Annotated in this window: 59 protein-coding genes and 2 tRNA genes (2 of these 61 cut by a window edge); 24 read left to right on the top strand and 37 right to left on the bottom strand. The window is 41.0% G+C overall.

The features are described 5' to 3' along the window. Window positions 1-666: the 3' portion of an MBL fold metallo-hydrolase gene (locus tag LPTSP_RS16975; RefSeq protein WP_108929819.1), read on the top strand. Its footprint begins 414 nt before the window's first position; the window shows 666 of its 1,080 coding nt (coding positions 415-1,080); its start codon lies off the left edge, out of view; its stop codon occupies window positions 664-666. Window positions 667-899: 233 nt separating this feature from the next. Next, window positions 900-1,388: a hypothetical protein gene (locus LPTSP_RS16970; protein WP_108929818.1), complete on the top strand. Its 489-nt coding sequence runs from the start codon at window positions 900-902 to the stop codon at window positions 1,386-1,388. Between the two features lie 82 nt (window positions 1,389-1,470). On the opposite strand, the gene LPTSP_RS16965 is transcribed toward LPTSP_RS16970, so the two are convergent. Beyond that, entirely contained in the window at window positions 1,471-2,748 is a 1,278-nt protein-coding gene (locus LPTSP_RS16965) for a PilZ domain-containing protein (protein ID WP_108929817.1), read from the bottom strand. Between the two features lie 176 nt (window positions 2,749-2,924). Here LPTSP_RS16965 and LPTSP_RS16960 point away from each other — a divergent pair, with 176 nt between their 5' ends. Together LPTSP_RS16960 and LPTSP_RS16955 are read left to right on the top strand one after the other, a co-directional pair. After that, window positions 2,925-3,452, top strand: a complete 528-nt coding sequence (locus LPTSP_RS16960; RefSeq protein ID WP_108929816.1) for a hypothetical protein — start codon at window positions 2,925-2,927, stop codon at window positions 3,450-3,452. After that, window positions 3,452-4,240 carry an enoyl-CoA hydratase/isomerase family protein gene (locus LPTSP_RS16955; RefSeq protein WP_108929815.1) on the top strand — a complete coding sequence of 263 codons (789 nt, stop codon included), beginning with the start codon at window positions 3,452-3,454 and terminating at the stop codon, window positions 4,238-4,240. The genes LPTSP_RS16960 and LPTSP_RS16955 overlap by 1 nt, the downstream gene beginning before the upstream one ends. Here the strand turns inward: LPTSP_RS16955 and LPTSP_RS16950 are convergent. From LPTSP_RS16950 to LPTSP_RS16930, 5 genes are all read right to left on the bottom strand, one after another. Continuing rightward, window positions 4,235-5,488, bottom strand: a complete 1,254-nt coding sequence (locus tag LPTSP_RS16950) for a hypothetical protein (RefSeq protein ID WP_108929814.1) — start codon at window positions 5,486-5,488, stop codon at window positions 4,235-4,237. The two genes, LPTSP_RS16955 and LPTSP_RS16950, sit on opposite strands and share 6 nt — an antisense overlap. 88 nt (window positions 5,489-5,576) lie before the next feature. Beyond that, window positions 5,577-6,338: an LIC_10740 family protein gene (locus LPTSP_RS16945; RefSeq protein WP_108929813.1), complete on the bottom strand. Its 762-nt coding sequence runs from the start codon at window positions 6,336-6,338 to the stop codon at window positions 5,577-5,579. Beyond that, window positions 6,319-7,410, bottom strand: a complete 1,092-nt coding sequence (locus LPTSP_RS16940) for an N-acetylmuramoyl-L-alanine amidase family protein (RefSeq protein ID WP_108929812.1) — start codon at window positions 7,408-7,410, stop codon at window positions 6,319-6,321. The genes LPTSP_RS16945 and LPTSP_RS16940 overlap by 20 nt, the downstream gene beginning before the upstream one ends. Next, window positions 7,377-9,041, bottom strand: coding sequence for a DEAD/DEAH box helicase (locus LPTSP_RS16935; RefSeq protein ID WP_108929811.1), 1,665 nt, complete (start codon window positions 9,039-9,041; stop codon window positions 7,377-7,379). The genes LPTSP_RS16940 and LPTSP_RS16935 overlap by 34 nt, the downstream gene beginning before the upstream one ends. Then, on the bottom strand, window positions 9,038-9,838 hold the full coding sequence (locus LPTSP_RS16930) for a class I SAM-dependent methyltransferase (protein WP_108929810.1): 801 nt from the start codon (window positions 9,836-9,838) through the stop codon (window positions 9,038-9,040). Before LPTSP_RS16930 ends, LPTSP_RS16935 begins: the two co-directional genes overlap by 4 nt. A gap of 112 nt (window positions 9,839-9,950) precedes the next feature. Between LPTSP_RS16930 and LPTSP_RS16925 the strand changes: the two genes are divergently transcribed. The 5 genes from LPTSP_RS16925 to LPTSP_RS16905 are packed head-to-tail and all read left to right on the top strand — an operon-like array spanning window position 9,951 to window position 13,123. After that, window positions 9,951-10,409: a RidA family protein gene (locus tag LPTSP_RS16925; protein ID WP_108929809.1), complete on the top strand. Its 459-nt coding sequence runs from the start codon at window positions 9,951-9,953 to the stop codon at window positions 10,407-10,409. Then, window positions 10,406-10,978 (top strand): hypothetical protein, encoded by a 573-nt coding sequence (locus tag LPTSP_RS16920; protein ID WP_108929808.1) that lies wholly within the window; start codon window positions 10,406-10,408, stop codon window positions 10,976-10,978. Before LPTSP_RS16925 ends, LPTSP_RS16920 begins: the two co-directional genes overlap by 4 nt. A gap of 9 nt (window positions 10,979-10,987) precedes the next feature. Further along, the gene (modB, locus tag LPTSP_RS16915) at window positions 10,988-11,668 is read left to right on the top strand and encodes a molybdate ABC transporter permease subunit (protein WP_108929807.1); all 681 of its coding nucleotides are present in this window, start codon (window positions 10,988-10,990) and stop codon (window positions 11,666-11,668) included. 16 nt (window positions 11,669-11,684) lie between these two features. Further along, the gene (gene modA, locus LPTSP_RS16910; RefSeq protein WP_108929971.1) at window positions 11,685-12,449 is read left to right on the top strand and encodes a molybdate ABC transporter substrate-binding protein; all 765 of its coding nucleotides are present in this window, start codon (window positions 11,685-11,687) and stop codon (window positions 12,447-12,449) included. Next, window positions 12,449-13,123, top strand: coding sequence for an ATP-binding cassette domain-containing protein (locus LPTSP_RS16905; protein ID WP_108929806.1), 675 nt, complete (start codon window positions 12,449-12,451; stop codon window positions 13,121-13,123). The genes modA and LPTSP_RS16905 overlap by 1 nt, the downstream gene beginning before the upstream one ends. Here the strand turns inward: LPTSP_RS16905 and LPTSP_RS16900 are convergent. From LPTSP_RS16900 to LPTSP_RS16860, 9 genes are all read right to left on the bottom strand, one after another. Continuing rightward, window positions 13,120-13,452: a metal-sulfur cluster assembly factor gene (locus tag LPTSP_RS16900; protein ID WP_108929805.1), complete on the bottom strand. Its 333-nt coding sequence runs from the start codon at window positions 13,450-13,452 to the stop codon at window positions 13,120-13,122. The two genes, LPTSP_RS16905 and LPTSP_RS16900, sit on opposite strands and share 4 nt — an antisense overlap. A gap of 65 nt (window positions 13,453-13,517) precedes the next feature. Continuing rightward, window positions 13,518-14,672, bottom strand: a complete 1,155-nt coding sequence (chrA, locus tag LPTSP_RS16895; protein WP_108929804.1) for a chromate efflux transporter — start codon at window positions 14,670-14,672, stop codon at window positions 13,518-13,520. A 54-nt stretch (window positions 14,673-14,726) separates the two neighbouring features. Continuing rightward, on the bottom strand, window positions 14,727-15,557 hold the full coding sequence (locus LPTSP_RS16890; RefSeq protein ID WP_108929803.1) for an AraC family transcriptional regulator: 831 nt from the start codon (window positions 15,555-15,557) through the stop codon (window positions 14,727-14,729). Between the two features lie 83 nt (window positions 15,558-15,640). Beyond that, window positions 15,641-16,066, bottom strand: coding sequence for a Fe-S cluster assembly sulfur transfer protein SufU (gene sufU, locus LPTSP_RS16885; protein ID WP_108929802.1), 426 nt, complete (start codon window positions 16,064-16,066; stop codon window positions 15,641-15,643). After that, a complete protein-coding gene (locus LPTSP_RS16880) occupies window positions 16,050-17,291 on the bottom strand; it encodes a cysteine desulfurase (RefSeq protein WP_108929801.1) in 1,242 nt (413 codons plus the stop codon). The genes sufU and LPTSP_RS16880 overlap by 17 nt, the downstream gene beginning before the upstream one ends. Before the next feature lie 27 nt (window positions 17,292-17,318). Then, entirely contained in the window at window positions 17,319-17,633 is a 315-nt protein-coding gene (locus LPTSP_RS16875) for a non-heme iron oxygenase ferredoxin subunit (RefSeq protein ID WP_100768012.1), read from the bottom strand. Next, entirely contained in the window at window positions 17,633-18,814 is a 1,182-nt protein-coding gene (locus tag LPTSP_RS16870) for a SufB/SufD family protein (protein ID WP_108929800.1), read from the bottom strand. The genes LPTSP_RS16875 and LPTSP_RS16870 overlap by 1 nt, the downstream gene beginning before the upstream one ends. Window positions 18,815-18,818: 4 nt before the next feature. Further along, window positions 18,819-19,580: a Fe-S cluster assembly ATPase SufC gene (gene sufC / locus LPTSP_RS16865; RefSeq protein WP_108929799.1), complete on the bottom strand. Its 762-nt coding sequence runs from the start codon at window positions 19,578-19,580 to the stop codon at window positions 18,819-18,821. Window positions 19,581-19,659: 79 nt separating this feature from the next. Further along, on the bottom strand, window positions 19,660-20,904 hold the full coding sequence (locus tag LPTSP_RS16860) for an EAL domain-containing protein (protein ID WP_108929798.1): 1,245 nt from the start codon (window positions 20,902-20,904) through the stop codon (window positions 19,660-19,662). Between the two features lie 224 nt (window positions 20,905-21,128). Here LPTSP_RS16860 and LPTSP_RS16855 point away from each other — a divergent pair, with 224 nt between their 5' ends. Continuing rightward, entirely contained in the window at window positions 21,129-22,094 is a 966-nt protein-coding gene (locus LPTSP_RS16855) for a DUF2804 domain-containing protein (RefSeq protein ID WP_108929797.1), read from the top strand. On the opposite strand, the gene purQ is transcribed toward LPTSP_RS16855, so the two are convergent. Genes purQ through LPTSP_RS16820 form a run of 7 tightly spaced genes read right to left on the bottom strand, consistent with a single transcriptional unit; the run spans window position 22,091 to window position 27,056 of the window. Beyond that, entirely contained in the window at window positions 22,091-22,750 is a 660-nt protein-coding gene (gene purQ / locus LPTSP_RS16850) for a phosphoribosylformylglycinamidine synthase subunit PurQ (RefSeq protein ID WP_108929796.1), read from the bottom strand. The two genes, LPTSP_RS16855 and purQ, sit on opposite strands and share 4 nt — an antisense overlap. After that, window positions 22,747-22,995 (bottom strand): phosphoribosylformylglycinamidine synthase subunit PurS, encoded by a 249-nt coding sequence (gene purS / locus LPTSP_RS16845; protein ID WP_008593368.1) that lies wholly within the window; start codon window positions 22,993-22,995, stop codon window positions 22,747-22,749. The genes purQ and purS overlap by 4 nt, the downstream gene beginning before the upstream one ends. Further along, the gene (locus tag LPTSP_RS16840; RefSeq protein ID WP_108929795.1) at window positions 22,971-23,840 is read right to left on the bottom strand and encodes a phosphoribosylaminoimidazolesuccinocarboxamide synthase; all 870 of its coding nucleotides are present in this window, start codon (window positions 23,838-23,840) and stop codon (window positions 22,971-22,973) included. The genes purS and LPTSP_RS16840 overlap by 25 nt, the downstream gene beginning before the upstream one ends. Beyond that, window positions 23,837-24,985, bottom strand: a complete 1,149-nt coding sequence (locus LPTSP_RS16835) for a PP2C family protein-serine/threonine phosphatase (protein WP_108929794.1) — start codon at window positions 24,983-24,985, stop codon at window positions 23,837-23,839. The genes LPTSP_RS16840 and LPTSP_RS16835 overlap by 4 nt, the downstream gene beginning before the upstream one ends. A 52-nt stretch (window positions 24,986-25,037) precedes the next feature. Continuing rightward, the gene (gene ccsA, locus LPTSP_RS16830; protein WP_108929793.1) at window positions 25,038-25,721 is read right to left on the bottom strand and encodes a cytochrome c biogenesis protein CcsA; all 684 of its coding nucleotides are present in this window, start codon (window positions 25,719-25,721) and stop codon (window positions 25,038-25,040) included. A 46-nt stretch (window positions 25,722-25,767) separates the two neighbouring features. Next, window positions 25,768-26,436: a heme exporter protein CcmB gene (locus LPTSP_RS16825; RefSeq protein ID WP_108929792.1), complete on the bottom strand. Its 669-nt coding sequence runs from the start codon at window positions 26,434-26,436 to the stop codon at window positions 25,768-25,770. Further along, complete coding sequence (locus LPTSP_RS16820) at window positions 26,433-27,056, bottom strand: ABC transporter ATP-binding protein (RefSeq protein ID WP_108929791.1); 624 nt, start codon at window positions 27,054-27,056, stop codon at window positions 26,433-26,435. The genes LPTSP_RS16825 and LPTSP_RS16820 overlap by 4 nt, the downstream gene beginning before the upstream one ends. On the opposite strand from LPTSP_RS16820, the gene LPTSP_RS16815 reads away from it, so the two are divergent. Together LPTSP_RS16815 and LPTSP_RS16810 are read left to right on the top strand one after the other, a co-directional pair. Then, on the top strand, window positions 27,056-28,099 hold the full coding sequence (locus LPTSP_RS16815; RefSeq protein WP_108929790.1) for a tetratricopeptide repeat protein: 1,044 nt from the start codon (window positions 27,056-27,058) through the stop codon (window positions 28,097-28,099). The genes LPTSP_RS16820 and LPTSP_RS16815 overlap by 1 nt on opposite strands. A 64-nt stretch (window positions 28,100-28,163) precedes the next feature. After that, on the top strand, window positions 28,164-28,787 hold the full coding sequence (locus tag LPTSP_RS16810) for a hypothetical protein (RefSeq protein WP_020768682.1): 624 nt from the start codon (window positions 28,164-28,166) through the stop codon (window positions 28,785-28,787). 88 nt (window positions 28,788-28,875) lie between these two features. On the opposite strand, the gene LPTSP_RS16805 is transcribed toward LPTSP_RS16810, so the two are convergent. Next, on the bottom strand, window positions 28,876-29,562 hold the full coding sequence (locus LPTSP_RS16805) for an ABC transporter ATP-binding protein (protein ID WP_108929789.1): 687 nt from the start codon (window positions 29,560-29,562) through the stop codon (window positions 28,876-28,878). Window positions 29,563-29,614: 52 nt separating this feature from the next. On the opposite strand from LPTSP_RS16805, the gene LPTSP_RS16800 reads away from it, so the two are divergent. Together LPTSP_RS16800 and LPTSP_RS16795 are read left to right on the top strand one after the other, a co-directional pair. Then, complete coding sequence (locus LPTSP_RS16800) at window positions 29,615-30,511, top strand: hydroxymethylglutaryl-CoA lyase (protein WP_167396452.1); 897 nt, start codon at window positions 29,615-29,617, stop codon at window positions 30,509-30,511. A 23-nt stretch (window positions 30,512-30,534) separates the two neighbouring features. Then, complete coding sequence (locus LPTSP_RS16795; protein WP_108929788.1) at window positions 30,535-31,449, top strand: TIGR02757 family protein; 915 nt, start codon at window positions 30,535-30,537, stop codon at window positions 31,447-31,449. Here the strand turns inward: LPTSP_RS16795 and LPTSP_RS16790 are convergent. The 4 genes from LPTSP_RS16790 to LPTSP_RS16775 all read right to left on the bottom strand — a co-directional run bounded on the left by LPTSP_RS16790 (window position 31,428) and on the right by LPTSP_RS16775 (window position 34,079). Continuing rightward, a tRNA-Glu gene (locus LPTSP_RS16790) sits at window positions 31,428-31,502 on the bottom strand. The two genes, LPTSP_RS16795 and LPTSP_RS16790, sit on opposite strands and share 22 nt — an antisense overlap. Before the next feature lie 18 nt (window positions 31,503-31,520). Further along, a tRNA-Lys gene (locus tag LPTSP_RS16785) sits at window positions 31,521-31,593 on the bottom strand. Between the two features lie 116 nt (window positions 31,594-31,709). Next, entirely contained in the window at window positions 31,710-32,984 is a 1,275-nt protein-coding gene (locus LPTSP_RS16780) for an adenylosuccinate synthase (protein ID WP_108929787.1), read from the bottom strand. 63 nt (window positions 32,985-33,047) lie between these two features. After that, a complete protein-coding gene (locus LPTSP_RS16775; protein WP_167396451.1) occupies window positions 33,048-34,079 on the bottom strand; it encodes an ATP phosphoribosyltransferase regulatory subunit in 1,032 nt (343 codons plus the stop codon). A 196-nt stretch (window positions 34,080-34,275) separates the two neighbouring features. On the opposite strand from LPTSP_RS16775, the gene LPTSP_RS16770 reads away from it, so the two are divergent. After that, window positions 34,276-36,288 carry a 1-acyl-sn-glycerol-3-phosphate acyltransferase gene (locus LPTSP_RS16770; RefSeq protein ID WP_108929786.1) on the top strand — a complete coding sequence of 671 codons (2,013 nt, stop codon included), beginning with the start codon at window positions 34,276-34,278 and terminating at the stop codon, window positions 36,286-36,288. 23 nt (window positions 36,289-36,311) lie between these two features. Here the strand turns inward: LPTSP_RS16770 and LPTSP_RS16765 are convergent, their stop codons facing one another. From LPTSP_RS16765 to LPTSP_RS16755, 3 genes are all read right to left on the bottom strand, one after another. Further along, window positions 36,312-36,986, bottom strand: coding sequence for a TetR/AcrR family transcriptional regulator (locus LPTSP_RS16765; RefSeq protein ID WP_108929785.1), 675 nt, complete (start codon window positions 36,984-36,986; stop codon window positions 36,312-36,314). Window positions 36,987-37,103: 117 nt separating this feature from the next. Continuing rightward, on the bottom strand, window positions 37,104-38,711 hold the full coding sequence (locus LPTSP_RS16760; RefSeq protein ID WP_108929784.1) for a xylulokinase: 1,608 nt from the start codon (window positions 38,709-38,711) through the stop codon (window positions 37,104-37,106). A 227-nt stretch (window positions 38,712-38,938) separates the two neighbouring features. Continuing rightward, window positions 38,939-40,033, bottom strand: a complete 1,095-nt coding sequence (locus LPTSP_RS16755) for an L-dopachrome tautomerase-related protein (RefSeq protein WP_108929783.1) — start codon at window positions 40,031-40,033, stop codon at window positions 38,939-38,941. 437 nt (window positions 40,034-40,470) lie between these two features. Here LPTSP_RS16755 and LPTSP_RS16750 point away from each other — a divergent pair, with 437 nt between their 5' ends. Continuing rightward, entirely contained in the window at window positions 40,471-41,724 is a 1,254-nt protein-coding gene (locus tag LPTSP_RS16750; protein WP_108929782.1) for an MFS transporter, read from the top strand. 70 nt (window positions 41,725-41,794) lie between these two features. Here LPTSP_RS16750 and LPTSP_RS16745 read toward each other — a convergent pair whose 3' ends face one another. Further along, window positions 41,795-43,075 (bottom strand): NADH:flavin oxidoreductase/NADH oxidase family protein, encoded by a 1,281-nt coding sequence (locus tag LPTSP_RS16745; protein ID WP_108929969.1) that lies wholly within the window; start codon window positions 43,073-43,075, stop codon window positions 41,795-41,797. 133 nt (window positions 43,076-43,208) lie between these two features. On the opposite strand from LPTSP_RS16745, the gene LPTSP_RS16740 reads away from it, so the two are divergent. Further along, window positions 43,209-43,841: a TetR/AcrR family transcriptional regulator gene (locus LPTSP_RS16740; RefSeq protein WP_108929968.1), complete on the top strand. Its 633-nt coding sequence runs from the start codon at window positions 43,209-43,211 to the stop codon at window positions 43,839-43,841. After that, window positions 43,842-44,423 carry a hypothetical protein gene (locus LPTSP_RS16735; protein ID WP_108929781.1) on the top strand — a complete coding sequence of 194 codons (582 nt, stop codon included), beginning with the start codon at window positions 43,842-43,844 and terminating at the stop codon, window positions 44,421-44,423. Window positions 44,424-44,848: 425 nt separating this feature from the next. Here the strand turns inward: LPTSP_RS16735 and LPTSP_RS16730 are convergent, their stop codons facing one another. Together LPTSP_RS16730 and LPTSP_RS16725 are read right to left on the bottom strand one after the other, a co-directional pair. Continuing rightward, the gene (locus LPTSP_RS16730; protein WP_108929780.1) at window positions 44,849-46,096 is read right to left on the bottom strand and encodes a hypothetical protein; all 1,248 of its coding nucleotides are present in this window, start codon (window positions 46,094-46,096) and stop codon (window positions 44,849-44,851) included. 95 nt (window positions 46,097-46,191) lie between these two features. Then, window positions 46,192-46,632, bottom strand: coding sequence for a hypothetical protein (locus LPTSP_RS16725; protein WP_108929779.1), 441 nt, complete (start codon window positions 46,630-46,632; stop codon window positions 46,192-46,194). A gap of 71 nt (window positions 46,633-46,703) precedes the next feature. Between LPTSP_RS16725 and LPTSP_RS16720 the strand changes: the two genes are divergently transcribed. After that, window positions 46,704-47,405 (top strand): flagellar assembly protein FlaA, encoded by a 702-nt coding sequence (locus LPTSP_RS16720; RefSeq protein WP_108929967.1) that lies wholly within the window; start codon window positions 46,704-46,706, stop codon window positions 47,403-47,405. A gap of 32 nt (window positions 47,406-47,437) precedes the next feature. Here the strand turns inward: LPTSP_RS16720 and LPTSP_RS16715 are convergent, their stop codons facing one another. Further along, a complete protein-coding gene (locus LPTSP_RS16715) occupies window positions 47,438-48,460 on the bottom strand; it encodes an NAD(P)-dependent oxidoreductase (protein ID WP_108929778.1) in 1,023 nt (340 codons plus the stop codon). Between the two features lie 112 nt (window positions 48,461-48,572). On the opposite strand from LPTSP_RS16715, the gene LPTSP_RS16710 reads away from it, so the two are divergent. The 3 genes from LPTSP_RS16710 to LPTSP_RS16700 are packed head-to-tail and all read left to right on the top strand — an operon-like array spanning window position 48,573 to window position 52,186. Beyond that, a complete protein-coding gene (locus LPTSP_RS16710) occupies window positions 48,573-49,634 on the top strand; it encodes a lipase secretion chaperone (RefSeq protein ID WP_108929777.1) in 1,062 nt (353 codons plus the stop codon). Beyond that, window positions 49,631-51,400 (top strand): apolipoprotein N-acyltransferase, encoded by a 1,770-nt coding sequence (locus tag LPTSP_RS16705; RefSeq protein WP_108929776.1) that lies wholly within the window; start codon window positions 49,631-49,633, stop codon window positions 51,398-51,400. Before LPTSP_RS16710 ends, LPTSP_RS16705 begins: the two co-directional genes overlap by 4 nt. A 15-nt stretch (window positions 51,401-51,415) precedes the next feature. Further along, window positions 51,416-52,186, top strand: coding sequence for a ribonuclease H-like domain-containing protein (locus LPTSP_RS16700; protein ID WP_108929775.1), 771 nt, complete (start codon window positions 51,416-51,418; stop codon window positions 52,184-52,186). Here LPTSP_RS16700 and LPTSP_RS16695 read toward each other — a convergent pair. Then, on the bottom strand, window positions 52,183-53,217 hold the full coding sequence (locus LPTSP_RS16695) for an MBL fold metallo-hydrolase (protein WP_108929774.1): 1,035 nt from the start codon (window positions 53,215-53,217) through the stop codon (window positions 52,183-52,185). The two genes, LPTSP_RS16700 and LPTSP_RS16695, sit on opposite strands and share 4 nt — an antisense overlap. Before the next feature lie 44 nt (window positions 53,218-53,261). Then, window positions 53,262-54,404 (bottom strand): LBF_2804 family protein, encoded by a 1,143-nt coding sequence (locus tag LPTSP_RS16690; RefSeq protein ID WP_108929773.1) that lies wholly within the window; start codon window positions 54,402-54,404, stop codon window positions 53,262-53,264. 152 nt (window positions 54,405-54,556) lie between these two features. Here LPTSP_RS16690 and LPTSP_RS16685 point away from each other — a divergent pair, with 152 nt between their 5' ends. Both LPTSP_RS16685 and LPTSP_RS16680 read left to right on the top strand, forming a co-directional pair. After that, window positions 54,557-55,306 carry an LIC10920 family plasminogen-binding lipoprotein gene (locus LPTSP_RS16685; protein WP_108929966.1) on the top strand — a complete coding sequence of 250 codons (750 nt, stop codon included), beginning with the start codon at window positions 54,557-54,559 and terminating at the stop codon, window positions 55,304-55,306. Between the two features lie 233 nt (window positions 55,307-55,539). Beyond that, window positions 55,540-56,076, top strand: a complete 537-nt coding sequence (locus LPTSP_RS16680; protein ID WP_108929772.1) for a hypothetical protein — start codon at window positions 55,540-55,542, stop codon at window positions 56,074-56,076. A gap of 62 nt (window positions 56,077-56,138) precedes the next feature. Here LPTSP_RS16680 and LPTSP_RS16675 read toward each other — a convergent pair whose 3' ends face one another. After that, window positions 56,139-56,768, bottom strand: the 3' portion of a protein-coding gene (locus LPTSP_RS16675) for a polyprenyl synthetase family protein (RefSeq protein WP_108929771.1). It continues 330 nt past the right edge of the window; the window shows 630 of its 960 coding nt (coding positions 331-960); the start codon falls outside the window, past its right edge — the gene reads right to left on this strand; its stop codon occupies window positions 56,139-56,141.

Raw genomic sequence — 56,768 nt, 5'->3', positions numbered from 1 at the left:
ACAAAACGAGTGAGAGAACCAGGTATTCAGATAGAGGACCTTCCTCCGATAGATCTAGTCGTTATCAGTCATAACCATTATGATCATCTAGATTTGGAAACTTTAAAAACGCTCAACAGAAAATTCTCTCCTAAGTTTCTTGTTCCGTTGGGAGATAAGGAACTACTACAATCTGCAGGAATTCCTGATATAGATGAGATGGACTGGTGGCAAACAATCAAAATAGAGAAGAAAGCAGAAGTAACTTTTGCTCCCACCCAACATCTTTCCGCAAGAGGTATATTCGATTGGAATCGCAGTTTATGGGGTAGCTACATGATCATGATAGGGAATAGACGAGTATATTTTGGAGGAGATGCTGCGTATTCTTCTCACTATAAAGAAATTAAAAGACGTTTAGGCGAACCCGATATTTCTCTTTTACCGATCGGAGCTTATGAGCCTAGATGGTTTATGAGGTTAGTTCACATGAATCCTTTGGATGCAATTCAAGCTCATTTAGATTTAGGTTCTAAACTTTCAATAGGAATACATTTCGGAACATTTCAACAAACAGAAGAAGCATTAAACGCACCTGTCGAGGAATTAAAGAAGGAATTACTTAAAGCCGGATTGAATCTAAGTAATTTTATAGTACAGAAAGAAGGAATAGCACGGATTTATTAAATTTTCTAAATCGATTTAAAAAGATCTCGGTGATCACCCTAGTATTTTTTACATCCGTATCTAATCAGAAAGCACAGTTCCATTATTCTTTTGCTCAGTATAATATCATGCACCTTCTATTCTTCATCTTATTAGCCTTGACTCTTAATTAACAAGATGAAGAATTAAATCCATTCTGGAGTGGTCGTTCCGTGATTCGTATCGATCCAAAAGCCTGACAAAAGGAAAATAAAATGGGACTAACAAATTTAGGTATATTTCACACTACGATTGGAGTTATTGCTATCATAGCAGCAATCATTTCATTCATAAAATACGGTATAATTAATCTATCACAACTAACGGGAAAAATATATTTTTATGCCACATCCATTGCTGCGTTAACGGCATTAGGAATTTCTAAACATGGAGGCTTTAACCCGGGGCACGTTCTTTCCATAATCATTATTTTTTTAATATTAAGCGCATTCTTTCTTTCAGTAAAAAAGAAAGGAAACAACAAAAGTCGCTATTTTGAGAATTTCTTTCTATCTTTCAGCTTTTTTCTGTCGTTAGTTCCTACCACAAATGAAACGCTCACTCGACTCCCCGTAGAGCACCCATTGGCTAAAGATATAACTGATCCCTTAATTGGTAAAACTTTACTTGTGTTTCTTGTATTTTTCATTCTTGGATCGATCTATCAATTTATAAAACAGCGGAGAATCAATAGGGCAGCCTGACAAACTTATTAGTCAGAATTTGAACGTTTTCTATCAGTCTTCGGGTAAGAATGAAGCACTGGAGATTGAGAGGAAAGGATCTCTACTCAAAAAGTATCCGCATCTTTTTACTGAAAATATAATGCTGTAAGAATACCATATCATCCGGATTGGAATCGAAAAAGTTCACACCTAGTTGATATTTCCCGCTCCCTACTTCAAGGAATCTAACTACTTCTCCTCTTAGGACCAAATTCCTTTCCGAGATCGGAATGAACATTTTTATAATATTATGCTTTTTTAAATAATTAAACGTTCTTTCGTCTTCTATCTCGAATAAAAGACCGTTCATACTGATGTCCAGGATACGGGTTACTGCCTCTTCATTCCTAAAGTTCTCTTGGCGGATATAAACCTTTGTCAAAGCATAGGTAAGGATGTCCCCTAATTCTTCTATATACAATGCCTGTTGTTGGACGATAGAGAATTTATCCATCGCAGTGGAGAATACCTTCACATAACCAATCGGATCGTTGAACAAACGGATTGGAGTAACTATATAAGAAATTAAAAAATTGCGGACTTCTTCTTTCTGAAGTTCTCTGAAGAACTCATCTGCCTTTGCCTGTCCTCTAGTTTGGTTCAACCGCAAGTATTCATCCCGGAAATTATCCAGATATGGATCCTTCTCTTCTCCTATGTAACTTTTAATTAGTGAACAATCCGGAACGTATACTGAACGGTTATACTTTTTAATAAAGTCGCCGAAAAATCCTCCGTCTTTTCCCGGTCCGAAAAATACAATCTCGTAGTCCTTTGAGATCCCAAGGATATATTCAGTAACCATTAAGTTGATCAGTTTTAGGCTGGGATTATCCTTTTTGATCTCCTTCATGAGGTGGAAAAATCTTTGCTCTACGCTAAGATTTTTTCCGAGCTCTCTCTCTCCTCCGCTTAAAGAACGATAGAGGATCACATAATTCATAAAAAGGTCGTCTACTGCGACCCTGAGATTTTTACGGAATGCTGCGGCTTGCAGTTCGGAAGGGATCTTAACCCGAACATGGTCTTCCCAAAAATCCAGAAGTACCACTTCAAATTGATATAGTATATTCAATATTTCGAAACTGATTCTCGCTCTGAGTATCCCTTTGGGCTGAAGATAAGGAACGTATAGAACGAGTGTATCTTCGCTCACTTCCTCCACTACGGAGGTAAGCTTCTCCCCTTCATAATCGAAAGGGAATTCTCTTTGGTCCGCTTTCAAACTATAGAATAGGTGTTTAACCAAATTGATATCGGAACCGATGATTGTTTCTCCAAACATCGTTTCTAAAATCGTAATCAGTTCTTGGAGTGTATCCGATCTTCCTACAGCCATAACGGTCCGGGTAAAATTTACCCTTATCTTTATTTTCGACTTCGGGACTTTAGGAATCCAGTGCTACTCATCGGAATTCGGAGCATTCTCCTTTTTTTCGCAAATGAGACATATATGAGTATTTTCCGGAAGGAAATTGTTCAGGGGATTTTTATTCTTTTGCCGAAAAATAAACCATGGCAGAGAACAAGTCCGAACTGAATCCAGAACTTTTCGATATGATGCGTCGGGGACAACTTTCCGCGAATAAGATCCTTAACTTGATTTCACTCAGAGAACTTGTGGATAAATTCGCTTCCAAGCCGTTTTTGGAAGAGGAAAAACTTCAAGAGATCAAAGCACGTACTGGAGTGGAGCCGGATATTCTTACTTGGGGTGATTATTTCCAAACAGAGATCGCTTCCCGTTATTTTGATAAGACTGACTCTGAATTCTCTAAGATCGTTGATACGATCCGTTTCGATCTCATCTCCGCTCATCTGATCTTCTCGAACAAACCTGATTATTTTGTGGACTCTGTTAGAGGCCAGGCCATTGTTTCTAAATCCATCGATAATAGTTTCTGGACTTTGGAAGATGAAGAAAATCTTCATTTAGAAATTCTTTTGGATTATTATGACCAAATGGGTATAGGCGAAAAACCTCTTTCTGTCTCCGATCGAGTTTGGTACGAAAGTTTTGAATTAAAACAGGAAGCTGTTTAATGGCATTAGTTGATTCAGAAACGGTAGAACTTTCTTCCGAATCAAGAATAGAAATTCTTTATTTAAACAATCCGGAAACCAAAAACTCCATGACTGTCCCTATGGGTTTGGAGTTCCAAGCTCATATTGAAAAATTAAAAAAGAACCCGCCTAGAGCGGTTGTGATCACCGGTAAGAATGATATCTTCTCCGCCGGAGGCAATTTCGAATTATTAAAGTCTTTTGCCGAGAAGTCTTTCGAAACGAACAAAAAAGAAATGTTCGAATTTTATAATCTATTCTTGAGCGTTAGAGATCTGAATGTTCCTGTGATCTGCGCTGCGAATGGTCATGCGATCGGTGCAGGCCTCTCCATCACTCTTGCCTGCGACCTAAGAGTTTTCGCAGACGAAGGAAAATACCAATTCAATTTTGTGAAATTGGGAATTCATCCTGGAATGGGATCCAGCTATCTGACTAAAGAATTATTCGGAATGGAAATCGCAAACAGGCTTCTATTCTTAGCGGAAACCTTAAGTGGCAAGGAAGCTCTTTCTCTAGGGATTTGTTACGATTCAGTTCCGAAGGCGGAAGTTTTACAAAGAGCAACGGAGATCGCAATTTCTCTGAGTGAAAGCGCTCCAATGGCACTTAGCGAATTAAAAAAGAATATCTACGAGAGGGAAAAATTAAACGCTGCTTTACGTAAAGAAGCGGAGTCTCAGGCCCTAAACTTTCTTTCTCAGGATTTTCGAGAAACCATTCGGTCTATTGAAGAAAAGAGAAAGCCTGTATTTAGAGGACTATAAGTTTTTCAATAACGGTTTTAATTCCAGAAGGATCTGTTCTTCCGGAATTGCAAGATCCAGCTTATCCACTTTTTTAGGGATTCTCCCGGAAGAAACATCGTCTCCCAATGCTTTAATCTTAGCTAAGATCGTTTGATCCGTACAATTAGAGATAGAAATGATATTGGGGACTTCTTTTCCCCAGGAAAATTTTAGTCCTGGCGAATCTACAAAGAAGGACTCGGTGATCCCGTCCCCTTCTTTATCTATCATCGTATAAACTGTGGAATCTCCGGTGACTACAGTAACTTTTTTTCCTTTTAAGAAACGATCCACTTTGATCCGGGTATTCGTCATGTCCCGGTTCCAAATATAATAATATAATTTGTCTATCTGAGAATCTATCAGTCGGTCTACTGCGGTCTTAAAAAGTTGTCCGTATTTTTTCCCTACTTCTTCTTCTCCTTTCATAAGACCGTCGACTTCTCTTGGAGTGGTAGAATGTAGATAAAAATCCGGAGCGCCATTGGAATGATTTGTATAGAAGATCTGCTCTTTCCTATCCCCTGGATAAGGATTCGAATCAACAGAAGTATTATGCAAAAAACCTAATAGGAATTTTTTCCTTTCTTGGGTCTTGGCCTTCAACTCCTCGAATCTTGCTCTAAGTGAACTTGTTTTAGGAGAATCTTTGCCGTAAATACGTTCAGTCCTTACGTATTCCGCATAGGCAGCCTTCTCCGCCGCGTAAGACTTCAGAAGTTCATCATCATATTTTAATAAAAGATCGAACTCTTTATTCTTTTCTTCCGGCTCGACAGAAGGCACTGCAGTAGTATTCGATTTGTTTGTTTCCGCCTGGTTTGGTTCCGTTTTAGAAGAAGGTTTGGTTCTTTCCGATTCGGGTAATTTATAATATTCCTGTTCCAGGTCTTTTAATCTGGTGAATTTATAAATTTTATTTAAATAGTCCTTTTCCTTCTCCTTTACTTGGGCTGGATCGTCGAATCCGTCCTTTAAAAGAGTAAGTTGCCCTCGATCAATGATGAGTAACGTGGCTTCTGAAGTATCTCGGTTCAGATTCCTTTCCGGAAGAGCCTTGCCTTCCTTATCTATCAATTGGATATAATGAAATGCTACACGATCCGTTCTAAAATCGTTGATGTTTGTTACATCGGGAGAATTTTGCAGATCCGGAGCTGCGGATAATATAACCCCGGAGATCAAAAGTATAAAAACAACTAAGGTTGTACGTTTGGACCCGGACATGACCTTAATACTATCGGCTTTGGAAAGGGCCAAAACAACCCTGTCGTCCGTTTAATTTATGGAGAAGGTCCCGAATATCTGAGAAATCTTAAGGCTGTCTGGAATGGGAAGAAGAAAGTAAATAGCTTAAACCGGGCAGATCTCCCGCTTCTCCACCTAACTTGTATTCGATCCGATTTAGATCCGGATAATTTTCAAATAAGGTTTTTTCAACCGCTAAGAATGCGGAAGACAATAAGACCAATTTTTTACGCTCTATCTCGGCAGTTTTTTGTTCTTCGGTCATTTGACTTGCGTAAGTATAATCGATCCTGAACTTCATATCGGAAAGTAGGTTTTCCAAAGTGGACTTTCTCATATCCAAGATCAAAACATCTCCTCTTTTCCAGATAGAGATCACAGAGTCTTGTAAGTTCGGGAGTTTTTTTAGGTTCCTAAATTGAGCGGAAGCATTCGGAACAGTAGGATCGAAATAACTGGATTCTCCCGCTTCTCCCACTAATGTTATAACATCATGTCTGAAATCCTCTCCTGTTAAGAGGACTTTTCTTTTTACAGGGAAGACCTCGCCTTCTCCATCTGAACCGAATATTACGATTTCCTTTCTATGATCTAGATTCGGTAGGTCGTACAAGGTGAATGGTACAAGTAGTTTTAACGGATTTTTTCCTGCTAGAATGAAACCGGTAAGGAATAATAATACTATGATCCAAGAATATGTTAGGAATAAGATCCTTTTGGATTCTTTGGAATCGGCGGCTCTGGTGGCCAGCTCGAAGATCCAAGTATAGAAGGTATCCAGACGAGTGAGGAAACGATTCCAAATTTCCTTAATCTTTTGCAAGTTCATACGCTCTCACACCTTCTAATATACTTTTAGCCAATTTCACTTGGTGAGTTTTATCGGCCAATACCTCGGATTCTTTGTTATGGGTGAGGTAACCCATTTCGACCAGAATGGCAGGCATCAAACTTCCCCTTAACACGGAAAAGTCCGCCTTCTTCACTCCTCTAGACAATATCTTTGGACCAAGGTTTTTTTTCATCTCGGATTCAACACTTCTGGCAAGAAGACGGCTTCTTCTTTGGATCATTGAGGACATCATTCCTGCCTGGATCTTTCCGTAGGAGGTCCCACCCTTTTTGCCCGAAATCCCATTTTCAAATAATGAGACTTCTCTCGCGGTTTCAGTGCTGGGAGTCTGAGACAAATAATAGACTTCGAATCCGTTTACATCCGAAGAAATAGAAGCATTACAATGCAAACTTACGAACAAAACCGAGCCGCCCTTTTGGATCTCTCTATTCGCGATCTCGGACCTTCTTTCCAGCTCGATAAACGAATCATTGGACCGGGTCAGGATCACTCGGACCTCGGGATATACCTTGTTCAGAAATTTTTTTAGGAAGCGGGCTACCTGCAAAGAGACCAATTTTTCTTGGGTCCCCTTATCGGAAGAAGTCCCCGGATCTTTTCCTCCATGTCCTGCATCCACGATGATCGCAGAAAGTTTTAATCTTTCCGCTTTAGGTAATAGATCGAAAACCAATTCGTCTTCTTTAAATTCGTAACTTACGTCTCCGGGCAATAACCGTACAAAGATCGCTTCTACCAGATCAGGAGGAAGTAAGAAGTCCTTTTCCTTATAAACTACAGGTAAATTCGTTTTTTCTAAACTACCGTTGATCGCATAAAAGGAAGCTCCGATCCGAAAACGGATCTCTCCTGAAGCATGAGAAATAGAACCTACTAATGTAGCAGACTCGAATTTGGATTGTAGTCCAGGGATCTTTTTACGGATCTCCTCGAAGGAAACGTATCCGTTCTTGCCGATGGTTTGAATCCTTGAATCGGCAAAAACAGGCCCGCTAAAGAGTAAAAGGAATCCTAACCCCCAAAGAAGGATTTGATCTTTGTCCAAATTGATCCCTTCTTCTTGTCTGAGGACCTTTTAGAATCGTTTATATCGAATAGGTTACGTTTGCTCTTATCGTAATTCGATTTCTGTTTTTTATTCTCATGATTTGTATGATTAGGAGAATGTTGTTTTTGGAAATCCGGACGATCTGGACGTTGTTTTCCTTTCTTACGGTTTTTCTGGTTTTTATCCTTACGTTCACCGTTGGAACCGAATACACTGTCCGCTTTTTGTAAAAACTCTTGGGCTTCTTGGATAGCAGCTTCTGGGCGTTTTTTGTGTCCGCCGCTTGGTCTGCCTGGTTTAGGATCTTTACTGAAATCTTTTTTGCGATCTCCAGATTCTTTATTCCAGTTCTTCTCGCCTCTTTGGTTCCCGTTACGTTGGAATTCCCCTCTTTGTTTTTTAGGGCCTCTATCTCTTCCGTGGTTTCGGTTCCCATTTCTTTCGACTGGAGCATTGTCGAATGCGTCTCCTCCTACAAAAGCTTGGAATTCTCCTGCAGGGAATGTGAGCGCTTCTTCGTGAACTGGAAGGACGTCTATTTTTTGTTTCAGATATTTTTCGATCTTCTCCAATTCACCATAATCGGATTCTGAGCAGAAGCTGATGGATTTACCCATTCTTCCAGCTCTCGCAGTTCTTCCGATCCTATGCACATAGTTTTCCGTGTCTTGAGGAAGATCGAAATTGAAAACTACTTCGATATTTTCCACGTCTATACCGCGGCTTGCAACGTCTGTCGCGACCATAAACTTAAACTTTCCGGATTTAAAATCCCTCATTAGTCTAAGTCTTTTTTTCTGATCTAGATCGGAAGAAATGCCTGTGATCGGAATTCCAAATCTTCTGAGAGAATTTACAATCTTAGGAATATTCGCTTTAAAATTTGTGAATATAATTCCTTGTCCTTCCAGTTCTTCGGCAAGAATGGAGTTCACCATATAAGGTAACTTCTCCTCTCTTCCCAAGTGAACCAGTTTCTGATCTATCCTTTCAGTGATCAGTTTGTCCGGATTGATCTGGATCTCCACAGGCTCGTTCATAAAACGATATGCAAGGCGCATAACTTCGACAGAGAGAGTTGCGGAGAAAAGTAAGGTTTGTTTTCTATTCTTACATTTATGAAGAAGCCAACGTATATCGTAGATAAAACCCATGTCCAACATACGATCCGCTTCGTCTAGAATGAAGAACTCGACCTTTTCTAAGTCGGCGCTTCCGCTTCTTGCGAGATCGATCAATCTTCCGGGAGTTGCAACGATTAGACCGTTCAGTCCGTTCAGATCTCGGTTTTGGATTTTATAATCCGTTCCGCCAATGATAGGGACCACTCTGTAGTCCGTATATTTTAGCAGTTTTTCGGCTTCTTCCGAAATTTGGATCACTAACTCTCTAGTAGGAGCAAGGATCAAAGTGCTGACACCTTGTATTCCTCTTGTTAGAATGGAGTGAATGGTGGGAACCAAGAATGCTACTGTCTTACCGGTTCCCGTTTGGGCTAAACCGGTTACGTCCCTACCTTCCATTCCGGGAGGGATTGCTTTTTCTTGTATCGGGGTGAGCTCAGTAAATCCTGCTTCTTGGATTGCTTTTTGCAGGTTTGGCTCTAGATTTAATTCTTCGAATTTCATATTTTTTTAATCGCGATTGAGTGGAATGTGTCGGCGTAGCAGGAGAGGTTTGCGAAGCGAACAAAGAGCCGATGTGTCAGGTATTTGCCTTTCCATCCCTTATCTCTATGAGGGTGGTATGACATAGGTTTCCTATATACCGTGACGAGACCGTACATTTTCAACATTTTTTTAAGAGAATCGGGTGAGTAATCCCAAAAATGGTCGGACGGATGCGTCCTAAACCATTCTTCAGGATTGGTTTGAAAAGAAGGTCCGTTCAAAGAAGGAAGACCTAAGAATAATAGCCCGCCCGGCTTTAACAATTTACTGATCCTCTCGAAAACAAGCTCCGCATTCGGAAAATGTTCTATTACAAAAAACGCACAGACCGCATCGAAAGTCTCTTTGGGGAAAAGTGAATCGTCCAAGAACGAGCCGGAGATCACATCCAAACCTAATTTATCTTTGGAATACTCCGCTTCGCTGGAAGAAAGTTCCAAACCTTTGACCTTGTATCCTTTCTTCTCTGCTTCCGATAAGAAGAAGCCAGCGGCAGATCCGATCTCGAAAAGAGTCTTTCCTTTCGGATCTTGGAATGCGCTCATCATTTCTAAACGTGTCTTAGCTAAATTTCTAAGCTGAGGTTCGTCTTCATAATAGGTCTTTTTGTACTGATTCTTGTATTCTTCCTGAAAGTAGGAATCTTCGTAATCCCTTTCCTTTGCCAATTTATAGAAATGGACCCCCGTGCGACGGCATACCATATAGGCTTCCGGATATTCTGGGTGAGGTTCCAATTCGAGTATTGAGGACATGCTTGCCTACAAGAAGCTTGTCATAAAGTCTCCCTCACGTAAAGGAAAATCCCCGAGCTCGGAACGAAATACATGCTTGAAAAAACGAGAAACCATCCAGGAATAGAAGAGAATGAGCATACTCGACAAAATTAAATCCCTTGGGTTGGAACTCCCACCTGCACCTAAGGCGATTGCAGCCTATATACCTGCCATACAAACAGGAAATCTTGTATTCACTTCCGGCCAATTGCCCCTGAAGGATGGCAAACTCATACTTACAGGAACCTTGGGAGCTGGGCTTTCCATCGATGATGTGAAGGCCGCCACCGAACAAGCCGCTATGAACGGACTTGCGGCAATCGCGGGAGTGATCGGGGATCTGGACAAAATAAAGACTATCGTAAAGATCGGAGTATTCGTAGCTTCCAGTCCTGATTTTACGGAACAACATCTTGTCGCAAATCATGCATCCAATCTGCTCTTAAGTATTTTTGGAGAAGCAGGACGTCATGCGCGCTTTGCGGTGGGAAATTCTGCTCTCCCATTAGGAGCTCCTGTAGAAGTGGAAATGACGGTTTCTTTAGGATGATAAAAAACCTGCTCAGAGATCTAAGTCTCGCATTGCCTGCAACATCCGTTGTTCTCAACGGATGGAAAAGATTTCTTTCCCAACTTTTAGGAAGATTTATTGATTTCTATTCCGAAAAAAGCGGGAAGGAGAAGTTGATCTTTGTTTTGGCATTGCTGCAGCTATTCTTTAGTTTAGGGAGTTGGATCAATTACTCCATCAATTTAGGGGTAGAATCCCAACTGGATATTATTTCCAAACTTGGTAATTTTTTCGGAATAGAACCTAGTCGCAGCGGTATAGAAGAAGTGAACGTAAGAACCGCATCCAATATATTTTTTATCATCCCTTGCTTTTTGACATTCTTCTTTGGCGGTTTTTGGAGAAGTGAATGGGTAGGCAAAACAATAGTCGTTCTGCAAGGATTTTCAGGGCTATTGCTATTACTCGGGATCTTACTTCCGGATGTATTCTTCGTAAGTTTTATCCGAGACCAGGACTATTATTATAATTTTAATTTTTACGCTTTCTGCTCTTCTTGGGCATTAACGACTGTTTCTTCCCTAACATTATGGAATTCTAAACTTTAAGTTAGTCTGATGGATACTTTCGATTGGGACTCCATCAGACATCCTCTATTTCTTACACTTAAGGTAACTTTTTTCTCCACATTCTTCGCGGCTCTGCTCGGAATATTTTTCGCCTACTGGATGTCCAAGCTCCGATTTTTCGGAAAGGCATTTGCCGACGCAGTATTGACCTTGCCGATGGTGCTTCCTCCCACAGTGCTCGGATATTATCTTTTGGTCTTATTCGGTAAAAAAGGAATACTCGGCCATTTTCTTCTGGAACAATTCCAATATTCTATATTATTTAATTTGCATGGAGCAGTTTTAGCCTCCACGATCGTTTCCTTTCCTCTAGTTTATAGATCTGCAAAAGCCGCCTTCGAAGATCTGGACCCGGAATACGAAGAGATCGCCCTCACATTGGGAAAATCCAAATGGGAAACTTTTTTAACGGTAATATTACCACTTTCTTGGAGGGGGATTTTAGCTGGATCCATGATGGCCTATGCAAGAGGGATGGGAGAATTCGGAGCCACTTTAATGATCGCAGGAAATATACCTGAAAAAACGCAAACGATCGCGCTTGCAATTTATGATTCTGTCCAATCTGGAAAAGACGAATTCTCTTTGGTCCTAGTATTTGTAGCATCCATCACTTGTGTATTGGTATTGACAGTTTCCGGGATCTTACTTAAAAAATCTCATTGGTAATATATTGATAAACGAAATGCTTAAAAGATTATATATATTACTCCCGGTTTTACTTTTACTTGTCCAATCTCCTTCTTACACACAAGAGAAGGAAAAAGAGATAACGATCTCAGCAGCATCAAGTTTAACAGATGTTCTCAAAGAACTTGGAACCGCATTCAAACAAAAAACAGGCCTCAAAGCGGTATTCAATTTCGGATCTTCAGGAAGTTTATACCAACAGATCGAAAAAGGCGCACCTGTGGACGTTTTCATCTCCGCTGATCCGGATATCGTGGACAAAGGGATGAAAGCGGAAGTTTTAGAATCTTCTACAAAGACAATCTTATTAAAAAATACTCTGGTGCTCATCCAACCTAAAGCAAGTGAGTTCAAGATCAAAAAATTAGAAGACCTCCAACTTCCTGAGATCAAAAAGATAGCAATCGGAAATCCGAGCTCGGTTCCCGCCGGAAAATATGCGGAAGAAGTCCTCACCAAGAACAATCTAAACCTCTCTTTGAAAGAAAAATTCATCCCTGCAGAAAATGTAAGACAGGTCTTGGATTATGTAGGAAGAGAAGAAGTAGAGGCAGGGTTCGTATACATCACAGACGCAGCAATCGCAAAATCTAAAGTCAAGATTGCACTAACTTTAAGCGGACACAAACCGATCTTATATCCGGGAATTTTGGTAACTGGGACCAAAAATTCGGAAGAAGCAAAATCCTTTCTGGAATTCTTGAAAAAATCTCCGGAAGCGAAAGAAACTTTTCTGAAATATAAGTTTATACTTCCTTAATGTCTCTCATCGTTGATATTAGAAAAAAACTCTCTGATGGGAATCGAAAATTCGAGCTGGATGTTCAGTTCGAGTTTTCGGGAGAATTCCAAGTATTGTACGGTCCTTCCGGAGCGGGAAAAAGTCTCACCTTACGGGCATTAGCTGGACTTTTAAAACCGGATTCTGGACGGATATCTTTCGCAAATACGGTTTATTTTGATTCTTCTTCCAAAAAATATATCCCGCCTCAAAAAAGAAATCTAGGCTACGTTCCTCAAAGTTACGGACTATTTCCTCATCTCACAGTCAGAAAGAATATCGAATTCGGATTAAATCGATTCTTTCAATTTGCGACTAGTAAAAAGGATAAAGAAACAGTTTCTTATCTGATGAATTTATTCGAGATAGAAGAGACTTCTGAAAGTTATCCGAAACATCTCTCAGGTGGACAAAAACAAAGAGTGGCGATCGCAAGAGCACTTGCTCGAGATCCTAAAATTTTATTTTTGGATGAACCGTTTGCCGCACTTCATGGGGATCTTAGACAAAAAATGAGAGAAGAACTAAAAAGTTTAAGAAAGAAGATCAGCATGCCCATACTTCTGATCTCTCATGATCCTAAAGATCTAGAGTATTTCGGGACTTCTGCTCTTTATATGGAAGACGGTAAGATACTTAGCAGCCGTTCTTAGTAATCGAAAATCCCCAAATCCATTTTAGCTTCTTCGGAAGCCATCGCTCTAGGGTCCCATTTAGGCGTCCAAACCACTTCTATATCTACTGAGTTGATACCTTCGACGCGAAGAGCATTGTCTTGGATCTCTTGTTTCATTTGAGGACCGGCAGGACAAGCCATAGACGTATAAGTCATTTCAATCTTGGCCTTATCACCTTCTACCTGGATCTTATAGATCAGACCTAACTCAGCCACGGAAATCCCGATCTCGGGATCTTCTACCCTATGGATCTCAGCGTAGACCCTTTTTTCGATCTCTTGAGTTGGTTGTTCTAATAATTGCATCTAACAATTAGTCTATCTGAACGGCGACTTCGTGTAAAGAATTTTAAGGACACTTTTGTTTTCCATCAGAGTGGATTTAAAAATGGAGCGCTTAAGCCAAGGATCAATATCAGCCAGTTTGGAACTTTCAGAAAAACCATCAGCGCAAACAAAGAACAAAATACGAAAAGGTCATAGGCGGAATAAACGGAAGAAGTGAAGACCGGAGTGCAGAAGGCGGATAATAAAATTCCCAAAGCGGAAAACTGGATAGAGTCTATCACAGTTCTCATTTTAGGATAATTTCGGATCTCTTCCCAAAGAGGAAAAAATCCGAATACCAAAAAGAAAGAAGGGAGGAATATAAAAATTGTAGAGAGGATCGATCCGCTCAAACCAAAGATCATAAAGCCTAAGTAAGACGCGAATGTAAATAAAGGACCAGGCATTGCTTGGGCGGCCCCATATCCCGCTAAAAATTCTTCTTTTCCGATCCAACCTTGTCTCACTACTTCGTTTTCCAATAATGGAAGAACCACATGTCCTCCGCCAAAAACCAACGCGCCCGATCTATAAAACGAATCCGAGATCGCAAATGGAAACAAACCGGTAAACGATCTTAAAAAAGGTAATAAGAAAAGAAGAAGGAAGAAAAATCCTAAGGACCAAAATGCGATCCGTTTGGGGACGGAAAAAGAAACTGAAATCTGAGGAAGATCAGACTCTTCTTTAAATAGAAAAAATCCGATCCCTGCACCGATCAAAATTACGACAAACTGGGTAAACGCACTCGAAAATAATAAGGTCAAAATTGCGGACCCAAAGACCAGATATATTTTGTAAGGATGTTTCTTGGAATTTTTCCACATAGTCAAAATCGCGTGAGCAACGACGGCAGCTGCCACCAATTTCAGACCATGCACCCATTTTAGATCCGGAACTATATTCGATTTTAATAAAATTCCGAAACCGACCATCAATAAGATAGAAGGCAGGGTAAATCCGATCCAAGCGGCGCATCCTGCCTTCCAGCCGGAGCGTAGAGTTCCGATACAGATCCCAAATTGGCTGCTCGCAGGTCCCGGAAGAAATTGACATACCGCTAATAATTCTTTATAAACTTCTTCTGAGATCCATTTCTTTCGAACTACGAATTCCTGATAGAAGTAGGCTAAATGTGCAGTCGGCCCACCGAAAGAGATCAGGCCCAGTTTCAAAAAAGTGAAAAATACTTCCTTCATTCCGAAAGTCGATTTTGGTCCTGCGAGCCGGCACCGCAAGACCTTTCGGAAAATTCAGTTTTCTACTGGGATCCAAATTTCTAAGCCACCCATACCAGTGACTGGATTAAATTCTTTTCCATATCTCTCTAGGTTCGCACCTTCGAAAGGTTTTACTCCTGAATCTGGAAACCATTTGCCTGCTGCGGCGAAGGTGGCTCTGATCCCGGCGATATGACCCTTATGAGTAAACACTGCGTATCTCTGAGTTGGGATCTTAAGTATCTGAAACTCTTTGGGTAATCCGGAAGAATTTGAAACTTCTACACCAGACATATAATCGAAGTTGCCTTCTGCATCGAAATTGTAACAAACCCCGTAAGCAGCATCTCCGACTTGAGAAGGAATATTTCCTAGGTATGCTCCGAAACTTTGCCACTGGTTCGGAATACCAGCAGGCATTTGACAATCGTAATGTTCTACAAGACCTGCAAATAGTCTAGGTGGAATAGTTTCGAATCTAGGTGGATCGATTTTAGGAATTGGTTCTGCGTTCAAGGTGATAGCCTCCACTAAGTTCACATTACCAAGATGCCCCTGGGACTTCAGTTGTTCTGGAGTGATAGAAAACTGATCTCGAAAAGCCCTGGTAAATGCTTCGTGAGATCCATAACCTATTTCCAAAGCGAGATCTAAAATATTGGATCCTTTATCTACCAATATCTTTGCCGCCTCGCTCAAGCGTCGTCCTCTTAGATATTTCATCAAAGAGACTCCCATGGTCAAAGAGAAAGTGCGGGTTAGATAAAAGGGAGAAACTCCGGAATTCTTTGCCACATCTTCCAAAGAAATATTTTCTCTGGAATGACCTTCTATAAACCATAGAGCCTTTTGAACAAAATCCATTACAGTCCTTGGTACTGTTTACAGTATCCTAAACTTTTATATTTACTCTTGCTTGATAGTTCTTGCGATTTGGATAAAATTCCTTACTTTCCGATCGCCTTTTCTAAAGTATTCCAGGCGAGTGTTGCACATTTAATACGGGCCGGGATCTTTTTTACCGCTTCCATAGATTCCAGGTCCTCATATTCTTCCGGAAAATTCGGGACCTTATCTTCTAAAAGCATTCCTTTAAATTCTAGCAGAAGTGATTTTGCTTCGGAGATCGTTTTTCCGTAAAGACTGTCCGTAAGCATGGAAGCGGAGGCTTGGGAGATAGAACAACCCTTCCCCACAAAACTGATCTCGGAGATTATATCTCCTTTCAACTTCAGGAATAGCTCTACCTCGTCACCACAGAGAGGATTGACTCCTTCTTGATGAAGATCGAAGTGTTCCATCTTTCCATGATGTCTTGGGTTTTGGTAATGATCGAGTAGTACTTCTTGGTAAAGACTATCGCTTAAGGACACGGCCGAAAATCTCCTTCACCTTCTTTAGACCTACCAAAAGAGAATCTACGTCTTCTTTGGTATTATAAAGATAGAAAGAAGCGCGGCAGGTACCGGCAATTCCTTTGAAGTCCATAAACGGCTGAGCGCAATGATGTCCCACACGGATTGCAATCCCTTCTTCGTCCAGAATGGAACCTACGTCGTGAGGATGTACTCCGGGGAAATTGAAGGAGATCACTCCTCCTCTTTTGCTTAGATCGTTTGTGCCGTATAGTTCCAAACCACCGAAATCTTCCAACCGATCCAAAGCATATTGTAGGAGTTCCAACTCGTGGTTTCTGATCTCCTGCATTCCTATGGATTCTAGGTATTCGATAGCTGCCCCAAATCCGATAACTCCGGAAATATTCGGGGTCCCTGCTTCCAATCTGGCAGGAAGATCCGCATAAGTGGACTTTTCCTTCCATACCTTGGAGATCATGTCCCCTCCTCCCATCCAAGGAGGCATTGTTTCTAAGATCTCTTCCTTAGCGTAAAGAACTCCTACGCCGGTCGGCCCAAGCATCTTATGTGCGGAGAATGCATAAAAATCGAAATCTTCTTTTTGAACGTTTGTGGGAAGATGACAGATCCCTTGGGCACCGTCTATCAACACTTTAGCACCGACTTCTCTCGCTCTTCGAATGATCGGAGTGAGATCGTGAATAGTACCGGTCACATTGGACATCTGAGCAAGAGCGACTAACTTTACTCTCTCAGTGATGATCTCGTCCAGGTTACTAAGATCTAAAGTGGAATCTTGGTTAAGAGGTATAAACTTAAGAACAGCCTGCTTTTCCTGGGCCAACATCTGCCAAGGAACCAAATTAGAATGATGCTCTAATTCAGTGAGTACGATCTCATCACCTTCGTGGATATTGGTCCGTCCCCAAGACTGGGCCACTAGGTTGATGGACTCTGTAGTATTGCGTGTGAATATAACCACCTTAGCACAGGCGGCCCCGATAAACCTGGAAGTTTTGATGCGGGCCATCTCATATTTTTCAGTGGCCTTTTGGGAAAGATAATATATGCCACGGTGAATGTTTGCATTCTCCGCTTCGTAATATTTACGAATGGTATCTATTACAGACTTGGGCTTTTGAGAACTGGCGGCGCTATCCAGAAACACCAAGGGCTTACCGTTCATCTGAGTAGATAGAATCGGAAAATCTCTGCGTATCTTTTCGAGATCAAAACTCAAAGCTCTGTTTCTCCTCGGTTCCCCATGTCAATCCTCTAATTCCACTTCGACTTCGTCACCTACGATTCTAGTCTTATAGACTGGCAAATCTTCCACTGCAGGCATACAAAGTACCTTACCTGTGCGGATATTAAACTTCGCAGAATGTCTTGGACAAACGATTACGTCCCCTTCCAATTCTCCAGTCGAAATATCCTCACCATCGTGGGTGCAAAGATCCGCGAATGCACAGATCTCGTCCCCCAGTCTAGTCAGCCCCACCCTATGGTACCGGGTTTCTGCTACGAATATCTCCCCTTCTTTCAGATCGGAAAGTTTAGCTAGTTTCTGAAATTCACCCATTACTTGCCCAACATCCTAGATTCTATCATAGAGGATAATTCTTCGCGAACTGTTTCGGAAGGAAATTCTCGAACTACTTCGTTCAAAAATCCTTCTACAATCATTTTACGGGCTTCTTCTTCCGAGATACCTCTGGAAGCTAAGTAGAATAATTGCTCTTCGTCTATTTCTCCGACTGTGGCTCCGTGCTCACATTTAACACTGTCAGCGAATACTTCCAATTTAGGAATGGATTCCGCTCTTGCAGTTCTGTCCATGAGAAGGTTATTATTGATCTGGATCGCACCCACGTCTTTACAATGAGAAGGTATATGAAGGTTTCCCGTAAATATATGATGAGCCTTCTCTCTTACAACAGTACGATACAAAATAGAACTTTGTGCGTGGCTTTCGGAATGAAGAATGCGGACTTCAGTGTCTTGGAATTCTCTGCCCTTTAAAGGAGAAAGGCCCACATAACGTGTCCAACATCCTTTTCCGACAACATTCGTATCATAGAATGATTTTCCCTTATATCCACCCCAAGAAGCAAGGCTCGCATGAAACTTAGAATCCTTCTCTTGGATCCCGTAAGTAGCTCTAAAATGAAAAGTAGAATCTCCCAAATTTTCCAAACTAGAATATTGGAAATCTCCGTTAGGAGGTGTAAGAAGAAGGGTAACTCCACTCATCAATAGAAGATCTTTCTGAGAAGCAGACTCCCATCTCTCTATAAAATTTGATTTGGCTCCCGGAAAAGCATCCACGATCAAAAGTGGAAGAATGATATTACCATCCTTACATTCAATTTTGATCTCGGGAAAAGAAGAAGGATCCGAATCCAGCTGCACATAATACGCATGTGTGAATCTGGAAAATACAAAAAGTGGAAACCAGTCCTTAGAATAGAATGAAATTGCGGGTCCTACTTTTTTCAGGACTTCCGAAAGTTTTTCGACAGGGAGATCTTGTAATTTAGTGATTTTTGCGTTTCCGGAAACGGTTACGGAAGAATCAGGACAAACTTTAGTATATTCTGAAATTTTAAAATTAGAAAGACTGATCTTTCTCCAAGATTCCAAAGATGAATCCGGAAAAACGGCTGAGTTCAGAAGTTTTTCGGCGTTCGTACGGAATTCGGAAAGAATGGATGGTTCCTTCTTTTCCTTGATATATTCCGAAATGGATTCCGCCAAAAGCATTCCTTTAGTTCGCTCCGTTTAGGATCCAATCGTATCCTTTTTCTTCCAATTCTAGAGCAAGTTCTCGTCCGCCCGTTTTGAGGATCTTACCTTGAGCAAAAACGTGAACGAAATCAGGAGTAACATAGTTCAACATTCTTTGATAATGTGTGATCAAAAGTATGGATCTATCCGCAGATTTATTCTTAGTAATCCCTTCGCTGATAATTCTAAGTGCGTCTATGTCCAAACCCGAATCGGTCTCATCCAGAACGGAAAGTTTTGGTTTGAGAAGGGTCATTTGAAGGATCTCGTTCCTTTTTTTCTCTCCACCGGAAAAACCATCGTTCACGTATCTTCCGATCCAAGTATCAGGAACTTCTAATAAAGCAGTGGCCTCTTTGAGTTCTTTACGGAATTCCTTTACAGGTAAATCCTTGCCCCGGACCGATTTTAAGATGGTGCGTAAAAAATTTCCGATCGAAACACCGGGAATGCTGGTAGGATATTGGAAACAAAGAAAGATCCCAGCTCTTGCTCTTTCGTCGGTAGGTTTTTCGAGAAGTGATTCTCCCCTGAAAAATATATCCCCGGAGATCACCTTGTATTTCGGGTGACCCATGATGACATTTGATAAGGTACTTTTTCCGGATCCGTTTGGACCCATGATGGCATGGACCTCTCCCTCGCCGATCGTCAGGTCTACACCTTTTAGGATTTCCTGTACTTCACCGGATTCGGTTTCCACTCCGGCGCGAAGATTCGAAATTTTTAGTAGTTCCGCCACGTATAGGACCCCTGCCTAGGACTATGTTTTTATGCCTGAGGCGGAGATCAATAGGAAAGATGTTCGGAAAGTCTGGACTTCAGTAGGATTCCCAGTCGAGGCGGAGAATGAGAACATGATCCTCGCCCAGATTCAGGGTGAATAAGACATATTGACGTTTGGTTTCTATATCATGGAAAGGTTCCGTAAACCCGGAAACTCGGCTAGAATGATAGGTTTCTGCCTTATGACGGATGAAGAAAGGTTTCCAAGCATAGTTATTTCCTACCTCGGTAAGCAATCTTGTCCAAGGCAGATCGTATGCCTCTCTCTTGAAAGTAGGAGTTACCTGATAACCGTGCATATCCGTGACCAGAACGGAAGTGGTTTCCAAAGGGAGTCTATCTAAAACGCTACTCAATGCATCCGCCATCGATTCTTCGGAAGAAGTTTCCAGATCTTTGAATAAGTCCACAAACTGATCTAAGAAGGATTGTTCCTTTCTAAGATTCTCTAGGATCTCTAAGAACCTAAGGCCTGAGAATTTTTCGAGGGAAGTTTTGAGAGTTTTATTAAAACGTTTTTTGTCCTGAAAGTCTATAGTAGGACGAGAAAAATAAAAACCTTGTAATAGATTGGCTCCCATGGACAGAGCAAGATACAATTCATCTTCGTTCTCCACTCCTTCGAATAGTAGTTGGGAACCGAGCCTTTGGGACATTTCAGAAATAGCGGAAAGAACATTCTTGAAAGATCGTCTGTTCAAACTCTCTCTCATAATTTTTATGTCCACTTTCATAATATCCGGATGGATATAACCGATCCTTTCCAAATTGGAAAAACCGACCCCAAGATCGTCGACTGCGATCTTGATCCCTCTTTCTCTGAATAGGCTTACTATATATAAAAGTTTTTCAATATTTCCTTCGAACTTATCTTCTGTGATCTCTAAAACTAGATCGTTCGGGTTAATATCATACTTGTCTATGAGATGAAGAATATGCAGACGTTTGATATCCAACACTTCTCCCGTGTAGACCATGGAGAGAAAGTTTGGCATCATGTTCAGGAAAATTTTAGTCTTAAGACCCGTTTCCTTCACATGTTTGATCGCTTTTTCGCGAATAATACGATCTATATGGACTAAACGAACAGTATCCGTGTCCGGATTATGAAAATGATAACCTAAAGAATGGTATTCGTTGGACTCGGGAGAAAATACTCTCCCTAAAACTTCGTAACCTATAATATTACGATTTCCGACGTCTAAGATCGGCTGGTAGTGAGGGGTATAATAACCTTCTCCCAGAGAAAGTATTTGGTGGGACTCGTATTCGGCGAGCATGCAGATTCCAACACTACTAGAATCCGGTTGAAGTTTACACACAAGCATATTTCCCTGAAACAGCGTAAGGAATGAAGACTAAAGCTTGGAAAATTCCCCTTTTTTTCTTATGCTTTTTCTACATTATGGCAAATTATTTGTTTTCTTTTGTTACAAAGCCCCGTCTTAACCTGCTTTTTATCCGAGAAAAAAACGGCGACTAATCCCCATTAGATGAACATTCCATGAAAGAACATTTAGGCTCCATTCTTCATCCTTCCACTTTAGAACCATTATTTGGAAAATATTTCGGTCCAGTGCAGATCGATAATTCCAAAGAATACAACGCCGGATTACTTTCCGAACTCAGATCCGTGGACTCGGTGCTCGTAGACATACTGGGAGAAAAAATATTTTTAGAACTCAGGATCTATGCGACCAAGTTCAAATCCGGCGCAAATCTTTTGCTTTGGAATAGGGAAACAGGAAATCTGCAGGAGATCTCTCTTTTAGAGAATGGAGCTTCTTCTTTTATTCACCAGGGAAGTTTTAAGAACGGCTATTGGAGTTTTACCAAATCGGACAAAAGATTCAATTTCAGATTGGATGATAATATTCGCCAAGGTTATACACATTCCGCCATCTGGGAAAAAAATCTGAACTTCCAATTGGATGCTCTTGCTTATACCGGAGAGAAGAATAATGGAAACTGGTTCACTCAAATTTCTCCTTCCGGCAAAGATTGGGTCTTTAAGAATCATTCTCCTGACTTAAGGGTAGAAGGACAACTTTCCTGGAACGATCTATCTGTTTCTCTCGAGAATGGGCTTTTGTCTTATTCAGTTGGAAAGGGATACGGACCTATAGCATTCCCATTGGAAAATAGAATCTATCTGCAAGTTTCTCCGAAGAAGAAGGTTCATATCTATTTGGAAGATGATATCCTAGTTTGGACCAACGGAGAAGTTTCAAATCTGGGAAATGCAGTTTGGTCCGGGAACGGAAAACGTAAGATCTTCCAAGATCAAAACTCCAAACTGGAGCTGGAGTTAGAACCTGAGATAGAGGCAAGCTTCTCCCGTCCCAAAAACTTGGGAACGGAAAAATTTATAAAAACATTATATACAGTTTCCGGATGGATCAAGACCAAATCCAAAAAGGAAAAGATCTCTGATGGGATCGCGATTTTAGAGAAGCCTCAAAAAGTTTAAGAAGCGATCAGAAGATCTAAAACGGTTTTGCCGTCCATTTCACCGGTGATCGGATTCATCGCTCTTTCAGGGTGAGGCATCATTCCGGCCACTTTAAAATCCGGAGAACAGATCCCAGCGATATCGTCCAAACTTCCGTTCGGATTGTCTCCTGCGTATAAGAACAGGATCCGTCCTTCTTCCTTCAATTGTTTGCGGACCTCTGCGGAGGCGAAGTAACATCCGTCTCCATGAGCTACTGGAACTCTTAAGATCTTATCATCCGCTAAACTGCCGCTGATCTTGTTTGAGTTAGACGCCTTTTTCAGGCCGATTGTCCTGCAGACATACTTTAGATTTCTGTTACGTATCAATGCGCCGGGAAGATAACCTGCTTCCGCTAAAATTTGGAATCCATTGCAGATGCCGAATAGTTTTCCACCGCGATCGGTATGTTCTTTTACCGATTTCATTACCGGAGAAAAAGGAGCCATTGCTCCGGATCTTAAATAATCTCCGTAGGAAAATCCTCCCGGAAGAATGACCAGATCGTATTTTTCTGAGAATTGGTCCTTATGCCAGACCTTGTCCACTTTCGCGGAATAGAATTCAGAAAGAACTCTTACGATATCGTTATCACAATTAGAACCTGGAAAAGTGACTACCGCAGCTTTCATTCCGTTACGATCTCCGAACGATAAGTTTCAATCACATGATTTACTAAAAGTTTTTCGCAGAGATTTGCCACCGTCTTCTTTGCAGTTTCCAGATCGGGAGAATCCAATTTGACTTCGATGTATTTTCCGACTCTTACGTCTTGCACCGATTTTTCGCCCAATTCTTGTAGAGTGGACTTCACAGTGTTCCCTTGAGGATCGAGAACTGATTCTTTTAGAGTTACATTGATTCTTGCGATAAACATTTTAATAGTCGATCCTGTATTTCCTTATATGCCGCTTGCAATTCGACAATCAGACTCTCCGGCAAGTCCGGAGGAGGAGGAACCTTGTTCCAACCGGACTTTTCCAGATAATTCCTTAAGATCTGTTTGTCCATGCTGGGCGGAGTGGTCCCGATAACATAAGATTCCTGCGCCCAATACCTTGAAGAATCCGGAGTCAAAATCTCATCGATCAAGATGACCTTATCTTCCCAAATCCCGAATTCGAATTTGGTATCGCAGAGCAAAATCCCAGCCCCAGCTACCAGTTCAGCGGCCCTGGTATAGAGGGAAATCGATTTTTCCCTTAAAATAGAGAAGAGTTCGGATCCGATCTCGTTTTTCATTCTCTCTTCGGAGATATTCTCGTCGTGACCCGTATCGTTTTTGATCGCAGGTGTAAAACTAGGCTCGGGCAGTTTTTGGGATTCTTTCAAACCTGCAGGAAGTTTTTTAAAAGCAAGCGTCCCGTCTTGTTTGTATTCTTTCCAACCGGAACCGGAAAGATAACCGCGGACCACACATTCAAAGTCGATCCGTTTGCACTTTTTTACAAGAACGGAACGATCCTTTAAGTCTGGATGATCTTTGAATGGAGAAGGGAACTTAGAAACGTCAGTTTCTATAATATGATTCGGAATATCCTTAAAGTAGGAAAACCATTCTGCAGAGATCTTATTTAAAACTTTTCCTTTGCCAGGAACGATCTGGCGGAACACGACATCGAACGCGGAGATTCGATCTGTAGAGGATAATATCAGGGAATTTCCTAAATCGTATACGTCTCTGACTTTGCCAATATAAGAAGGTTTGGGGAGTTCACTCATCCTTGGATAACCATGAGAGCGATATCATCGTCGTGGGTCATATTCCCCGAATGCGCCAATATCTTTTCCAGAGAAAAATTCAGTATATCTTCTTTGGATTCCACGGCTTCTTTCAGGATCTTCTTCAGACTTTCTTCGCCCAAAATATTATAGTTCTCATCCGTTATTTCAGTGGCCCCATCCGTGTAAAGTAATAGAGAAACACCTTTTTCCAAGACTACGGATCTGAACTCATCCTCCGTTCCGAGCTCTATCGGAATGATGAGAGGTCCCATGCCGGGCAATTCTTCTACGTTCCCGTTAAGGTACAATAGCGGAGGCGGATGACCTCCGTTTGCATATTCGAAATTGCCCTTATTATCTAAGATACCGTAAAAGAATGTGATGGAAAAATCTTCCGGCAGGATCTTTTCCAATTGTTGCCTAAGAGTTTTTACTTTATCTACAAGAGTATTACTTCTTCCTAAATTGGAGACCTGCATCTTTACCATTGCAGAAAGAAGTGCTGCAGAAGGGCCATGGCCGGAACAATCCGCGATAAACACATGCAGTTTATCTTCTTCTATCCATGCGTCTATGAAGTCGCCGCCGATCTGCATCAAAGGATGGAAGACTGAATTCACACTAAAGCCGTTCCACTCCAATTGTTTTTCAGGTACAAGTTCCTGTTGCACCCTTCTTGCCATGACCAATTCTTTTTCGTATTTTTTCTTTTGATGTAAAAGTTCGTCCTGAAGATTTTTGATCCGAATGAATGCTCTGATCTTTGCGACCAATTCTTTTGGTTGGAAAGGTTTATGAAGAAAGTCGTCTCCGCCGTGAGCGATCGCCTCGTCAAATCCCAACTCTCTATTATAAGCTGTGATAAAAAGGATCGGAAGAAGATTGAATCTATCTATCTCTCTCAATTCCTTACAGAATGAAAATCCATCCTGACCAGGCATACTCACATCCAAAAGAAGAATGTCCACTTGGTTGGTCGCAAGAAGTGTGCGTGCCTCTTCCGTGTTCATTGCAGTTAAAACTTGGAAACCCAGAGGTTTTAAAGTATGGACCAAAAGTTTGAGATTAATATCCGAATCGTCGACCGCAAGGATGGAATAGTCGGAATAATTCAATTGGCTCTCTTGCTTCTCTCTATCCACGATCCATCCCTATCATTACAAAATTCGTATTTTATTAAATTGAGTAAATTTTTCAATCAGACAATTCTTCACGAACAGCTTTGATCTTATCTAAACGATAAACTAACCTGTACAAGATCAAAAAAAGTAGGTGATAAGCCAAAATTCCTAACCAAAAAGAGATCCTCATATCCGGATCCATTCCCTTTTTTCCCAATACGGAAGAAGGGTGATTTCCTGGATTATCCATCCAACGAATGGCTCCCCAGGTTAAGATAGCATTTACACTGCAGAACAAACTTAAAAAAGCGGAGAAGATATATTTTTTAGTCTGGTCCAAAACCAAAAACCGCAATAGAAAATAAGCCACAAGGCTTAGTACCAATACGAAAAAAGAATTTAAGCGTGCGTCAGTCGTGTCCCAAGGAGTTCCCCAAGCCAAGTATGCCCATATCGGTCCGGAAAATAAAACACCGATCGCGAATAAAAGAGATATCTTATTTGCGGAAAGTGAAAGTGTATCCCAGGTCCGCTTTTTAGTCACAAGATATGCAATCGCACAAATAGAAGAAATTCCGGGACCGTACAAAGCCACCCATGCAACTGGAACATGGAAATAAAAAATCCTGTGGGAAATCCCCTGCTCTAAGATCACATTCGGGTAATATAAGCCCAGAAGCACTGCAAACGGAAAAATCGATAAAAACAAAAGAGAGAGTATCCAGTCCCAGGCGGGATGCAGGAGGCGAATATTCATACGCTTGGAAGTGTGTAGGTATCCGCAAATTGTATCAAGAAGAATCCTATTCGTCGGAAGTCATTTCTACCAGAAGTGCACCCATAGAACCGTAAAAAACTGCAAATGCCAAAATGAGAGAAAAAGAACCGACCAAGGCGGAAAAAGGTTGGGAGATAAATTTTCTCTCCGCTTCCATTCCATATAAGAATACAGGAATAGAAAGAGGCACGAGGAGTAACGGAAGAAGGATCTCTTTCAGGCGAGAAGATAAACTGATATGGGAAAGACAAACTCCCAAAAAGGAAAGGCATAATAGACCGGGAAAGAAGAATACGATCTGTCTTCCGAATTCGTTTAAGTCCGCGGGAAATGCGGAAAACATCAATGCAAAAAGTCCCATCAGATAAATGGCGGCCGCGGACAATGCGATAAACACTAAAATCGATTTAGAAAAATATAAAACCCAAGGAGAAATAAATAGTCTACTCGCAGTTCCCCCGCCTGCTTCTCTTTCTTCCCAGGTGAATTGACCGACTAATACGAACGAGGCGACAAATAGAATGGCCCATTTCAATCCGATAAGCGCGACTAGATCTATTTTGCCGTTCCTTTCCAGAGCATAATGGAATAAGAACACCATCGCGGAAACTAAAACAAGTAATGACAAGATCCCATTACTTGCCTTTCCTAAAAGGCGGAACTCTTTTCGGATAAGAGCAAAAATTGCTTTCACTTGGAATTTTCTCCCAATTCCAAAAGTCGGGACTTTGCTTTTAAAGTAAAATTAGGATCGTGGGTCACCATGATGATGGAAGAAGAATCCAAAACATTCTCCAAAACGGATCTCGCCTTGGATTCTCCCTCGCTATCCAAAGCAGTCAATGGTTCGTCCAAAAGATAAAGATCCACGTTAGGCAAAAGAGCACGGACTAATGCGGCCTTCTGTTTCATTCCCCTGGAAAAAGAAGAAACAGGATCCTTTCTTCTGTGCCAAAGACGAAAATCCTTTAACCAGGAAATGATCTGGTCTTCCGGACGGCAATCTCCTGCAATCCCTCTGAAATATTCCAGATTTTCTTCCAGGCTTAAAGTTGTATATAAACCCAGATCATGCCCCAGATAGGAAAGTTTAGGTGATTTGGAAGAAGGGAATTTGAACTGGTCCTTGAATTTATCGTGTTGCAGAATGGATTTGAGCAATGTAGTCTTTCCGGAACCGTTCATTCCTCTTACAAATAAAACCTCGTTCGGAAAAACGGAGAAGGAAACGTTCTTTAAAACCGATTTCCGTCCGATACTGTACGATAGGTTAGAACATTCCAATACTGGGATCGATGTTTGCAATGAGACCAATGAGGACAATTTCCCTTTTAAAAGAGTATTTACAAGGCTTAAATTTTGCCAAGCCTCTCTGCATATTCTTATTCTTGATCTTTCCTAATATAGCCTATGCACAATTCAAAATAGGAGACTCCGAGTATGCAGGTTTACTCTGGGGAGAGAATGAATTTTTAGATCCCGAGTTCTACCAAGACGGAAGCCTGGCCCGCTCTGAGCAGGATTTCATAGTAGCTGCTGGCAGACATTGGAAAGGAGCCCCTCCCCCTTCCAAAGCAAGTTTCGAATACGGAGGAAAACAGATCGTTAATTCCGGGATTTTCAATAATGAGGCTGTAGGCTTATTACAGTCTGCGGATCCTAAAAAAAGAGAGAAGGCAATCTCCATGTTAGAAGCTGGGATGAGATTCGACCCTTCCTTCTTCGCTTTTAGATATAATTTAGGAAGAGCTTATCATATAGAAAAAAAATACCAGAAAGCGATCTTTCAATACGAGTATGCGATCGCAGAAGTTCCCAAATATTACAGAACGTATATGCACTTGGGAGTTCTTTACGAACTACTGAACGAACAGATACAAGCGGTCATATATTATAAAAAAGCGGTCGAGCTGAACCAGTTCCAAACAGAGGCATTGGTACTTCTCGCAGAACACTATATCAGAACTGACCTGAAAAACAGGGCCCAGATTTATATTAAAAAAGCGTTAACCATAGACCAGAATAGCCCGGATGCAAAGCTGGGGCTCGCGCGTTTAGAGATCATGGGCGGAAGAGATTACTACGCCTATAAAATTTTCAGGAATACGGATCTATACGACGACCAAGGGAAGAAGAGGCCTTATAATAAAAAATTCCATTTCTATTTTGCAGAGACTGCGAGTAAGATCGGCGATTATGTCACTGCTGCAAAAGAATATGAGGAGTTATTAAAATTCCCCAATGACCCTTTCTTTACCGAATTCTCCCTTAAAATTATAGAAAGAAGAAGGGACCTGGCAAAAAGATTCGCAGAGATCAAGGCCGCTGACGAGGACGCAGAGAAGGAAGGGCAATAGCTTAAACCCGAAAAAGACTTGGCAAACCAAAAGAATTCGTCCAATCTTACGGACGGAGGATCCAATGAAAAACCAAACCAGGCTTTTCGCTTTGGCGACCCTCTTCTTCTTCGTTCCGTTATTGGCCCAACAAAAACAAAAGGTCAACGAAGCGGACGTATTTCAGGACGAAACCAGCGAGTACACCAAGTCCCTTAAAAAAATCATCGTAGGTCTGGAAACAACGATCAGCGAAAGATTAAAAGACTTGGAGCGCAAACACGATATCCTCGTGGTCCTGATGCCGAAGTATGAGAAACGCCAAACCATTGTCACGGAAGACATTCCTTTCCAAGTTGAAGACGGTTACGAGAGCAATTTGCTCAAGTACATTACGTTCCAATTCAACGGCGGAAAGGTATCCGATATCACTCTAGCATCCGAAAGTAAAAGGATCTACTACGAAGTGATGTTCGAGAATAAAAAGATCGTCTTCAAACCGGCAGATTTAAAATCGAGCGAGGTCACACACGAAGTTTTCGAAGCAACCGAAGTGACCAGACTTAACGAGATGTCTCTCGAAAACCAGATCAAAGCTCTCAGATTGTTAGAAGCAAGTCTTCGTTCTTCCATTTATAGGATAGACATTCTATTAGCTTTGTATAAGGACAAAAAAGACCGCAAAAACTTGTATCATATCGAGTTCTAAGATCTCTTTTGAATCAATTTTTGCAAAGAACCCCGGGGTTGAAAAACCTTGGGGTTTTTTATTGGAAGAAGGTTTCCTTCTCGCGAAATCAATTCAAGGCAGAAGCGGATATAGAATTTAAAGATTCAATTTCCACGATGCGAGAACAGAACTTATTCGCTGACTTGATATTATGTGTCACCCAAAGAATAGTAACTCCCTCTTTCTGATTCAGATCTAAAAGAGACTGCAAGACCTGATGATTTAAGATTGGATCTAGTGCTGAAGTCGCTTCGTCCAAACATAAAATTTTAGGACGACAAAGTAGCGCGCGAAGAAGAGAGAACCTTTGTAATTCTCCTCCCGAAAAAAAAGAAGGAAGACGATTTCTATCCTTACCTTCCAAGCCCAAGATCGGAAGCCATTTTTCTAATAAAGACTCGTATAAGTTTTCTTCTTTGAATAATTGCAGAGGTTCTCTTAAACTTCTTTCTACAGTCCAAAGCGGATTAAAAACCAAAACAGGATCTTGGAAAACCGGTTGGATCCATCTGGCTGGGATTTCTTTTTTGGATTTTCCGAAAATCCGGATACTACCCGTTTTTTTCCAAGAAGAAGGAAGCGGAAGGTCTAATATAAGTCGTAAGAGTGTGGACTTACCTGAACCGGAACGGCCTAAAATCCCGAGAAATTCTCCTGCTTCAACTTGCAGGTTCACCCCGGACAAGTAGGTCCTTTCGGAAGAAGATAGGGAAACTCCTTCCAAAACGATGATCGGTTCTTTTTTCTCGGACACGGATACCGGTTTAGTGCTTGCTTAGAATTCTGACAACCAATCCCTTAAAGACATGAGTTTGAAAATTACGGAAGTAGGACCAAGAGATGGACTCCAAAATGAAAAGTCGGAGGTCCCCACAAAGGATAAATTACTTTATATCCAAAAGCTGGTCGCGGCCGGCCTAAAACATATAGAAGCCACTTCTTTCGTAAAAAAAGAAAACATTCCTCAATTAGGAGACGCAAAAGAACTCTCCGCTTCCCTGGATCTTAAAGGAAATGTTCATTTTAGCGCACTCACTCCGAATTTAAAAGGATACCAAGCTGCGATCTCTTCCGGATTTAAAGAGGTAGCTGTGTTCACTGCCGCTTCAGAATCGTTTACTAAAAAAAATATCAATCGCACCATCCAAGAGTCCATAGATGGATTTAAGGAAATTTTCGCGGAAGCAAAGAAGGATGGATTATTGGTAAGAGGTTATGTTTCCACAGTGATCGATTGTCCTTACGAAGGAAAAATTGATCCGAAAAAGGTTTTAGAAGTTTCTAAAATACTTTTGGACCAAGGAGCTTACGAGATCTCTTTGGGAGAAACCATTGGCACTGCTGTTCCTGCAGAAGTGGAAAAATTGCTTAACATTCTTCTGAAAGAAATCCCTGTAGATAAATTGGCAGGACATTTTCATGATACATATGGAATGGCGATCTCGAACGTCCAAAAATCTTACGAGTTAGGAATTCGATCTTTCGATTCTTCTTCCGGTGGTTTAGGTGGTTGTCCTTACGCAAAAGGAGCTTCGGGAAACTTGGCCACAGAGGATTTGGTTTACTTCTTCCATAAATCAGGGATACAAACTGGAATAGATCTTTCTAAATTATTGGAAGCGTCTGCGTTTATGGAAGGGATCCTGCAAAGAAAACTGGCTTCTCGTTCCTATATCGCATTAAAAGCGAAAGCGGCTTCTTAAAAAGAAGTCGATCGGAGCAAAGTATGCCTCCTTCTACTGTGCTCAAAAAGAAAAACCTGAAAAAAAGTTTCGATCTTCTGTACAGGAACTATACTAAACCAGAATTCTTAGATTCTGATCCATTATTTTTATGTTATCTTTACGATTCTCCGGAAGATAGGGAATTTGTAGGACTTCTTTCTGCGTTATTCGCCTATGGCAACGTTACTGCGATCCGTGGATTTCTCTCCCGACTTTTGGAACCGATGGGCAAACGTCCCAAACAATATTTACTCTCTCATGGGACCAAGATCTGGAAAAACAAATTAGGGCCTTATCGTTTTCAGAAAGAAAAGGACATTCTTCTATTCTTGCAAGCGATCCGATTGGCTTATTTGGAAATTGAAAAATCAGGAGAGAAGTTTTTAGAATCTTGGTTTAAGCCGATCCGTCCCAAAGATGTGGGTTTAGAAAGAAGGATTGCCGGTTTTCAATCCAGGCTTTCCGAAATTTTGACTTCCTTGGATCCGGGTTGGAAGTCCTACGGCCTAGGTTTTTTGATCGGACTCGGAAATCCTAAATCGGCACATAAACGTTATTGTATGTTCTTAAGATGGATGGTCCGTAAAGAAGCGCCGGATCTGGGTTTGTATAAGAACATTCAAACATCAGAGTTATTATTTCCGTTAGATACTCATATCAATCGTCTTTCTAATATTTTAGGGATTACGGAAAGAAGGACTTCCGATCTCAAAAAATCCAGAGAGGTCACTGACTATTTCCAAAAGTTTTATCCGGAAGACCCTTTGAGAATGGACTTTGCCCTATGTAGACTTGGGATCTTGCGTAAATGCAAAAGTGTTTATATCGCCGAGCTATGTGAGTCTTGCGATCTGAAAGAGGTTTGTAAAATTTATGGAAAGAGTAGGAAGACAGTTGGTACCGCCACGGAGAATTGAACTCCGGTTACCAGGATGAAAACCTGGTGTCCTAACCACTAGACGATGGCGGCTCTTAATTTAGCTCAGCTTGAGTCGTTTGGGATTCGAACCCAAGACCCTCTCATTAAAAGTGAGATGCTCTACCGACTGAGCTAACGACTCGAACGTAAGAACACGATATTTTTCGACCCTCTCTGGTCAAACGAATTTCATAGAGTTTTTTACTAGTTTGGAGAGGTTTCTAAACGTAAAAAATCTGAGAAAAACTTTGTCCAATCTTAGAATCCGGAAGCTATCGTATCCTTTCTGTCCGGTCCGGTAGAGATCAAATCGATACGAACTCCTATCAATTTTTCCAAAGTGCGGATATAATCCTTACATGCAGAAGGAAGTTTATCGAATTCTCCGATGCCGGTGATATCTGTTTTCCAACCAGGGAATTCTTCGTAGATTACCTTTACTTGGTCCAGGCCCTGAGAAGGGAAACAATCCAGTTTTTTGCCGTTCCTTTCGTAAGCTACTGCCACAGGAATTTTATCGTAAGCAGAAAGAACATCTATCTTAGTAAGTGCAATAGATGTAAGTCCGTTGATACGAACTGCATGTCTCAACACTTCTGTATCGAACCAACCGCAACGTCTAGGTCTTCCTGTGGTTGCGCCATACTCCGCACCTAGAGTTCTAAGCTTTTCTCCTTCTTCCCCAAGAAGTTCCGTAGGGAAAGGACCTTCTCCCACTCTTGTGGTATACGCTTTTGTGATTCCGATTACACTCTTTAAATGATGGAATGCGATCCCCGATCCGATGAATGCTCCCCCAGTAGTAGGATTGGAACTAGTTACATACGGATAAGTACCAAAATCCACATCGAGTCCGGTCCCTTGAGCACCTTCCAAGAGGATTTTTTTGCCGGCCTTTAATTGTGATTCCAGATAATAAGGAGTGTTGATGATATTTTTTTGGATCTTTGAATAAAATCTTTTTACATTATCTAAAATGTCTTTGGTAGAGATCTCTTCTACGTCGTAGAGTTTTACGAGCTCTTTGTTTTTTTCATCCACCAGCTGTTGGAGCCTTGTTTCGAAATCGTTTTCGAGAAGGTCCCCTACTCTAAGACCTATCCTCATCATCTTGTCTGCGTAACAGATACCGATCCCTTTTTTGGTGGTTCCGATCTTACGATCCGGAGCACAATTACTCTCTCTTGCGGAATCGATCAGACCATGGAATGGAAAAAGAAGATGGCAAGCATCGCTGATCAGAAGTTTTTCATACACTGGAAACCCTTCTGCTTGAAGCTTATCACACTCTTCAATAAAGAATGTAGGATCTAAAACCACACCGTTACCGATCACACAAACGGTTTGGTCGTAAATGACTCCGGAAGGGACCAAATGAAACACGTATTTTTTACCGTGAACCACCACCGTATGTCCGGCGTTAGCTCCGCCTTGGTAACGTACTATAATATCCGTATCTTTGGAAAGGTAATCGATTACTTTTGCTTTCCCTTCGTCACCCCATTGGGTTCCGACCACTAATGTTGCGGGCATTGGATTATTCCTTAATTCCTGTTTCTTTTCTATATAATTTCAATTTTTGCACGTTCTTCTTTTTCAAACCGGTTTCACGTCATTCAATTCCCAAGTGGGTTCCAATACTGTTTCTAATGCGTCTACATTGATCGCAAATCCGCAGGCATCTTTTTGGGTTCCGGAGAATAATTCGTATAGATGGTCGTAAGACCCTCCGGTTAGAACCGGTTCTGAACTTCCAGACACGTACCCTTGGAAAACGAATCCGGTATAATATTCCAAATCCGGAATAAGAGTATAGTCCGAACAAAATTCCAAACCAGGAGTTTTACCTAAAGAGCCTATAATTTCTCCGGTTTCGGAGATGATCTTTTGGAAAGAATTAGAAAGTCCTAAAGAAGCAAACTTTTTGCCCAGATCTTCCTTATGAGAGACAAATCCCAAACATAAAGACTCTAATACCGGGAAAATCCTAGAAGCGTTTCGACTTTCCAGAAAACGACGGATCTCCGGAAGATTCTTCCTATATAATAAAAACGACAATTGCCTTTTTTCGGATCTGGAAAGTTCCAAGGACTCCAGAACAGAATGAAAGACCCCTACATTCCCGAGCACTATTGTTAGTGGCGAACGCAGTTTAATTCCGGAGAATAATCCGGAAATCTCTTTCAAAATTCCTAAAATAGCTGGGGCGCCTGAACCGCCTATATGTTCTGCGCCTACTTGTAGGATCTCCTTCCGAGATCCGCTCTTTCTACCGTAGTCTCTGAAAATTTTTCCCTGATAAAAGATACGTTGGTTTTCTTTGCGGTGCGCAAAACCAGCCATACCTTTTACTGCTTGGACCGTCAAATCCGCGCTAGGAGAGATCTCATTTCCGTCGGAATCCCTGAATCTGTACAATGCAGAAGAATCTTCCGCCGACATGGTGAGCAAAAAAGAAGAAGAATAATCGAAAGAAGGTAAAAATACCTCAGAGTATTTGAATCCTTTGAGCTTGGAACTGAGGGAATCGAGAAGATCCCTTCTTTCCGAACTCTCGTTCGGTCCGAAAAAATGAAACCCGTCCGGGATCCATTTTTTCTCACTAAACTCTGGAGGATTATGTGTCATCTGTCTTTACGAAAAGCCCCAAAGAACAGTTCCTTTTGGCTAGGGTAGAATTCAAATCGTTTTTCCCAAAAAATAGAATGACAATAAGCCTTCCAAGGATAGAAAGTATTCTCCGGAAATCGCGTATCGAACCTTAAAGTTCGAGCTCTAAGCACCGAAACCAGATTAACCGCAAGACCACAGACAGAGACGTACCATGGCAGAAAAAGAACAATCCGTCGGAAGATGGCAGAAGGAATTCTTCGAAAACATTCACCTATTCAAAAGATCAGGAATGAGCGAAGAAGAAGCAAAAAAGATACTTCAGAAATTTCTTTATCTTTGTTCCGTAACTCCAATGCCTCCGGTCATGGATGTTTTTAAAGATCCATCCTCCCTGGAAAGGATCGGTGTGTACACCCCTCCTGAAAAGAAGGCCAGGGAATTCATGATCGAGTTCCTTTCTCCTATCATGAAATTTTTTACGGTAGAAGGTATCGAAAACTTAAGCGCTGTAAAACCTTTGATCGGAAAATACCCGGTTACATTGATTTCCAATCACCTAAGCCATTTGGATGCTCCTGCAATCTTCCAACTTTTATATCATGCGTCTCCTGAAGGTAGAGAAGTAGCCGAACAATTGGTGTTTATCGCCGGACGTTTAGCTTACGAACCCGATTTTACCAGACTCGGACTGTATATGTTCGGAACTCTTTTGGTCTGCTCCAAGAGAGACATGGCAGATAACCCAAGTCTTTCCGATGTAATGACCAAAATTAATATGAGGGCATTCCGACATTCTCAAAAACTGCAACAAGAGGGGAAGATCGCTGCCATCTTCCCGGAAGGAACCAGATCCAGGGACGGAAGACTGATGCCCTTTGTGGACACTGTCTATCACTATGTTGCAAATAAGGTCATCCTTCCAATTTCCTTGGAGAAGACGGATAAGATCCTTCCTACCACAAGTTTACTTTTCAATCAAGTAGCAGGAAAGCTAACCATCGGCAAACCAGTGTTAGTTGGAGAATTATCCAAAAAGGAAATGGCCCATTTCCCTAAAGATATCGAACATCTTCCATTCCCGGAACATGGGGACAAAAAACAATTCCTGATCGATAATCTGGCTCTGCTTGTAGGACAGAACCTGAACAAGCACCAGCACGGTATTTACAGGAACTTGTACAGTGCGGACGCTAGAGACCAAAACAAACTGATCAAGGTGCCTAAAGAACCGAAAGAAAAAGTGGTCGTGATTGGGAACAGCAGTATGGGAATTGCAATCGCTACCGTACTGGCAAACAAAGATATTAACGTTCTAGTCTATCATCCGGACCAAGAATATACTTCTCAGTCCAATACGGAAAGAAGAGATCTCAGAACTTATTCTCTCTACAAACTTCCTCCGAATCTTACATTCACTTCCGATCCGGAAGAATTAAAAACTGCGACCTTGTTTATCCAAGGAACGAATCCTTGGGAATTGCATACGATCTATCCGGATCTGCAACCTCATCTTTCCAAGAACAAGGCTCCATTCTTCAATATTATCAAAGGATTTACAAGCGCAGGTTTGATCCTGGACGATCTGCAACATGGATTGGGATTAGAAGACGATAGGATTGGAGTGATTTCCGGTGCTTCTTATCCGGACCAGATCATGGAGAGAAAGATTTCCGGATTCGAGATCGCGGCCGTGAACGAAAGCCTCATTCCTCGTATTCAAAAATTATTAACTACAGGTTATATTTTCCCAAGACCTGCGATCATTCCTACGGACGTAAAGGGAGTTCAGTTAGGCGGAGCTCTCAAAACAATTTACGCTCTTGTAATGGGAATTGTAGAAGGTTATTTCCAACAGACCCTAGGCGGGAATGTGGACAATTCTCTCTTCCATCTTTCCAATCGTTTCTTCAACGAAATGGTAAAAGTAGGAGTTAGCATGGGAGGAAAACCGGAAACATTCCAAGGCCTCTCCGGATTGACCGACTTTATGTTATCTTGTTTTGGAACGGATGCAAAAGATAGAAAGACAGGATACGATATAGCAAACGGTCATCCTTCCGAGAAGATGTCTAACGGATTCTACGGGCTGAAGGTAATGCCAAACCTAATGAAAATAGATCCGAACGAAGTTCCGATCATGTATGCAGCTTACGAAGTGGTCATCAATAAGAAAGACGTTCGTAAAGTTGCAGAAGGAATGGAAGAAAGGCTGTCGAGAGTTTAAAACTCTCGCCAGTCCCCAGAATTTTATCGTCCGTTTACGAAAATCTGCAGCAGTCCTTCGGAAAGCGATTCTATCTCGGCGGCTCTTTCTTTTAGAAGTCGGAAGGTTTTTTGTAATGCGATTTCCATTTCTTCTTTAGGAACTCCGAATGTAGTCAGGCCTAATTGAATGACCGTTGCCATCATTCTGAGTCTGTCTATTTTTCCTGAATGCACCATTTCTTCCAAAAGACTTTGGAATACTCCTCTGAATGCCAAGGTGCGGATCAGGTATTCTTGTTCATCGAACTCAGGATTATATTTTTCGAATAAAGCTTTGCTTCGATGGGACCCGCGGTTCCCGATCATATCGGTCACACCTTGGGTTTTATATGCCGCCAAGTATGTTTCCGCTATGGTAAGTTTTTTCTGGCATAGATAGAACTGTAATCCTACTTCCATGGCAAAAACCAAAGGAGGATCCATTTCACCTACCAGACGTTCTGCGGTTTCGCCTGCCTCGTTGAATACTTCTCCCGCTATCGCGAGAAGTATCTCTTCCTTGTTCTTGAAAAAATGATATAGACTTCCGGTAGTGATCTCTGCTTCCTCGATGATCCTACGTATGGTCGCCTTCTCATATCCTTCGCTTACGAAAAGTTTTCGGGATACTTCTAAAATTTTCGCCCGAACTCGATTAGACTGTTCTATTCTCTTCATCTGTTGACACCCTGCCTGAACCGAGCTCGTGAATTCTATTCTTGAATCACAAAAATATCCACACCATAAAAAGTGTATTTCATAAGGAGTCCCTTATGGGATAAGCTCGGTCCTTTTTTATTTGTATGTATTTAAGATTGCGTAATGCGCCTTATTAGCCTCGTATAACTTTTTGAATACGGAAAAATTCCGATCGTATACCGATTTGTTCGCAAGATTCGGATTCCATCTTTCTTTACTAGGTATTAAATTTTTAATCTCTTCAAAAGAATGAATTTTACCTAATCCTAATGCAGCAATTGCTGCCGCTCCCGTTGCCCCTGCATTTTGAGGATGATCTATCGTTTCTATCGTCTTACCTGTGATATCCGCTAAGATCTGACAAATGATAGGAGAACGTGCAACTCCACCCACAAATCGAATCGTGGAAGAAGCAGGGATCTTTGCTTGGGACAATTCTAAGATCCAACGCTTATGAAATGAAATCCCTTCGATCACGGATCGGATGAGTTTTCTTTTTCCTGTATCCAGACCTATATTAAAGAACATTCCTCTAGCTGCAGGATCTTCGAAAGGACAACGGTTCCCATGCAACCAAGGAGTGAAGATAACTCCGTCACTTCCTGCAGGAGTATCCTTGATAGATTCGAATAAGAATGCAAAAAGACTTTCGTGTACTGCGTCTTCTCCTTCCGTTACATTCTTTTTTTCTAAATAAACATCTATCTCGTCTAGGGCAAGATGATCCTTGACCCATTGCAGACATTTACCGGAGGTTTCCTGTTCTCCGAAATAATTATAATAACCCGCTCTCGCACCCACGATAGACGCAATCCTGGCGTTGATGTCCACAGTTCTTTTCTTAGTCACTGTAGAGACCCAACCGGAAGTCCCTGCATAAATATGAGTGTCCCCTTCTTCTACCGCACCTGCCCCTATTCCGATGAGAGTTGCATCCCCCCCTCCACCGAAAACCGCAGTTCCTTCTTTTAAGCCGAGTTCTTTTGCGGATGTTTGAGTCAGTCCGCCAATTAGATCCGTAGATTGGATGAGATCGGGAAGATGTTCAGGACGAACTCCGAACATTTTGCAAAGTCCCTTATGCCAACGGCTTTTGCCGGGACGAGAATCATACAGAAAAGTGGCGAATGCAGAATCCAAGGTCATTGTCGCTCTGCCAGTACATCTGGCGGTCAGATAATCTTTCACATCCAACCACTTATATACTCTTGCGAATTTTTCTGCTTCTTTAGCTTCTACCCATTTATATTTCCATAATGGATCTTTTACACTTCCAGCGACTGCACCAGTGATCTGTAAGGAACGAAGAAGTTTATAAGCATTCAGACCTTCTATCTTGAGCCCATGCTCTATCCCTTTTTTCATTTCTTCCCGGGCCCTTTGGTCCATATAACTCATTGCTGGACGAACCGGTTTCAGATCCTTGTCCACTAAGACGAGACCTTGCATTTGAGAACAGAAAGAGATCCCACGGATTTCTGCAGGATCTAATTTGGTTTCTTTTAAGACCTGAGCGGTGGTTTCTCTCATCGAATTCCACCAATCTTGGGGATCCTGCTCCACTCCTCCGCCCTCTAAAAGTGTGAGCCCGTATTCTTGGGTTACGGAATGTACAAGAGTAAGCCTATCACCTATTTCAAATAGGCAAGTTTTGGTCCCGGTAGTTCCTATATCGTAAGCCAAAACATAGACTTTTGATTTCATGCAGTAAATCCTCCGAAGCCCAGTTGCGAGTTTTACTCGATGAGTGAGCGCTCACTCATCAGGAGAATGAAAAAGCCTCCAAAAAGGGCAATCCTTTTTTCTAGAATGTTCTCTAGAATGAGGAGGCGGTTATATACGATTGTCTTTCCGTGTCAATAGAATCGCGACAGCGATGTGCGGTCGTTTTCTCGCTCCCTTTGGGTTGCTGCGAAATCTCTAAAAAAAAATTATCTACCTATGATCCCTTCCGCTTCCGGTTTGAATCTATAAATATAATAAGGTCCTTTGCTTAAGATTATGCTGTCTGTTTGTAGGAACACTTCGTTTAACGCACTGCAAGTCAGATACATATATCCATCCGGAGCATAGCTGAATCCGTCCGGCCAACGGAAACTTGGGTCCTTGAATAATGTGGTTATCTTTTTATCAGGATCGATCAGGTTCACCGCAGAATGCTCCGCGTCGGTCACATAAATATTTCCGCCCTTATCGATACTGATACCGTCACTCATTGATTTTAAAGAATATTGTTCTACCTGTGCCGCTAGTTGAGCCGCATTTAATGTGGAATCGCGTAAGACACTCGTTTTTGCACGATATAATTCTCCGGAAGTGAAAGGAGCAAAATACAACCACTCCCTATTTTGGTCCAAAGCGATGGAGTCCGCATTAAATATGATGGAAACACCTGCCACTTGGAAAGGAGTTCCGTTCACCACGATTTCATTCCTTTCTCCCACTACGGAAACATGGTCCTTTAATAGTCTTCTCGCTTTTTTGCTGGCGATATCATACACTACTAAGCCCGGGTCTGGAATCAGAGGGCTTGTATCCGTGATAAAGATCGTCTCTGTTACCGTATCGATCTGCATATCGTTGAACAATGAATCCTTAGGAGCGATAGAAATAGGAAATTCATACTCGTGGATCGTAGCTCCCGTTTCTATATCGAATGCGTAAACCTTTGGCCTTGTAAGTCCCAGATTGCCATAATCCAGGGTCCAGAGCCTATTCTTATCATCCACTCTCACTGAAAGGACAGTATTAAAATTTTTCTGGAAGTTTTGGTTCGGAAAAGGAAGAACCTGACCGTTCTTTAACTCTGCAACTTTGATCGGAGGAGATCCTTGAGGAAAGAAGGAGAAGAAGATCCTTCCGGATGTCGATGCACTTATATTGCCGGGAGGACGATCCAACTGGATCACTTTTTCTAAGGAAGAATTCGGATACTTGGGTAACGTTGTCCTATCTTCTAAATTTCCTGTTTCACATTTTACAACGGCCAAAACCAATGCAAAGACTATAGACCATTTTTTTAACATAAAATTTTCTCCACTGCCTTAGATGATAAGGCAAAAGAGGAAACGGTCGTCCGCATTGTTTAAGTCGAACGTCCGAATTTAAGAAGTCGGTCCTTCTTCAATATAAGAAACTTACAACTTTCTTATTTCTTAAAGTAATAGCTCACAATCGAATATTGTATGAGGGCGAAAAAGAACGAGATTATAGGATCGAATTACCTTGCACTTATATGCGTCTTACATTTCACAAAATCACTTATTCGCATAATATTTAAGTCGTTATAATTAGAAATTAAAATAGCAGGTACTTCTTATTCCAAAATTATAATTTGCTTGGAACTAGAACATATACCTTCTATACTGTCATTGTTACTTCCGAGCATAAAAGGGATGACTACCTCGGACCTAAGTGATGCGAATTATTATTTTTCTTTATTTAAATAAAAACGGGGCTTTCTATGCGTGAAAACCAAGTAAAGGTATACGGCTACAGATGGGTGATTCTTGGTCTATACGCGTTAATTACGGCGATTATCCAAATCCAATGGCTGACTTTTGCGCCTATAGCCAGAGAGGCTAGAGTTTTTTACGATGTATCAAGCCTTCAAATAGATCTTCTTTCTCTCATCTTTATGGGAGTATTCGTATTAATGGCAATTCCCGCTTCTTATATCATAGATACTTATGGAATTCGGATCGGAGTCGGAGTGGGCGCTGCTCTCACCGGAATTTTCTCCTTAAGCAAAGGAGTATACGCAGATAATTTTAGTATAGTGATCGCATCTCAAATCGGTTTAGCGATTGCACAACCCTTCATATTAAATGCTGTCACGAAAGTTGGCGTACAATGGTTCCCGATTACAGAAAGAGCGACGGCAGTAGCAATAGGAACACTGGCTCAATTTATAGGTATTATTTTAGTAATGGCAATCACTCCTAGAATGTTAGGAGAAGTGAATCCTAATCCGCAAGAGATCCCTAGTATACTCTTGAACTACGGACTGATTGCCCTGATAGGAGCCGTAGTATTTTTGGCATTCTTCAAAGAGAAACCTCCAACTGCTCCGGATTTAGCAAATCAGCAAAGTTCCAAATTTAAAGTTTTCGAGGGTTTAAAACATATCTTAAGCCAAAAGGATATGAGAAAGTCCCTACTTCTATTCCTAATCGGATTAGGAATATTTAATGCAGTCAGCACTTGTATTGACCAGATCTGCGAAACAAAACATCTGAATATGACCCAGTCCGGAGAAATTGCAGGAATGATGCTTATGTCCGGAATTATTGCAGGCATTTTTGTTCCATTAATCTCCGATAAACTTGGAAAAAGACAACCTTTCCTTGTAATCTCTATGGCCGGATTTTTGCCGGGAATGTTATTATTCTCCTTAGCGAACGACTATAATCTAGTTTTAACTGGAGCGTTTTTGATAGGATTTTTCCTACTTGGGATCGGAGCACCGATCGGATTCCAATATTGTGCTGAGATCACTTCTCCTGCGCCTGAATCTTCCTCACAAGGGCTTTTACTTTGGATCGGTCAGATCTCTGGGATCCTTTTTATCTTAGGACTGAACTTTTTAGGAATAGATCTATTCTTAAAAATATTCATAGGTCTTGGGGTATTGAACTTAGGTTTGTCCTTCTTACTCAAAGAATCTCCTTTGATGTTAGGAGCAAAAGTACAAGAGAATTCCCTCTCCCGAAAATAAATAAAAAAAGGTCCGTCGGAATTCCTCCGACGGACGGTTTAAGGTTTGCTATTCAATGGATTAAGTCGTCTCAAGATGCGATCCGCTTTGAAGAAATTTGTTCCAAAAATTTTCGGTAATTTTTAGCGTTACGTCTTCCTCTGATCTGATCTCTGATCATATTCCAAATCAAAGAACCTGGAAGTTTAGGGTCTTTACCTTCTCCCATTCTTCTGAACTGAAGACGGATCGCGGACATTTTAGAAAGCGAATTGATTGCAGGGTTAGAAAGTTTAGGTATTTCGACGGATACATTTTCTATATTTCCGGAAAGTAATCCTTTAACAAATGTAGGATAGAATGCAAAAGGTGCAGCGATCCCGATTAGATCCGCTTCTTTTGAAATCACAGCTTCTTCCATCACGGCTCTGCTTCTGAATCCTCCAGTCACTAATAGAGGAATTCTCGTCATCTCTTTTGCTTTTTTAGCAAAATCTAAAAAGTAAGCTTCTCTTTTGTTTGTACCTGTTCCTTGCATTGCAGGAGATTCATAGTTTCCTCCTGAAATTTCCAAAAGGTCCAAACCTATCGGTTCCAACATTTTGATAACTTGGATAGAATCTTCTTCCTGGAAACCTCCTCCTTGGAAGTCGGCAGAATTTATTTTAACCCCTATTCCGAAATCGGATCGAACAGATGCTTTAATTCCTTTCAAAACTTCTAAAAGGAATCTGGCCCGATTCTCCAAAGAGCCACCCCATTCATCTTTTCTAATATTGCTGATAGGAGAAAGGAATTGGTTTAATAAATATCCATGAGCGGAATGGACTTCTACTCCGTTAAATCCCGCCTTTTCTGCTAAGATAGCTGCATCTACAAACTTTTGGATGAGGCCTTTGATCTCTTCTCCGCTTAATGCTCTGGGTACTCCGAAAACTTTAGAGAACATTCTTCCAGGAATATGTACTTTTACAGGAGAAGGAGCAACAGGTGTTTCCGAAATGAAGCCGAATGTTTGTCTTCCAGGATGATTGATCTGCATCCAAATTTTAGAACCGCCGGACTGTCCGATCTCTGCCCATTTTTTTAGTGGAGAAAGGTTCATGTCCTTTCTTAAGATCACATTGCCCGGACCTGTGAGTCCGTTCAAATCTACCATTACGTTTCCGGTAAGAAGAAGTCCCGCACCTGATTGGGACCATCTCTCATAAAGTTTGAACAATCTTTGGCTAGGGAGAAATTCCTGATCCGAAAGACCTTCTTCCATAGATGCTTTTACTATTCTGTTTTTGAGCATTTGGCCGTTGGGAAGTTTTAGTTCGGAAGATATCCCTTCTTTTGATAATGCCTGGATCATAAAATTCTCACTCAAATAGTTTCCTACCATTCGGTATTTATTGGACTTGCCTGGTCAACAATAATTCCTACCGGTTGGTATTTATTTTTAGGGATCTTGGAGAATTCGTTTGACGGGCGAAGGAAAAGTTCAGAAACAGAGGGCAGGGATGAAACTAAACAAATCGAAACCTAGCTGGAAAAAATTGCCGGAGGAGGTCCGAAAGGAATCCATCCTTCAGGCAGCTATGCAATGTTTTTTTAGCAAAGGTTTCGAAAGGACCTCTGTCCAGGACATTGCGGACGCGGCAGGTCTGACAAAGGGAGGGATCTATTTCCACTTCGAGAGCAAAGAAGAAATCAGGGACACTCTCATCCAAAACTTTTTGTCTTGGGAAAGATTCGGGTTCGAAGAACCTGAAGTAAAGGCTCTCCCTCCCCACTTAAGATTGGTGGAATATTTAGAAAGACTCGCGAATCGATTGGCAGTGGAAGGAAATTGTAGTCCTCGTTTGTTTGCAGAAGCGACAGCTTGCGGAGCGATGGAAAAAGAAATATTAAGTTTTTATGATTCTTTAGAAAAACTTTTCGCTAAGACTATTAAAGAATCTCAGGAAAACGGTAAGATCAGGGCCGATCTTTCTCCTGAACTTTCTGCCAGGACATTACTTGCTCTTTTTGACGGACTGCAGATCCAATCCGATATTTCCAATAAAAGAGCTTTGCAGACCGTAGGCAGAGAAATCCTGAAAGTCTTTTTTAAATCTATGCTATTCCTTCCTCAGGATAACTGTGAAATTTAAATGAACGAACTTTCTGCTTATTTCCTTTTTTACACAACCCTTCATTTCTTTGTTATCTCAAAATTACAAATACGAATTCAAAATGAGCAGATAAAATTAATATTCTGGCTTGTAGTTTTCCCTACTCTATTTATACTATTTGCCGTTGCCTGGTCAGTTAAAGCATTCGAAATACGACTCGAATCGGAAGAGGCTTTTTTTTATACTGCAAACCTTATTGGAATAATAATCGTTTCTGTTTTAGCCTTTATCACAGGAAGACTCATTCCAAAATCTGAGAATAAATTACATTTTAATATCTACAGATTTTTAGTTTCTATTCATAATATTTCCTTTATATTCTTTACGTCTTTCTATCTTTATCCTAATGCTGAATTAGGATCGATCGATATTCGAATCATCCTATTGATAACCAGCATTCTACTAATCTTCTTTTCCTTTAGAATGTCGGAACAAAAATTAAGAAGTAGAATGTTCCCATTTGTAAATTTAATAGGAATTACGATCGCCGCCTTTTTAGCGGGCCATCTGATATTAATAGAAATAATATTCTGCGCAATATTATTCGGTGGTAGGTTGTAGTAATAAACTAAGATCCAAGATATAAATTATTATTTAATAATTCTTCAAACCTTGATCGGAAGATAAATACTCACGAGTAAAAATGCTAAAGAAATAAGGATCGCCATTAACGGTCTAATGATCCGATAAAATTTCCATAGTCTCAATTTGAATCTTTTGTTCTTCATCTCTATTTATTAGATAACAAATGAAGAATGCAAGACGGTCAATTTTCGGAATTTTTTTTAGAGTCCCTGAAGAGCCTGTCCCATAAGGTCCAGGTTCTTGAAACCCGAAAGCAGAGATTAGATTATTTTAATTCTTTATGTCTTTTTTTGATCCAGAGTCCGTACACGATCCCTACAGCAAATCCGGATACGATTATTATGATTAGAATTGGGTCCATCTTCTCCTAGATTTGTTTCGGATCTAGGTTTTGCAAGAGCTTACTTGTTCTTGCTTGTTACGGAGGTAATCTCAGTGTTTGCGCCTGGCACCTTTAAGTATATCCAATCAGAACTCAAAGTCGGCGAAACTCCTGTTGTCCCGATAGAACCTGCGTCACCTACAGCTACAATTCGATTCAATTTCGAGCTATAAGTTGCAGAGATCCAATCTTCATATGGACTTGTCGTTCCGCAGGCATCCAATGTATTGATCGTGGTCCAAGAACTTCCTTGATTCGAAGAGTAAGCCCATTTGCAAGAATTTCCAAATGTGTAAATATTTCCTAATTCGTCGCTTGCAAAGCCATTCGGTCTATTATTCGCTCCGAATCCTACTGCAACAGATGCAGGCCATACTCCGCTCGCATTCATTTTAGAGCTAACCGCTATAGAATCCGATTCTCTGTTCCCGAAGACATAAAGTGAATTTGTTCTAGATACGAAAAACTGGAATGAATACATATCATAGACGGCAGTATTTGGAGGAGCATATACTAATGATTCCAATGCATTGCCTCCTCCATATGGTGGAAACCCAGGCATATTGGATATAGAAGTACTAGGATTATATTCTAAAGTGGCGCTATAAGAACCCCCTTCTTGAGGGCAATATAAAGTATCGTTATGAAAAGTAACAAAACAAGATCCGTTTGCAGTTCCATGCTCCGTTTCCGGAATATCTTGCAAAACTGTCCAAGATTTTCCGTTTGTACTTTGAATCATGTATAATTTGTCTGCGCTACTATCTGATCCAAACTTAGGGCCTGCAGCTACGAATTTTTTTACACCCCCTACTCTTCCATAAGAAATGGAACGAAGGGGTAGATTTCCCTCGGAAGGATATTCAGGATGATTCGGGCAAGGAATCCGAGTCCAGTTAACCGTGTCAGGACTTGTCCACAGCCCGCAATTATTTGTTCGTGAATCAAATTTTCCGGAGAGGGTTCCGACGGCGACAAACAATCCGTTACCATAGGTCACCGAATATAAATTGCCTGCACAATCCGGAAGAACAGAAGAGCCTCCCGTTGCAGCCCAGGTAACTCCATCATTACTAGTCCATAGAACACAGCTGAGACCTACCGCTAAAAATTCAGGACCAATCTCAGGGCTCGGTTGAAGTTGCTCAGATAATGTTAGATCCAGGGAAAGTCCCACTAAAGATTGGGAAGCGTCTATATTCACTTCCTTTGCTTGGTTGCAATATACGATCTGTAAGAGAATAAATAAAAGAACGATTCGTTTCATTCTGGGGCCTTTTACTTAATAACAAATTTCTGGTAAATCTTTCCCTACTTTTTTGGGATATCGAGCGTCCATTTTAAGGTTTTACTCTAGATAGTTTAGGGCTCCAACTTATAATCCGGCTCTAAGATCCGTGGACAATGGCTGAAAATGGTCCCTAAATAATGTCTGGCTAAAGAATGAAAGAGCCATTCTCCGGCAGCTTTTTTCACTTCTGCAAAGCCGATCTCTGAAAAACCTTTTTTCTGAAAGAAAGAATCCAAGCTCCAGTCTTCTTCCCCAGGGAGGACTTGCACTTTTAACATAGCGTAGAAGGAACCGGAATCCGGATCGAATCTAAACACTATCGACCTGCCCCCTAATGGATTTCGAATGGAGAAGGTGGTCCATTTTGCCTTGGGTCCGGCACCTTCGGACTTTAACTCGTACAATTCGTATTGTAAATCTTTCTCATCTCCGAAAAACTCATGAAAAGCAGAACGGAATGCACCTCCGAATTCCAATTGAGTTGGGAAATAAGAATCTTCCGAAGGATCCATAGAACTGATTCTTGGAAAGTCAGATACACCATCAAGTTTTTAGAGAAATGGATCTTAAGAAAATAAGCAAGATGGTAGTTTTTTTAGAAGATCTGACCGAAATAAAAAACATGGCCCGGAAAAAAATCCGAACGAGTTCTCTGCCGATTTTTTCCTTATTTATACTTGGGGGAATTTTTATTTTATCCGGCCCGATCTTATCCAAAGATCTTTCCGCAATTTATAAAGAATACGTAGTACAAGATTTTGAAACTGAGATCTTTGGAGAAGATAACGTAAAAGCAAAACTTGGTCCTGATTTCAGCCCGGAAGTAAGGATCTCTACTGTGTTTAGAACTCCCGAAAGAGAATCCGAAAAGTCTTTATATGTGGAACTCAGCGCAGAAAAAAACCAGTCTTTCCAGATCTTATTCAAGAAGCCTTGGTCATCTAAAGAATTTGTAAAAGAGTTTAAGTTCCACGTTTACGCGAACGATGGTGGAGGTTCTCTTTTTATTTTAGTAAGGGATTCTAGTTTGGATATGAAAAAGATACTTCTTACTCATTTTAATTTTTCAGGATGGAAGGTCCTCTCTTTGGATATCACGCGTAAAGTAAGACAAGACGATCTGGTCACTCATGTGAATTCGGAACTTGTGTTTTTAGGATTTTTATACGAAGCCCCCTTCGAAAGAAAAAGAGGCACGAGAGAAGTTTTCGTAATAGATGATATTCTTGCTAAGACAAGACCTAAATTCCTTCTTTTTCCAGGAGAGAAAGCTTTAGTAAAATAGTCCCTTCTCTCCTTGAAGCCAGCTTATAGGGACTATAGATCTGCAAGTCCCAGATCTTTTCTGGCCGGGTAAGAATTCCTTCTTCTTTCAAAATATTCCCAGTCCTGATTTTTCCAAGATTCTCTCAAATCCCGATCTTCTTCTTTTAAGAAAGTTTCCGTAGAGATCGGTTGGTTTGGTTTTAAAAATTCGGAAAGTGGAGGAAGTGACTGCTCCTTATATAAAATACATAACTTCTCCGCAAGTCTATAGGTTCCGAGTAATCTTCCCAGTTGGCTATACCCAGCAATATGAGGAGTAAAGATAGAATTTTCCAGATTAGCCATTTGTTCTGTGATCTTTCCCTTTGGAGGTTCCGGATAAAACACATCCATCACCTTGAATAGATCGGCTCTATCCAAGATAGTTTGGAAAGTTTCTTCGGACCAAACTTCTCCCCTGCTTGTGTTCAGAAGAAGTGTACCTTCTTTCAATTTGGAAATTTTTTCTTTGTCCAGTAAATTCACCGTTGGATAGGGACCATCGATAGTAAGTGGAACATGAAGACTGACTATGGAACATTTTAATATTTCATCCAAAGGTCGAGAGTGATCCTTGATAAACGGATCATTATAAATATAAGGGACCTTCTTCTCTTCTAGAATTTTAGCAAACTTCTTGCCCGTATTGCCAAAGCCGATGATTCCTACATTCTTCTTTCTCAACTCTTCTTCCGAAAAAAAATGAAGTAAGGATACCCAACAATATTCTGCGACTGAACCTGCATTGCTTCCAGGAGAATTGATGAACACGCGGGATTCTTTTTTGAGATCCGAAAAATTTACGTGGTCTGTTCCGGAACTCACTGTAGCAAAAATTTTTACGCTAGGGAACGTCCGACAGGTCTCTTTATTTACCTTGAGTCTAGTGTTTGCGATCAATATGGTAGGTTTAAATTTTTCGATCTCTTCCGGGGATTTGGCAGGATAAGATCTCACATCTAAGTTCCGGAAATGAGAAAAGATTTCCGAAGCCCCGACGGTTCCTTCCGGATAAAAAAGAATAGGAAGAGACATGAAGGAATCATTTAAAAAAGGACCGGAATCGCCAATTTATTTTCCGTAAAAACTCTTGCCTTCTCGCCCCCAATTCATAGCCTCAATGCTTTCCAACCGGTAAATATTTCAAATGTTAGAACGTTTAAAAGAAATCCCCCTTAAAATCTGGCTTTTTGCCTCTGGTTTTTTAATCCTTATTGTATTGATCATATTCCTTCTCTGGGAACCTGGCTCTAAAGGTAGAGACTTCGGTTTTGATGGAGACGATTCTCCTGGCTTTACTGTAACTCAAAACGAGAACGGCGAATGGGTCATCAATCCAGAGATCATGGCTACTTCTCGCGAATTGTACAAAGACGGCCAGTGGTTGAATTACGATGAGATCCTGAAATACGCCGCAAACGGAGAATTGGATCTGGTATCTTCTCTTTGGGAATTGAGAAGGAAATGTCCTGCAGATTATACCCCTGAACAGTGTAACGAAATAGTAAAAGCGTTTATCTTAGAACAATATCCTGGGGCGGATGGGGAAAGACTAGTCGGTCTTTTCAGAAAATATCTTTCTTACGAGATCGTATTAAGAGAATTCGAACAACCTAGAGGCAAAAGCCAGGAAGAAATTTACGAAATCATAAAGAAGAAGAGAAGAGAGATTTTCTCCGACCAAGACGCTAAATTGATCTTCGGATTGGAAGAAGCGGAGAAGGAATTCCAATTCGGCTACGACCAATTCCTAAACGAAGTCAAAAATCTTTCCGGAGACAAAAAGCTCGCGAGATACGAAGAATATCGCAAAGGTGTTTACGGAAATTATTATAATACGATCAACAAAAGAGAACCTAAGTTCAACAAATACGAAACTGAACTTTATTTTAAAGAAGCTGATCTAAACAAATTATCCGCCGCGGAAAAAGACCCTCAAATACGTGCGATCCGAGAAAAATATTTCGGAAAAGACGGAGCTGATAGGATCGAAAAAGTCCTAAAAGAAATAGAGACCGAAAAGAAGAAGGAAGAGCAGACCGCCCAAGAAGAACAGAATTGGCTCAAGTCTCATCCAACTGCAAGACCGGAAGAGAAAGAAAAGGCTCTGAATGAGATCCGAGTTAAGATCCTAGGCCAAGAAGAAGCAGAGGCTTACGCTAGAAGAAAAGCCTTAGAAGAAGATCAAAGACGTTTGCAAGGCAAATGATCCGGTTTTCTAGAAATCCGATCCGTCCTTTTTTGTGCCTGATCGGGATTGCATCCGGAATCCTTTTCGGAATGGAGCCCTTCGAGTTTTTTCCCGCCGGAGGGCTCTCCGCGTTATGTGCCTATATTCTATTTTCAGAATTAAAAGAATGGAAACTTAAGTCGGCAATCTTTTGGCTTTTAGGACTTTCACAGATCATTAATTTGATCGTATTCTATTGGATCCCCTCCTCTATTTCCGCAATTTCGGGAGCAGGTGCGACAGTTTCCTGGACATTATTCCTGGTGTATGGGATCTTCTCCCATTGCAAACTTATCATCTTTTATTTGGGATGGAAATTTAGTTTATTATTATATAATAAGTACGTTAGCCCTTCGAAAAGAAGTCCAGTATTCGGTTGGGTAATTTTTCCGATCTGGGGAGTTTTATCCGATCTGATCATGCCTCAACTTTTCCCTTGGTATTGGGGTAATTTAGCGGAAGGAAATCTTTCCTTTTCTCAAATCGCATCCTGGACAGGTATCTTTGGAGTGGGATTCTTTCTACTCTTAGGAAGTTCTTCTTTAGCATTGTTTAGAGATCCTTCTTTAAAAAAATATGGAATTGTCGGTATCCTCATTTTCGGGATTGTTTGGACCTTGGGAGGTCTTAGGCTTTATTCCGCTCCTGATTATACTGTTCCGAATTCCACTCCTGCTATAGAAGACGGGATCCTAAAACTTTCAGGAGTTCTAATTCAGCCCAATACATCTCCCGGTAAAAGGGAACTGGCTGAAAATCCTGAATTTGTAGGACAGACAATCAGCACTAGCTTAGAGTTAGGTCTTCGTTCTTCTCTGGAAACTTCTCCTCCTCCCGATCTTATATTTTTGCCTGAGTCCGCGATTCCATTTCATGGAACTATTCCGAACGAAAATCCAGGGCAAGGTGTATATTCTTCCACATTCCATGGCGCTCTGATGTATCTAACGTATAAGACCGGCGCAGATATTTTATATAATGAACTAAATCGTTTCCCTGATGGTTTAAAAAATCAGGTTACTCTTCTTTCTTCTTCCAATGGAGAAGTGAACCGTTACGATAAAAGAAGATTGCTCGCTTTCGGAGAATACATTCCTTTCGAGTCTACATTTCCCTTTTTAAGAAAACTGTTTAAGGAAACTTCTTTTTATATTACAGGAGGAGATCCTAAACCTTTGATCGGGAATCGTTCCTTGAGAAGAGAAAGAATTCCATCCTTACCTACGGAAGAAGAAACTCCTTTGATCCAAGATCCGGATCATTTTCGTCCAATTCTAACTAGCTCCGGCAAAGAAGAAACTGTTTCCTACCAGATCCTGCCTTTGATCTGTTACGAAGCGATGTTTCCTGACCTTGTAAGAGACTCCGTAAAATTCGCTTCCAAGGATACGTTTACGTTCTTTGTAAATCCAACCAACGATTCCTGGTTTTCATCCGAGGTAGAAGCTTGGCAACATGGAGGAGCGGTCCGTTTCAGAGCGATAGAATTCGGACTGACCTTGGTTCGTCCTGCAGTTACTGGAATTTCATTCGCAGTTGATCCTTATGGAAGAAGCTTAAATCATGCAACCAGATACGGAGAAAAAGACACCAGATCCTTTTTACTTCCGGCAACAAAATTGAAAACCGGTGGAAATACATTCTATTCCGAATGGGGAAATCTTCCTTTTTATCTTTATACTATTCTGGCATTCACGTTATTCTTCCTTGTAGGAAAAAAGGCAGTTTTCAAAACTAAGGGTTAATTCCAAGGGGGATCATTGTTAGAACATACATTCTGCCATCTCCCCGGCATCGACGTGATAGAAGAGGGGAAACTCTGGGACCAAGGAATTCTTCATTGGGACGAATTCAGAGAAGTATTAAAAGAAAAAGTAAAGTCTCCTTCGGATATGCATTCCAGATTACTTTTGGACTCTCTGGATTTTTCTAGAAAGGAAATGGGTAGAAAGAATTGGGATTATTTTTTCTTCGCTCTACCTAACCAACAAAAATGGAGACTATTCCCCATCATCCGAGAAAATCTTCTCTACTTGGATATAGAAACCTCGGGTTTAGGAAGCGGAGATTTTGTGACTGTTGTAGGGACTTACGACGGTAAAGATTTCAAAACATATCTTAGAGGCAGGAACATGGATGATTTTCCGGAAGAACTTTCTTCTTCCCATGTTTTTGTAACTTATAACGGAGCTGCATTCGATGTTCCTTTTTTAGAAAGAGAATTCGGTAAAAAATTTAAGAACCGTCATTTAGATCTAATGTACATTCTTCGTAGTCTTGGGATCAAAGGCGGTTTGAAAGGATGCGAGAAAGCCTTAGGCATCAAAAGAGATCTTCCTTACGAAGTAAACGGAGCAGATGCGGTTCGCTTATGGTGGCAGTACGTTCAGTATGACGATCAGGACGCGTTAGACCTTCTTTTGAAGTATAATAGAGAAGATGTGGTCAATCTGGAACTTTTGTTTATCAAGGCCTACAACTTGAAGATCAAAGAAACACGCTTTTTTGGAGAAGTGATCCCAGAGGTTTAACTCTGTGTCTCCTTATCGCCGATCCAGCGGTAGGTCTCGTAAGGCGGTTCCGTTTCTATAATTTCTACCCAGCCCTTATCTATAAACTTGCGAACCATAGAATGTAAGATCGCCATCGCAGTATTATAATATCCTGAATTAGCGACCTTTTCTCCCATTGCTTCCAATGTTAAAGCGGAAAGATCGTATTCTTTTTCCTTAAGCCTGCGGATCACACCTCTTTCCAAGATCTGTAATGTTTTATGAAGAAGTTTAATTGCCTTTTGAGGAGATTCCGGTTCCGGTCCATGAGCCGGCAATAATCTGCGGATGCTCATTTTGGAGATCCTTTCCAAAGAACGATAATAATCCTCTAAGTTTCCATCTATCTCCGCATAAATAGAAGAGATGTTTTGTAAGACTAAGTCCCCTGTGAAAAATATATTCTCTTCTAGAATATAAGGAGTGAGATGCCAAAGATTATGGCCCGGAGTATGTAGGAATCCGATATCTCTTCCGCCGGCATGGATCACATCTCCCTCTACCAATTCTATATCGAATTTTAAGATCGGATCGATACGAGTTCCTCTACTTAATGTATTTCTTAAGTTTAGGTTTCCTTCTTCTATCCTTACTAGTTCTCTCTTCCTGTCTTCCGGAACTCTATGGCCCTTGTATACCAATCGTTTGGAAGCTCTATTGAACATTTCCACATGTTCCAAATAATTCCCGATCCCGGAAGCCATTCCTTTCATCGCGTAAAGTTTTGCGTCCGTATAATATCGGATTGTAAGGACCGCGCTTAGATGGTCCAAATGATTATGAGTGTAGAAGATATGTTTGATCTTACTCAGGCTGAGTCCGATATTCCGAAGAGCCCTTTGTAGCATTCCCAAATTGGCAAGATAACCTGAGTCTATAAGTGCAGGCTCACCATCCGGAAGAATATAAATATTATTGGGTGCGTAAAACGGCTGAGGGATTTCCGTTTTAAAGATTCCATCCCCGATTTCCTTTACGTCTGGAATTGAGTCATAATGATAGATTTTCAAACTCGAATTCTCCCTTGCCTATAACGATTTGCCTAGTCCGTCTTCTAGGAAAATAGGCGACTCCTTTCTCTGCAAGCTTCTAAATTTCCTTTTCGGATGTACTCGGAAAGAATTCGAATAGAGTCCAAATTCTCTTTTGCTTCTTCACCCAAAATCCGTTTGATATGTTTTGTTTCGAAAGAAGAAAGTTTTCCGTCGAAGGAACATGCAATACATAATAATCTTAGACAAGCCTTCCTTTCTTCCTTAGATAATTGGGAAACCAAACTTCCGAACGTATCCAGATCATCCAAGGATCCATTGTAAAAATTCAAACCGAATCCTTTATGCATCTTGATAAGCATGTATTCCAAATTGGGATGGAATCCTTGTGTGAATACGACCGAGTTTCCTATCGCGGCCAAGAAGGCTACCTTTGCTTCTTTACTGAGTCTATCCGTATTCTTTAATATTTCGTCCGTGACTTCTCTTGCTATGATCCTGGAAAGTAGCCTGATCCTAAGTTCTTTTAAGATCAAATACATGACCACTCCGTCCCAGATCGCTGTGATTGGAGCGGCAATATAGTCCGCATACACTCTTAGAGAGTTTCTTGCTAAAATTTTTCGGAGGACAATCTTTGCGAGCAGGTTAGAAAGTAAAACTTTTGTCTTATAAAAGAATGTTCTTATAAGCAAACTTCTTTTGTCCGTTAGTCGTAACGGATCTATTCCTAATAGTTTTAGATCGGGATCCGGAATTTCTAAGGCCATTCTGGAAAGTAGATTTGCGTTCCCGGTTACAAGGTCGGGATCTTCTTCTAATTGGATCCCTGAAAGTTTTGTAAGTTTATATGCGGCCCATAATCCTAATTTATAGAGTAGGTAAAATTCTACTATGGTCCCGATGGCGAGCGCTCCTCCCGCATAACTCCATTTTTCTATAAACTCAGGGGAGAATACTTCAGGAGATTCCGGAAAAAGTTTCTCTACTAAGATAATAAAATAAGTAGTCCAAAATCCGATCTGCAATCCTAAGAAGGAGGACCACCAAATGACCCTAGTGCTTTTAGGAAAGAAGTCAGGGCTTGGTCCCAGTATTTTTTCTTCTTCCTTCTCCCCATTGACATAATTCCGGAGAACTTGGATGCCCCATTTTTCCAAAACACCTGGTTTATAATCTGAATAAGATTCGGCCCTTACATTCATCAGAAGGACGATCGGATATCAAAATCGGAGTCAAGTCAACTCAATGGCGGAACCTTCCGGGGAGTTTTCCGGGTCTCATGTCCAATTGGTCGAGTTTTCGTTCCCAAGATTTCATTCTTGACCATGATTTTCCGAAGATAGATATTAGAATTATGGCGTTCTCAAAACCGTTTATTTCCAAATTATTCCCTGCATTTGTCGGCCTAATCGCCTCGGTCGCGGTGCTTGTGTCTTGCAATACGGGTGATACTAATAAAGTTGATCTAACAGTTACCGGAACCGACGGCTCCACCTTCCCTATCCAGGGAGAGATCGATAAGGACAAGACCTCCAATTGTGGGACTGCAGCTCCTTATTCCAGTTCCAGCAGCGGGACTACTACAGGAACTACGACAGGCACAGGTTCCACTACGAATTTATTTACAATCAATTCCAGGATGTATTTTACTACAGGAGCATTCGTAACCTTGAAATTCGTTTACGATGCGACTCAAAACCAAGGGACTGTGGACGCTCAACAAGGATTCTCCTTCTCCGGTCTGCCTGCTTTGGGAATCTCACCTGTGGTAGCAAACTACGGAAAAATTTTCTGGGGAGGAAGCGGAGTTCCTGTGGATACTGGAACGTCTAGCACTCAGGCTCTTTCCTATTTGACAGTTACCTTGGATTTAGTCGGGAACAAAGTAACAACCGGATCTGCAGGTCTTGCTTTGACCCAATGTTATACTACAGACTTCATCAACTGTACTTCTGCAACTTCTTCCAGTATGTGTTATACCCAAGACGGTTTAAAATGTTATAATACGAATACTGCCAGCGGTCCTACTGTTTCTATCAAAGGTGATATCAACTGCACAAGTAACGCGATCCCTTCCGGGTCTTCCTCAACTACCGGCCAATAATCGAAAGTTTAGATCGGATGAAAAAAGCCGTAGTAATTTTACTACGGCTTTTTTATGTACATTTCATTTTCAATTGCGCTAAAGAAATATCCTGAATGGGATAAAAATGAAGAACAAAACTCGATTAATTTATTTTTTTATAAATCAATTCGCCCTTTTAGTCCAAAACGAATTTGACCGTTATGCGCTTTAGAAAATCATACTACTCTTAATCACCCTCAATAAGGACAAAAATGAATCGTAAAACCGCTTTCCTAATCGCTTCGGCGTTAGTAATGTTTAACTGTGCTTTCCCTGCTACCAGAGAAGGAATGAGAGTTACAGACTTTAAAGCTCCCAAAAAAGTCGGAGATAAAATCTATATCAACGAATCCGTAGGCGGAAGTACTACTTTACCTTTTTGGATGTCAAAAATATCGGACGAAGAATTTACTGCTGCAGTAAAAGAATCTGTAGCAGCTGCCGGCCTTTTCGAAACCCTCGAAGAACAATTCGGGAACAATTGGCATCTTAAAATTGAGATTGTAGATGTGGATCGACCTTACTTCGGGACAACTTTCACAGTAAAAACGAAAATCAAATACACTCTGTCAAAAGGAACTCAGGTAATCCAAGAGCTTTTAGTAGACGAATCCGGAGAAGCTACAATGAGCGACGCTTTAGTCGGGGTTAAAAGAATGCGATTGGCAAACGAAAATTCCGCAAAGGCAAATATTAAAAAATTCTTGGAAGAAGTTTCCAAAGTACAAGTAAAAACCGGCAAAAAATAATAATTTCTCGAACTAGACGAAACGGGTTTGTTTCGTCTAGTTTTTATAAAGCAGACCTGAAATCACACTTCCATCAATTTGCGGAATTGTTCTTTAACAAGAGCGCCTTCGTTGGACTCAGGATAGGATTTTAGGAAGCCCAATAGACCTTCCACATCGGAAACGAATTCTTCGTTTAAACTTTTTCGAATATTATACCTGTTTAATAAGGAGAGAATGACTAAATCGTCATCCGAACTCCTTTCTTCCTTCGCGAATAAAGAATGAGCCAGTTTTTTGTCGTTCTTGTCCGCGATTTCCAGCAACTTCAGGATAGGATATGTATACAAACCGTTGCGGAAATCTTTTAGAGGGATTTTTCCCGTTTGGTCTCCTGCCTGGAAATAATCGATCGCATCATCCTGCTTTTGGAATAAAGAACCTAAGCGGATGCCGAACTCGTGGAGTTTTTTTCTGGTCTTTTTGGGAACTTCTGCCAATATTCCCGCTGCTTCTGAGACAGCTCCGAATAATGATGCGGTTTTTCCGTAGACTACTTTATTATAGATATCTAATGTAATTTTGGGATTTTTCTCCCATTCCATCTGGATTAGTTCGCTGATGGAAAGGTCCTTGATCACAGTCGTGAACAAGTCCATAAGATCCGGAGAACCTAAGCTGTTTAGATGGTCAATCCCGCAGGCGAGAAGATA

It is taken from the genome of Leptospira johnsonii (assembly GCF_003112675.1).
Classification (GTDB): Bacteria; Spirochaetota; Leptospiria; order Leptospirales; family Leptospiraceae; genus Leptospira_B; species Leptospira_B johnsonii.
This window is presented reverse-complemented; position numbering and strand designations above follow the sequence as displayed.

Bases quoted from the DNA above. Each gene is read 5' to 3' on its own strand.
- LPTSP_RS16875 (WP_100768012.1), bottom strand. From the start codon at position 17,633: ATGGGTGAATTTCAGAAACTAGCTAAACTTTCCGATCTGAAAGAAGGG.
- LPTSP_RS16890 (WP_108929803.1), bottom strand. From the start codon at position 15,557: ATGGATTTTGTTCAAAAGGCTCTATGGTTTATAGAAGGTCATTCCAGA.
- LPTSP_RS16930 (WP_108929810.1), bottom strand. From the start codon at position 9,838: ATGTCCTCAATACTCGAATTGGAACCTCACCCAGAATATCCGGAAGCC.
- LPTSP_RS16955 (WP_108929815.1), top strand. From the start codon at position 3,452: ATGGCATTAGTTGATTCAGAAACGGTAGAACTTTCTTCCGAATCAAGA.
- LPTSP_RS16765 (WP_108929785.1), bottom strand. From the start codon at position 36,986: ATGAAGAGAATAGAACAGTCTAATCGAGTTCGGGCGAAAATTTTAGAA.
- LPTSP_RS16815 (WP_108929790.1), top strand. From the start codon at position 27,056: ATGAGGACAATTTCCCTTTTAAAAGAGTATTTACAAGGCTTAAATTTT.
- LPTSP_RS16860 (WP_108929798.1), bottom strand. From the start codon at position 20,904: ATGCTCGCCGAATACGAGTCCCACCAAATACTTTCTCTGGGAGAAGGT.
- LPTSP_RS16855 (WP_108929797.1), top strand. From the start codon at position 21,129: ATGAAAGAACATTTAGGCTCCATTCTTCATCCTTCCACTTTAGAACCA.
- LPTSP_RS16960 (WP_108929816.1), top strand. From the start codon at position 2,925: ATGGCAGAGAACAAGTCCGAACTGAATCCAGAACTTTTCGATATGATG.
- LPTSP_RS16795 (WP_108929788.1), top strand. From the start codon at position 30,535: ATGCCTCCTTCTACTGTGCTCAAAAAGAAAAACCTGAAAAAAAGTTTC.
- LPTSP_RS16725 (WP_108929779.1), bottom strand. From the start codon at position 46,632: ATGGATCCTTCGGAAGATTCTTATTTCCCAACTCAATTGGAATTCGGA.
- LPTSP_RS16685 (WP_108929966.1), top strand. From the start codon at position 54,557: ATGGCGTTCTCAAAACCGTTTATTTCCAAATTATTCCCTGCATTTGTC.
- LPTSP_RS16740 (WP_108929968.1), top strand. From the start codon at position 43,209: ATGAAACTAAACAAATCGAAACCTAGCTGGAAAAAATTGCCGGAGGAG.
- chrA (WP_108929804.1), bottom strand. From the start codon at position 14,672: ATGAAGGAAGTATTTTTCACTTTTTTGAAACTGGGCCTGATCTCTTTC.
- LPTSP_RS16840 (WP_108929795.1), bottom strand. From the start codon at position 23,840: ATGAGTGAACTCCCCAAACCTTCTTATATTGGCAAAGTCAGAGACGTA.
- purQ (WP_108929796.1), bottom strand. From the start codon at position 22,750: ATGAAAGCTGCGGTAGTCACTTTTCCAGGTTCTAATTGTGATAACGAT.
- LPTSP_RS16720 (WP_108929967.1), top strand. From the start codon at position 46,704: ATGGTAGTTTTTTTAGAAGATCTGACCGAAATAAAAAACATGGCCCGG.
- LPTSP_RS16780 (WP_108929787.1), bottom strand. From the start codon at position 32,984: ATGCCCGCAACATTAGTGGTCGGAACCCAATGGGGTGACGAAGGGAAA.
- LPTSP_RS16800 (WP_167396452.1), top strand. From the start codon at position 29,615: ATGAGTTTGAAAATTACGGAAGTAGGACCAAGAGATGGACTCCAAAAT.
- LPTSP_RS16925 (WP_108929809.1), top strand. From the start codon at position 9,951: ATGAGCATACTCGACAAAATTAAATCCCTTGGGTTGGAACTCCCACCT.
- LPTSP_RS16705 (WP_108929776.1), top strand. From the start codon at position 49,631: ATGATCCGGTTTTCTAGAAATCCGATCCGTCCTTTTTTGTGCCTGATC.
- LPTSP_RS16715 (WP_108929778.1), bottom strand. From the start codon at position 48,460: ATGTCTCTTCCTATTCTTTTTTATCCGGAAGGAACCGTCGGGGCTTCG.
- LPTSP_RS16950 (WP_108929814.1), bottom strand. From the start codon at position 5,488: ATGTCCGGGTCCAAACGTACAACCTTAGTTGTTTTTATACTTTTGATC.
- modA (WP_108929971.1), top strand. From the start codon at position 11,685: ATGCTTAAAAGATTATATATATTACTCCCGGTTTTACTTTTACTTGTC.
- LPTSP_RS16935 (WP_108929811.1), bottom strand. From the start codon at position 9,041: ATGAAATTCGAAGAATTAAATCTAGAGCCAAACCTGCAAAAAGCAATC.
- LPTSP_RS16760 (WP_108929784.1), bottom strand. From the start codon at position 38,711: ATGAAATCAAAAGTCTATGTTTTGGCTTACGATATAGGAACTACCGGG.
- modB (WP_108929807.1), top strand. From the start codon at position 10,988: ATGGATACTTTCGATTGGGACTCCATCAGACATCCTCTATTTCTTACA.
- LPTSP_RS16710 (WP_108929777.1), top strand. From the start codon at position 48,573: ATGTTAGAACGTTTAAAAGAAATCCCCCTTAAAATCTGGCTTTTTGCC.
- LPTSP_RS16730 (WP_108929780.1), bottom strand. From the start codon at position 46,096: ATGAAACGAATCGTTCTTTTATTTATTCTCTTACAGATCGTATATTGC.
- LPTSP_RS16970 (WP_108929818.1), top strand. From the start codon at position 900: ATGGGACTAACAAATTTAGGTATATTTCACACTACGATTGGAGTTATT.
- LPTSP_RS16680 (WP_108929772.1), top strand. From the start codon at position 55,540: ATGAATCGTAAAACCGCTTTCCTAATCGCTTCGGCGTTAGTAATGTTT.
- LPTSP_RS16735 (WP_108929781.1), top strand. From the start codon at position 43,842: ATGAACGAACTTTCTGCTTATTTCCTTTTTTACACAACCCTTCATTTC.
- purS (WP_008593368.1), bottom strand. From the start codon at position 22,995: ATGTTTATCGCAAGAATCAATGTAACTCTAAAAGAATCAGTTCTCGAT.
- LPTSP_RS16920 (WP_108929808.1), top strand. From the start codon at position 10,406: ATGATAAAAAACCTGCTCAGAGATCTAAGTCTCGCATTGCCTGCAACA.
- LPTSP_RS16770 (WP_108929786.1), top strand. From the start codon at position 34,276: ATGGCAGAAAAAGAACAATCCGTCGGAAGATGGCAGAAGGAATTCTTC.
- LPTSP_RS16945 (WP_108929813.1), bottom strand. From the start codon at position 6,338: ATGAACTTGCAAAAGATTAAGGAAATTTGGAATCGTTTCCTCACTCGT.
- LPTSP_RS16810 (WP_020768682.1), top strand. From the start codon at position 28,164: ATGAAAAACCAAACCAGGCTTTTCGCTTTGGCGACCCTCTTCTTCTTC.
- LPTSP_RS16750 (WP_108929782.1), top strand. From the start codon at position 40,471: ATGCGTGAAAACCAAGTAAAGGTATACGGCTACAGATGGGTGATTCTT.
- LPTSP_RS16690 (WP_108929773.1), bottom strand. From the start codon at position 54,404: ATGAATGTAAGGGCCGAATCTTATTCAGATTATAAACCAGGTGTTTTG.
- LPTSP_RS16900 (WP_108929805.1), bottom strand. From the start codon at position 13,452: ATGCAATTATTAGAACAACCAACTCAAGAGATCGAAAAAAGGGTCTAC.
- LPTSP_RS16870 (WP_108929800.1), bottom strand. From the start codon at position 18,814: ATGCTTTTGGCGGAATCCATTTCGGAATATATCAAGGAAAAGAAGGAA.
- LPTSP_RS16965 (WP_108929817.1), bottom strand. From the start codon at position 2,748: ATGGCTGTAGGAAGATCGGATACACTCCAAGAACTGATTACGATTTTA.
- LPTSP_RS16775 (WP_167396451.1), bottom strand. From the start codon at position 34,079: ATGACACATAATCCTCCAGAGTTTAGTGAGAAAAAATGGATCCCGGAC.
- LPTSP_RS16755 (WP_108929783.1), bottom strand. From the start codon at position 40,033: ATGTTAAAAAAATGGTCTATAGTCTTTGCATTGGTTTTGGCCGTTGTA.
- ccsA (WP_108929793.1), bottom strand. From the start codon at position 25,721: ATGAATATTCGCCTCCTGCATCCCGCCTGGGACTGGATACTCTCTCTT.
- LPTSP_RS16905 (WP_108929806.1), top strand. From the start codon at position 12,449: ATGTCTCTCATCGTTGATATTAGAAAAAAACTCTCTGATGGGAATCGA.